At 45.7% G+C, this 57,671-nt stretch carries 51 protein-coding genes and 1 rRNA gene (1 of these 52 running past the window's edge); 30 read left to right on the plus strand and 22 right to left on the minus strand.

Going from position 1 to position 57,671, the window contains the following annotated elements; all coding sequences use genetic code 11:
* Positions 1–116 precede the first annotated feature (116 nt).
* Positions 117–232: ribosomal RNA gene (gene rrf, locus ACFI6L_RS12725) — 5S ribosomal RNA — on the plus strand.
* Positions 233–933: 701 nt separating this feature from the next.
* Positions 934–1,935 carry a branched-chain amino acid aminotransferase gene (locus ACFI6L_RS12730; RefSeq protein WP_462574141.1) on the plus strand — a complete coding sequence of 334 codons (1,002 nt, stop codon included), beginning with the start codon at positions 934–936 and terminating at the stop codon, positions 1,933–1,935.
* Between the two features lie 66 nt (positions 1,936–2,001).
* Here the strand turns inward: ACFI6L_RS12730 and gpmA are convergent, their stop codons facing one another.
* Together gpmA and ACFI6L_RS12740 are read right to left on the minus strand one after the other, a co-directional pair.
* Positions 2,002–2,748 carry a 2,3-diphosphoglycerate-dependent phosphoglycerate mutase gene (gpmA, locus tag ACFI6L_RS12735; protein WP_014947970.1) on the minus strand — a complete coding sequence of 249 codons (747 nt, stop codon included), beginning with the start codon at positions 2,746–2,748 and terminating at the stop codon, positions 2,002–2,004.
* A 177-nt stretch (positions 2,749–2,925) separates the two neighbouring features.
* On the minus strand, positions 2,926–3,387 hold the full coding sequence (locus tag ACFI6L_RS12740) for a cupin domain-containing protein (RefSeq protein ID WP_014947971.1): 462 nt from the start codon (positions 3,385–3,387) through the stop codon (positions 2,926–2,928).
* A gap of 451 nt (positions 3,388–3,838) precedes the next feature.
* Between ACFI6L_RS12740 and acnA the strand changes: the two genes are divergently transcribed.
* The gene (acnA, locus tag ACFI6L_RS12745; protein WP_462574142.1) at positions 3,839–6,556 is read left to right on the plus strand and encodes an aconitate hydratase AcnA; all 2,718 of its coding nucleotides are present in this window, start codon (positions 3,839–3,841) and stop codon (positions 6,554–6,556) included.
* Positions 6,557–6,617: 61 nt separating this feature from the next.
* Here acnA and ACFI6L_RS12750 read toward each other — a convergent pair whose 3' ends face one another.
* A complete protein-coding gene (locus ACFI6L_RS12750; RefSeq protein WP_014947973.1) occupies positions 6,618–7,112 on the minus strand; it encodes an SEL1-like repeat protein in 495 nt (164 codons plus the stop codon).
* Between the two features lie 109 nt (positions 7,113–7,221).
* Positions 7,222–9,480, minus strand: a complete 2,259-nt coding sequence (locus ACFI6L_RS12755; protein ID WP_375342102.1) for a GspE/PulE family protein — start codon at positions 9,478–9,480, stop codon at positions 7,222–7,224.
* A gap of 388 nt (positions 9,481–9,868) precedes the next feature.
* Here ACFI6L_RS12755 and rpsJ point away from each other — a divergent pair, with 388 nt between their 5' ends.
* Genes rpsJ through rpsQ form a run of 11 tightly spaced genes read left to right on the plus strand, consistent with a single transcriptional unit; the run spans position 9,869 to position 14,806 of the window.
* Positions 9,869–10,180: a 30S ribosomal protein S10 gene (gene rpsJ, locus ACFI6L_RS12760; protein WP_010179497.1), complete on the plus strand. Its 312-nt coding sequence runs from the start codon at positions 9,869–9,871 to the stop codon at positions 10,178–10,180.
* Between the two features lie 18 nt (positions 10,181–10,198).
* Positions 10,199–10,837, plus strand: a complete 639-nt coding sequence (gene rplC, locus ACFI6L_RS12765; protein ID WP_014947975.1) for a 50S ribosomal protein L3 — start codon at positions 10,199–10,201, stop codon at positions 10,835–10,837.
* A gap of 18 nt (positions 10,838–10,855) precedes the next feature.
* The gene (gene rplD, locus ACFI6L_RS12770) at positions 10,856–11,461 is read left to right on the plus strand and encodes a 50S ribosomal protein L4 (protein ID WP_012516958.1); all 606 of its coding nucleotides are present in this window, start codon (positions 10,856–10,858) and stop codon (positions 11,459–11,461) included.
* A complete protein-coding gene (gene rplW / locus ACFI6L_RS12775; RefSeq protein ID WP_012516959.1) occupies positions 11,458–11,757 on the plus strand; it encodes a 50S ribosomal protein L23 in 300 nt (99 codons plus the stop codon). Before rplD ends, rplW begins: the two co-directional genes overlap by 4 nt.
* A gap of 14 nt (positions 11,758–11,771) precedes the next feature.
* Positions 11,772–12,596, plus strand: a complete 825-nt coding sequence (gene rplB / locus ACFI6L_RS12780) for a 50S ribosomal protein L2 (RefSeq protein ID WP_462574143.1) — start codon at positions 11,772–11,774, stop codon at positions 12,594–12,596.
* A gap of 15 nt (positions 12,597–12,611) precedes the next feature.
* Positions 12,612–12,887 carry a 30S ribosomal protein S19 gene (rpsS, locus tag ACFI6L_RS12785; protein ID WP_012516961.1) on the plus strand — a complete coding sequence of 92 codons (276 nt, stop codon included), beginning with the start codon at positions 12,612–12,614 and terminating at the stop codon, positions 12,885–12,887.
* Positions 12,888–12,898: 11 nt separating this feature from the next.
* Positions 12,899–13,231: a 50S ribosomal protein L22 gene (rplV, locus tag ACFI6L_RS12790; RefSeq protein WP_014947977.1), complete on the plus strand. Its 333-nt coding sequence runs from the start codon at positions 12,899–12,901 to the stop codon at positions 13,229–13,231.
* Between the two features lie 9 nt (positions 13,232–13,240).
* Complete coding sequence (gene rpsC / locus ACFI6L_RS12795) at positions 13,241–13,945, plus strand: 30S ribosomal protein S3 (RefSeq protein WP_014947978.1); 705 nt, start codon at positions 13,241–13,243, stop codon at positions 13,943–13,945.
* Positions 13,946–13,947: 2 nt separating this feature from the next.
* Positions 13,948–14,358 (plus strand): 50S ribosomal protein L16, encoded by a 411-nt coding sequence (rplP, locus tag ACFI6L_RS12800; protein ID WP_014947979.1) that lies wholly within the window; start codon positions 13,948–13,950, stop codon positions 14,356–14,358.
* Positions 14,358–14,549 carry a 50S ribosomal protein L29 gene (gene rpmC / locus ACFI6L_RS12805; protein ID WP_014947980.1) on the plus strand — a complete coding sequence of 64 codons (192 nt, stop codon included), beginning with the start codon at positions 14,358–14,360 and terminating at the stop codon, positions 14,547–14,549. The genes rplP and rpmC overlap by 1 nt, the downstream gene beginning before the upstream one ends.
* The gene (gene rpsQ / locus ACFI6L_RS12810; RefSeq protein WP_014975444.1) at positions 14,549–14,806 is read left to right on the plus strand and encodes a 30S ribosomal protein S17; all 258 of its coding nucleotides are present in this window, start codon (positions 14,549–14,551) and stop codon (positions 14,804–14,806) included. The genes rpmC and rpsQ overlap by 1 nt, the downstream gene beginning before the upstream one ends.
* 86 nt (positions 14,807–14,892) lie before the next feature.
* Here rpsQ and ACFI6L_RS12815 read toward each other — a convergent pair whose 3' ends face one another.
* On the minus strand, positions 14,893–16,002 hold the full coding sequence (locus ACFI6L_RS12815) for a glycosyltransferase family 4 protein (RefSeq protein WP_338852870.1): 1,110 nt from the start codon (positions 16,000–16,002) through the stop codon (positions 14,893–14,895).
* 397 nt (positions 16,003–16,399) lie between these two features.
* Here ACFI6L_RS12815 and ACFI6L_RS12820 point away from each other — a divergent pair, with 397 nt between their 5' ends.
* On the plus strand, positions 16,400–17,710 hold the full coding sequence (locus ACFI6L_RS12820; protein ID WP_252119626.1) for a 3-deoxy-D-manno-octulosonic acid transferase: 1,311 nt from the start codon (positions 16,400–16,402) through the stop codon (positions 17,708–17,710).
* A 294-nt stretch (positions 17,711–18,004) separates the two neighbouring features.
* Here ACFI6L_RS12820 and ACFI6L_RS12825 read toward each other — a convergent pair whose 3' ends face one another.
* Positions 18,005–19,822 (minus strand): cation:proton antiporter, encoded by a 1,818-nt coding sequence (locus ACFI6L_RS12825; protein ID WP_014947984.1) that lies wholly within the window; start codon positions 19,820–19,822, stop codon positions 18,005–18,007.
* Between the two features lie 210 nt (positions 19,823–20,032).
* On the opposite strand from ACFI6L_RS12825, the gene ACFI6L_RS12830 reads away from it, so the two are divergent.
* Positions 20,033–20,884 carry a hypothetical protein gene (locus ACFI6L_RS12830; protein ID WP_075177786.1) on the plus strand — a complete coding sequence of 284 codons (852 nt, stop codon included), beginning with the start codon at positions 20,033–20,035 and terminating at the stop codon, positions 20,882–20,884.
* Here ACFI6L_RS12830 and ACFI6L_RS12835 read toward each other — a convergent pair.
* Positions 20,862–21,017, minus strand: coding sequence for a hypothetical protein (locus ACFI6L_RS12835; protein ID WP_462574145.1), 156 nt, complete (start codon positions 21,015–21,017; stop codon positions 20,862–20,864). The two genes, ACFI6L_RS12830 and ACFI6L_RS12835, sit on opposite strands and share 23 nt — an antisense overlap.
* 139 nt (positions 21,018–21,156) lie before the next feature.
* Here ACFI6L_RS12835 and ACFI6L_RS12840 point away from each other — a divergent pair, with 139 nt between their 5' ends.
* Positions 21,157–21,744 (plus strand): hypothetical protein, encoded by a 588-nt coding sequence (locus ACFI6L_RS12840; protein ID WP_014947986.1) that lies wholly within the window; start codon positions 21,157–21,159, stop codon positions 21,742–21,744.
* Between the two features lie 60 nt (positions 21,745–21,804).
* Here ACFI6L_RS12840 and ACFI6L_RS12845 read toward each other — a convergent pair whose 3' ends face one another.
* The 3 genes from ACFI6L_RS12845 to ACFI6L_RS12855 all read right to left on the minus strand — a co-directional run bounded on the left by ACFI6L_RS12845 (position 21,805) and on the right by ACFI6L_RS12855 (position 26,568).
* Positions 21,805–23,715 carry a methyl-accepting chemotaxis protein gene (locus tag ACFI6L_RS12845; RefSeq protein WP_462574146.1) on the minus strand — a complete coding sequence of 637 codons (1,911 nt, stop codon included), beginning with the start codon at positions 23,713–23,715 and terminating at the stop codon, positions 21,805–21,807.
* A gap of 408 nt (positions 23,716–24,123) precedes the next feature.
* Positions 24,124–26,313: a M3 family metallopeptidase gene (locus tag ACFI6L_RS12850; RefSeq protein ID WP_462574147.1), complete on the minus strand. Its 2,190-nt coding sequence runs from the start codon at positions 26,311–26,313 to the stop codon at positions 24,124–24,126.
* A 69-nt stretch (positions 26,314–26,382) separates the two neighbouring features.
* Positions 26,383–26,568 (minus strand): hypothetical protein, encoded by a 186-nt coding sequence (locus ACFI6L_RS12855; RefSeq protein ID WP_462574148.1) that lies wholly within the window; start codon positions 26,566–26,568, stop codon positions 26,383–26,385.
* Between ACFI6L_RS12855 and ACFI6L_RS12860 the strand changes: the two genes are divergently transcribed.
* Positions 26,567–27,085 (plus strand): YgjV family protein, encoded by a 519-nt coding sequence (locus ACFI6L_RS12860; RefSeq protein ID WP_014947990.1) that lies wholly within the window; start codon positions 26,567–26,569, stop codon positions 27,083–27,085. The genes ACFI6L_RS12855 and ACFI6L_RS12860 overlap by 2 nt on opposite strands.
* 130 nt (positions 27,086–27,215) lie before the next feature.
* The gene (locus ACFI6L_RS12865; RefSeq protein WP_039231117.1) at positions 27,216–27,656 is read left to right on the plus strand and encodes a hypothetical protein; all 441 of its coding nucleotides are present in this window, start codon (positions 27,216–27,218) and stop codon (positions 27,654–27,656) included.
* Between the two features lie 111 nt (positions 27,657–27,767).
* Here ACFI6L_RS12865 and purU read toward each other — a convergent pair whose 3' ends face one another.
* Together purU and thpR are read right to left on the minus strand one after the other, a co-directional pair.
* Positions 27,768–28,622: a formyltetrahydrofolate deformylase gene (gene purU, locus ACFI6L_RS12870; RefSeq protein ID WP_014947992.1), complete on the minus strand. Its 855-nt coding sequence runs from the start codon at positions 28,620–28,622 to the stop codon at positions 27,768–27,770.
* 185 nt (positions 28,623–28,807) lie between these two features.
* Complete coding sequence (gene thpR, locus ACFI6L_RS12875; RefSeq protein WP_039225120.1) at positions 28,808–29,461, minus strand: RNA 2',3'-cyclic phosphodiesterase; 654 nt, start codon at positions 29,459–29,461, stop codon at positions 28,808–28,810.
* A 156-nt stretch (positions 29,462–29,617) separates the two neighbouring features.
* On the opposite strand from thpR, the gene hrpB reads away from it, so the two are divergent.
* Complete coding sequence (gene hrpB / locus ACFI6L_RS12880) at positions 29,618–32,314, plus strand: ATP-dependent helicase HrpB (RefSeq protein ID WP_462574149.1); 2,697 nt, start codon at positions 29,618–29,620, stop codon at positions 32,312–32,314.
* Positions 32,315–32,508: 194 nt separating this feature from the next.
* Positions 32,509–33,333, plus strand: a complete 825-nt coding sequence (locus tag ACFI6L_RS12885) for a DUF4198 domain-containing protein (protein ID WP_462574150.1) — start codon at positions 32,509–32,511, stop codon at positions 33,331–33,333.
* A 76-nt stretch (positions 33,334–33,409) separates the two neighbouring features.
* Here the strand turns inward: ACFI6L_RS12885 and ACFI6L_RS12890 are convergent, their stop codons facing one another.
* Positions 33,410–34,693, minus strand: a complete 1,284-nt coding sequence (locus ACFI6L_RS12890) for a lytic murein transglycosylase (RefSeq protein WP_462574152.1) — start codon at positions 34,691–34,693, stop codon at positions 33,410–33,412.
* Between the two features lie 267 nt (positions 34,694–34,960).
* On the opposite strand from ACFI6L_RS12890, the gene mrcB reads away from it, so the two are divergent.
* Positions 34,961–37,312: a penicillin-binding protein 1B gene (gene mrcB, locus ACFI6L_RS12895; RefSeq protein ID WP_278346952.1), complete on the plus strand. Its 2,352-nt coding sequence runs from the start codon at positions 34,961–34,963 to the stop codon at positions 37,310–37,312.
* A 267-nt stretch (positions 37,313–37,579) separates the two neighbouring features.
* Here mrcB and ACFI6L_RS12900 read toward each other — a convergent pair whose 3' ends face one another.
* The 3 genes from ACFI6L_RS12900 to ACFI6L_RS12910 all read right to left on the minus strand — a co-directional run bounded on the left by ACFI6L_RS12900 (position 37,580) and on the right by ACFI6L_RS12910 (position 41,013).
* Positions 37,580–37,864, minus strand: a complete 285-nt coding sequence (locus ACFI6L_RS12900; RefSeq protein WP_462574153.1) for a hypothetical protein — start codon at positions 37,862–37,864, stop codon at positions 37,580–37,582.
* Positions 37,865–38,236: 372 nt separating this feature from the next.
* Positions 38,237–39,160 carry a DUF808 domain-containing protein gene (locus ACFI6L_RS12905; protein ID WP_278346951.1) on the minus strand — a complete coding sequence of 308 codons (924 nt, stop codon included), beginning with the start codon at positions 39,158–39,160 and terminating at the stop codon, positions 38,237–38,239.
* A 212-nt stretch (positions 39,161–39,372) separates the two neighbouring features.
* Entirely contained in the window at positions 39,373–41,013 is a 1,641-nt protein-coding gene (locus tag ACFI6L_RS12910; RefSeq protein WP_278346950.1) for an endonuclease, read from the minus strand.
* Positions 41,014–41,241: 228 nt separating this feature from the next.
* Here ACFI6L_RS12910 and ACFI6L_RS12915 point away from each other — a divergent pair, with 228 nt between their 5' ends.
* A complete protein-coding gene (locus tag ACFI6L_RS12915; RefSeq protein ID WP_278346949.1) occupies positions 41,242–41,961 on the plus strand; it encodes an AraC family transcriptional regulator in 720 nt (239 codons plus the stop codon).
* Positions 41,962–42,010: 49 nt separating this feature from the next.
* Here ACFI6L_RS12915 and ACFI6L_RS12920 read toward each other — a convergent pair whose 3' ends face one another.
* Positions 42,011–42,865, minus strand: a complete 855-nt coding sequence (locus ACFI6L_RS12920; RefSeq protein WP_278346948.1) for a hypothetical protein — start codon at positions 42,863–42,865, stop codon at positions 42,011–42,013.
* A gap of 242 nt (positions 42,866–43,107) precedes the next feature.
* Between ACFI6L_RS12920 and glnK the strand changes: the two genes are divergently transcribed.
* From glnK to ACFI6L_RS12940, 4 genes are all read left to right on the plus strand, one after another.
* Positions 43,108–43,446, plus strand: coding sequence for a P-II family nitrogen regulator (glnK, locus tag ACFI6L_RS12925; RefSeq protein ID WP_012516988.1), 339 nt, complete (start codon positions 43,108–43,110; stop codon positions 43,444–43,446).
* Positions 43,447–43,478: 32 nt separating this feature from the next.
* Entirely contained in the window at positions 43,479–44,726 is a 1,248-nt protein-coding gene (locus ACFI6L_RS12930) for an ammonium transporter (protein WP_014948004.1), read from the plus strand.
* Positions 44,727–44,947: 221 nt separating this feature from the next.
* On the plus strand, positions 44,948–46,639 hold the full coding sequence (gene ggt, locus ACFI6L_RS12935; protein WP_168532937.1) for a gamma-glutamyltransferase: 1,692 nt from the start codon (positions 44,948–44,950) through the stop codon (positions 46,637–46,639).
* A gap of 183 nt (positions 46,640–46,822) precedes the next feature.
* The gene (locus tag ACFI6L_RS12940) at positions 46,823–47,749 is read left to right on the plus strand and encodes a Dyp-type peroxidase (protein WP_014948006.1); all 927 of its coding nucleotides are present in this window, start codon (positions 46,823–46,825) and stop codon (positions 47,747–47,749) included.
* Positions 47,750–47,777: 28 nt separating this feature from the next.
* Here the strand turns inward: ACFI6L_RS12940 and ACFI6L_RS12945 are convergent, their stop codons facing one another.
* The 4 genes from ACFI6L_RS12945 to ACFI6L_RS12960 form a co-directional block, all read right to left on the minus strand.
* Positions 47,778–48,851, minus strand: coding sequence for an adenylate/guanylate cyclase domain-containing protein (locus ACFI6L_RS12945; RefSeq protein ID WP_282765860.1), 1,074 nt, complete (start codon positions 48,849–48,851; stop codon positions 47,778–47,780).
* 154 nt (positions 48,852–49,005) lie between these two features.
* On the minus strand, positions 49,006–50,286 hold the full coding sequence (gene hemL / locus ACFI6L_RS12950) for a glutamate-1-semialdehyde 2,1-aminomutase (protein ID WP_014948008.1): 1,281 nt from the start codon (positions 50,284–50,286) through the stop codon (positions 49,006–49,008).
* A gap of 4 nt (positions 50,287–50,290) precedes the next feature.
* Entirely contained in the window at positions 50,291–51,304 is a 1,014-nt protein-coding gene (locus ACFI6L_RS12955; protein WP_014948009.1) for an aspartate carbamoyltransferase, read from the minus strand.
* 163 nt (positions 51,305–51,467) lie between these two features.
* The gene (locus ACFI6L_RS12960; protein WP_014975467.1) at positions 51,468–52,115 is read right to left on the minus strand and encodes a TetR/AcrR family transcriptional regulator; all 648 of its coding nucleotides are present in this window, start codon (positions 52,113–52,115) and stop codon (positions 51,468–51,470) included.
* A 129-nt stretch (positions 52,116–52,244) separates the two neighbouring features.
* Here ACFI6L_RS12960 and ACFI6L_RS12965 point away from each other — a divergent pair, with 129 nt between their 5' ends.
* The 3 genes from ACFI6L_RS12965 to ACFI6L_RS12975 all read left to right on the plus strand — a co-directional run bounded on the left by ACFI6L_RS12965 (position 52,245) and on the right by ACFI6L_RS12975 (position 57,391).
* Positions 52,245–53,384, plus strand: coding sequence for an efflux RND transporter periplasmic adaptor subunit (locus ACFI6L_RS12965; RefSeq protein ID WP_014975468.1), 1,140 nt, complete (start codon positions 52,245–52,247; stop codon positions 53,382–53,384).
* Positions 53,384–56,530, plus strand: a complete 3,147-nt coding sequence (locus tag ACFI6L_RS12970; protein WP_427270467.1) for an efflux RND transporter permease subunit — start codon at positions 53,384–53,386, stop codon at positions 56,528–56,530. Before ACFI6L_RS12965 ends, ACFI6L_RS12970 begins: the two co-directional genes overlap by 1 nt.
* 165 nt (positions 56,531–56,695) lie before the next feature.
* Complete coding sequence (locus tag ACFI6L_RS12975) at positions 56,696–57,391, plus strand: DUF2982 domain-containing protein (protein ID WP_462574155.1); 696 nt, start codon at positions 56,696–56,698, stop codon at positions 57,389–57,391.
* Positions 57,392–57,420: 29 nt separating this feature from the next.
* On the opposite strand, the gene ACFI6L_RS12980 is transcribed toward ACFI6L_RS12975, so the two are convergent.
* Positions 57,421–57,671: the 3' portion of a hybrid sensor histidine kinase/response regulator gene (locus ACFI6L_RS12980; RefSeq protein ID WP_462574156.1), read on the minus strand. It continues 2,878 nt past the right edge of the window; 251 of the gene's 3,129 nt are visible here — the last part of the coding sequence; the start codon falls outside the window, past its right edge — the gene reads right to left on this strand; its stop codon occupies positions 57,421–57,423.

The raw sequence follows: 57,671 nt of genomic DNA on the forward strand, positions 1-57,671 counted from the left end.
AGACTTCTGAGTGTTGTAGACAAGCTAAGCTCTGAAAAATGAGCCGCAAGTAGAGTGAAAAGTAGTTACTCACTGATTGAATTGATATCCAGTTTTCTAGATTGTTACCCGTTTTTCCTGGCAGCCATAGCGATACGGTACCACCTGACTCCATTCCGAACTCAGAAGTGAAACGTATTAGCGCCGATGGTAGTGTGGGGTTTCCCCATGTGAGAGTAGGACACTGCCAGGTCCTATTAAAAGAAACCCGCCTAACGGCGGGTTTTTTGCGTTTGGAAGAAAGAAAAAATGGGGTCAGAGTACATTAATCCCCACTTCCCCCAGCAAAACCTCAAATTGGGGTCAGAGTACTTTATTACTTTAAACATCAGAACATAGTCATTCCCTTACCCCCCCAGTGCCGCTAAATCAGTGAAATGTACTCTGACCCCATTATTAAAGTGTGTTTCTCTGCGACTGCTCTTTTTACCTACTTCTAGTTACTGTGAAAGTTTCATTTATCGAATAGTTTATGGCGCACAAACTCCGATACAGACCTTCAGTCTTTTCACTCAGGAGTAAAGGGGTCAGAGTACTTTTTGGCTCTCACTCTCGTTAAAAAAGAAATGTACTCTGACCCCATTATTGTGGGCTAACTAAATAATCCGAGCTCTTTAACTCTCTAGGGCATGTATCAGGCAGTTTGAAAATACGATAGATAGGTAAAGACTGTAGCTTAGGTGCAAGCGTTAGAAATACGAATGTAGGGTCAGTGTACTTTAAAGCGTTATCTTTTAAAAAGTACTCTGACCCCATTATTTTTGTGTTGTCAGTATTTGTAGACATTCTTATTCGATAAAAGCCTTAATAGATCTGACTTACTTTTAGCAAAGTGAGCGTTTTTTGGTAAACTCTGTCGAGTATTTTTCTAGTCGAAGTAAATAGGACGAACTAATGGCCGTATTCGGTACAGTATTCATGCCACAAATGGCACTTGCTACCTTTGTCAACGATAAGTGGACTGACACCGAATTTGTCAGTGCAGATAGTATTCAGCTGCACCCTGGTGCACACGTGCTTCATTACTCAAGTACATGCTTTGAAGGATTGAAAGCATTTAAGCACGAAGATGGCAGTATCAACATTTTCAGAATGGATAAGAATATTGAGCGCTTTGCTCAAAGTAGCCGTCTACTTAACTTGCCTGAAATAGACAAAGCGCAAGTCGAAAAGATGATCATCGATATTGTTGCAAAATACGCCTCCGAGGTTCCAGAGCCTCCAGGTTCTATGTATATCCGCCCTACGCATATCGGCACAGAAGCGTCTATCGGTAAAGCGGCAGCACCATCAGCAAGTTCAATGCTATACGTTCTATTATCGCCGGTTGGCGATTACTTTGCCGGCGGTTTGAAGCCACTTCGCTTGTTGCTTGACGAAACAGGCATGCGCTGTGCACCGCACATGGGAATGGTAAAAAGCGGTGGTAACTACGCCAGTGCGTTGCCTCCTATTCTTAAAGCGCGTGCAGAAGTTCATGCTGATCAAATTCTGTTTTGCCCTAATGGCGATGTACAAGAAACCGGAGCTGCTAACTTCCTGCTTATCGATGGTGATGAAATCATTACTAAAGGGTTAGATTCTAGCTTCCTACACGGTGTGACCCGAGCAACGATTCTCCAAATTGCCAAAGACCACGGCATGAAAGTGAGCGAGCGTGATATTACTGTAGACGAACTACTAGAGCGTTCAGCTAAACCGAACACTGAAGCAGCACTGTCTGGTACAGCGGCTGTACTTACGCCGGTAGGTACTTTTATTCACAATGATAAAGAGTATCAGGTGGGTAACGGTGAAGCTGGCCCTGTAACGATGAAGCTAAGACAAGCGTTAAATGATATCCAATGGGGTAAGGCCGAAGACACTCACAATTGGTTGGTGAAAGTGCCGAACTAGTCTAATCAGACACCCATTAAAAAAGCCTGCGAACGCAGGCTTTTTCGTTTCTAAAAAGGCACTCGATTACTTCGCTTTGCCTTGCTTAGCGACTGCATCCATCATTGCTTTGATAGCGTCAGCATCGCCAAGATATTCTTTAGAGATTGGCTTAAGGTTTTCATCTAGTTCGTATACTAGCGGCACACCTGTAGGAATGTTTAGACCCAACACTTCTTCGTCTGACATACCATCAAGGTACTTAACAAGAGCACGAAGACTGTTGCCGTGCGCAGCAATAATTACGCGTTTGCCTGCTTGGATGTCTGGACGAATAACGTCGTGCCAGTATGGTAGTACACGTTCGATAGTTAGTTTTAGACTTTCACCACGTGGCAAGATATCAGCATCTACATTGTTGTAACGCGGATCGTGACCTGGGAAGTGCTCGCTATCATCTTCAACGGCCGGAGGTGGGATGTCGAAGCTACGACGCCAGATTTTAACCTGTTCTTCACCATGCTTAGCGGCAGTCTCTGCTTTGTCTAGACCTGTTAACGCACCGTAGTGACGCTCGTTCAGACGCCAGTGACGCTCAACTGGAAGGTAGTGCTGACCCATCTCTTCAAGTGCAATATTAAGTGTTTTAATTGCGCGAAGAAGTACAGACGTATAAGCCTGATCAAATGTAAATCCAGCATCTTTAAGAAGCTGACCTGCGGTCTTTGCTTGTGCTACACCAGTGTCGGTCAAGTCAACGTCGTGCCAGCCTGTGAAACGGTTTTCCAAGTTCCACTGACTTTCTCCATGACGAATAAGTACCAATTTATACATAGTTGGGTTACCTGCGGCGTTAGAGTGAAATAGTCTGAGATAATTCCAGAAATTGGACGTTCAGACGTATATTTAAAAATCTGCTGTTATCATCCTTGATTGGCGCTTAAAAATCCAGTTTATGCTGGTACAAAATCGCAGGTAAGACGTGTGTTTATCACTATAACTTGGGAATAATTATATAAAACGGGTAAGGTCTGGATGAGCGACTTTTATCCACTCTTGCATTGATGGCTCTTCAATAAAGCTAAAGTCTTCGAAGTCGAAGCCAGGTGCTACTGTACAACCAACAAGTGAGTAATCACCCATAGTTGCGGCTGCCTGAAAATTCCCTGCTTTAACAACTTCAACATAGTCCGTGCTTTGCCCACCAATGCGACGTTCCCACAACTGTTGTTTTTCAAGTTGAAACAGTTGTAGTGGAGCCCCTTCGTAGTGATTCCACACTTCATCATGTAACACGCGATGAAAACGACTAACTTGTCCCTTTAATAGAAGAAAATAAATATGAGTAAGCGCGGGACGACTAGCATTGTGCACAAACGATTTAGTTTCGTTTTCAGAACGGAAAACTTGACGATAGAAACCTCCCTCGGGGTGAGGTGCAAGGTTGTACTTCTTAACTAGCGGGTGTGTCATGATAACTTCGTTATTATTTTTATTGCTTACTACTAATGCTTGTATATCTCAAAGCTTTCCTAAGCATGTATTAAGACATTTAATGTTTAACCTTCTTTTAAGCATACCGTTTGGTGCGTTATAAGAAAACAGAAATGTTGCATATTTGTAAACCATCTTAATCAGCAAGTACACTGTGCATATGCGAAGTTTTCTTACCAATAAGCGCTATCTGCCCTAGTCAGCTTTTTTCCAGCTGTTATAGCGCTTCTTCATAATCCATCTGTTTAAACCAATAATGAGAAATAGCTAAAAAAGCGATGCCATTACTAATAGTAGGTGAACTTTTTTTCATGTTTAGGCCGTACAAATTGGAAAATAAGGCGACGAAAAACACGTTGCTCGTTTCTAGCGTTGGCAAAATTGAAACGTACACAATATTCACGAACAGGCAAAGAAGGATGGTGAGCGTATGACATATAAGTCTTTTTCGCAGCTTGAAGTTAACGGCAAAAACTTCAAGGCGGTTAATTTTGACGGTATAGGCAGTAAACATGCGCTCGACAGGCTTCCGTTTTGTATCAAAATTCTTTTGGAAAACCTGATTCGTCATGAAGACCAAGAGTTTGTTAACAGCAACGATATTGAGCAAGTAGCAAAGTGGGACACAGATAATCACGTTGATCACGAAGTGTCTTTTGTTCCCGCACGCGTCATCCTCCAAGATTTTACGGGTGTGCCTGCTATTGTTGATTTAGCAGCCATGCGCGATGCGGTTAATCGTTTAGGTGGCGACGCTCAGGCGATTAATCCCCTCAATCCAGTAGAGCTGGTTATTGACCACTCAGTAATGGTAGATCATTTTGCTGAAGACGATGCGCTTGAAAAGAATACCGACATTGAAATTCAGCGAAATAGAGAGCGTTATCAATTTCTAAAATGGGGTCAGTCTAGCTTTGACAATTTCAAAGTGGTTCCCCCTGGTCGCGGTATCGTGCATCAGGTTAACCTAGAGTATCTTGCTCGTTGCGCGTTTACTAAGGAACAGGATGGGGAAACGTTGGTTTACCCAGATACCCTAGTAGGAACAGATTCGCATACCACTATGATTAATGGCCTTGGCGTACTAGGCTGGGGTGTGGGAGGCATTGAAGCAGAAGCGGCGATGCTGGGTCAACCAGTAACAATGTTATTACCAAAAGTGGTTGGCTTCAGGCTTTCAGGTAAGTTGCCTGCTGGCGTAACTGCCACCGACATGGTGCTAACTATCACACAACAACTACGTGAACATGGCGTTGTTGGAAAGTTTGTAGAATTCTATGGACCGGGTCTTAAGCATCTTACTACGGCAGACCGTGCCACCATCGCAAACATGGCGCCTGAATATGGTGCTACTTGCGGTATTTTCCCTATTGATGATGTTGCGCTAGATTACCTGCGACTCACCGGCCGAGACGAAGATCAAATTGCCCTTGTAGAGGAATATGCGAAATTCAGCCACCTATGGCACGACGACCACTCAAAAGATGCCCAGTATCATGAGACCCTGGAACTTAACTTAGATGAAGTGGTTCCTTCACTTGCTGGACCTAAGCGTCCTCAAGATAGAATTGCCCTCGATAATGCAGCAGAGGCATTTAGAGAGTGGCATCGTTCGCAAATTGACGTGAAAGTACTTGATGAAGAAACCGATCTCATCGCAGAAGCGGGGTTAGGTACAACAGACGAGGTGGACGAAGAACACGACTCGTTCGTGGAGTTCAGAGGAAGCAAGTTCAACCTTGAAGATGGCGCTATTGTAATAGCTGCTATCACCAGCTGTACTAATACGTCAAATCCATCAGTACTTGTTGGCGCAGGCTTACTTGCGAAGAAAGCAGCAGAAAAAGGGCTAACTCGTAAGTCGTGGGTTAAGACTTCATTAGCACCTGGTTCTCAGGTTGTTACTCAGTATCTAGAAGATGCAGGTCTTATGGACCCACTTGAAGCACTAGGCTTTAACTTGGTTGGCTACGGCTGTACAACCTGTATTGGTAACTCTGGACCGCTACCTGATGCCATTACCGACGCCATTAGAAAAGCGAAACTTACGGTTACCTCAGTTTTATCTGGTAACCGCAACTTTGAAGGGCGTATCCACCCTGATGTGGCTGCAAACTACCTTGCATCACCACCACTGGTTGTTGCATACGCGTTGGCTGGAAACATGAATGTAGATATCACTAAAGAGCCGTTAGGTAAGGCGAGTGATGGTTCTCCGGTATATTTAAAAGACATCTGGCCTACCGAAGACGAAATTCAGCAATACATAGCGGAAAACGTCACCGGTGATTTGTTTAAAGAAAAGTATGCAGATGTATTTAAAGGAAGCGGTGAATGGAATGAACTGCAGGTAAGTAAAACATCGGTCTACGACTGGCCAGAATCAACCTACATTAAGCATCCGCCTTTCTTTGAAGTAATGGGTAAGGAGCCAGAGGCTCTAACTGCAATTGAAAATGCACGATGTTTGGTTAAGGTGGGCGATTCGATTACTACCGACCATATTTCTCCAGCCGGCGCCATCGCAGAAGACAGCCCAGCCGGAGAGTACCTGCAGGCTCAAGGGGTTGAGCCTAAAGACTTTAACTCTTATGGATCGCGTCGTGGTAACCACGAGGTTATGATGAGAGGTACGTTTGCTAACGTGCGTCTTCAAAACCAATTAGCACCCGGCACAAGAGGCAGTGCTACCACACACTTCCCAAGTGGCGATGGTATGTCTATTTTCCATGCTGCTATGCGTTACAAAGATGACGGCGTACCAGCCATTGTTATTGGTGGAAAAGAGTACGGTACTGGCTCGAGTCGAGATTGGGCTGCTAAAGGCCCTTCTTTGATGGGGGTGAAAGCAGTATTAGCCGAGAGCTACGAGAGAATTCACCGCTCTAACCTGATTGGAATGGGGATTTTGCCACTTCAATTTAAGTCAGGTGATAGCGCGAGTTCTTTGGAGCTTAAAGGCAATGAGTCTTTTTCTATTAACGCTGTTGAACGTGGGCAGACTGAGGTTGAAGTTAAAGCCGTGTCGGATGAAGGAAAAACAACAACGTTTACGATGGATATCAGAATTGATACATCAAACGAGTTCACTTACTTTGAAAACGGCGGCATTCTGCATTACGTGATAAGAGAATACTTGAAGAAATAGCACGTATAAGGGTAATGGTTAGCGACTTCTCTGTAGTGAGAAGTCGCTATGCCATGTGATGTCAGTAATAGCGTTTTTCGCAGATTACTTCTTTAATATTCGAGCCGATGGCAGCGCGTGTCTCACATCTCAAATCTTGGGCTTGTGCACCGTAAAGAGAGATATATTCTTCTACATAAGGCTCTAAAGCATTGATGTAGTCTTCAGGTAAAGCATTCTTTATCTGTCGGTAAGAACGGTTCCATTCAGCGGTTTTTTGTTCCATAGCAACATTCAACCAGAGCCAGCCTTCTTCATAATTAACGGGCGTCCCCCATCCTTGGAAATACATTTGCGCGAGGTAATATTGGCCTTCTTTATTTCCCATTTTTGCAGAAGCAGTCAGCTTCTCCAGTGCTTTTTCATACTTCTCTGCCTTCAGGGCGTGCAAGCCCAATTCTAAAGTAGATAAATATTCGGATTTCCAAATATGATTCTTAGTATGCGACTGAGCCAACGTAGGGGCTGAAAGTACAACTGAAGATAAAACGGCAGCTATTGCTAATAGATTTTTCATGTAGTATCCCTTCTTTTTGATAAATTTATAACGCAATTCACACTCATAGTGAACCGTCTTAAAGTACAGTATTTGTTTTACGTTACTAAAAATTTTAAGAGTTGAGTGATTAATCTCCACCAATAATTTGGACTTGTGCAAGGTCGGTGTCGCCTTTAAGCACTTTGAAAATTGCGTCTTGAACGAGGGTGCGCATGCCATCAGCAGCAGCCTGAGACTTCATATCGGCGACGCTGGCTTCTTTGTACACCATTGACCGAAGCTCTGGCGTCATACCTAGTAGTTCATGTACCCCTGTTCTACCTTTGTAACCCGTGTTTCCACATTCTTCGCAGCCTTTAGCGCGGTAAAGCTCTAGTGGCGTCTGAATATTCAGCTCCGCCATGTGCGCATGACCATACTGGCGCTCAATAAAGGCCATATCGGTTTCAGTGGCGATGTACTTTTCTTTACAGCTACTACATAGCGTTCGAATAAGACGTTGAGCCAGTATACCCACGCAGGCATCTGAGAAGTTCACAGGGTCGAGACCCAAATCAAGTAAACGGGTAATCGTTTCAGGGGCTGAGTTGGTATGCAGTGTAGACAGTACTAAGTGACCGGTTAACGAGGCTTCAATCCCCGCATGTGCGGTTTCTTTATCACGCATCTCACCAATAAGAATAATGTCAGGGTCAGCACGTAAGAATGCGCGCAGGGCCGCAGCAAAGTTGAAGCCAATCTTAGGGCTTACTTGAACCTGTTGTAGGCCGGGTTGCGTGATTTCCACCGGGTCCTCAGCGGTCCAAATCTTCTTTTCAGGCGTGTTTAAATATCCCAATATAGCGTGAAGCGTGGTGGTTTTACCTGAACCCGTTGGCCCAACAACGAGAAGAATGCCGTGAGGCTTCTTAATCATTTCTTCTAAACGTGCACGGTTGTTCGGTGCCAAGTTCATCTTATCAATAGGCATCGCACCGCCAGATGCCAGAATACGCATAACTACACCTTCACCGGCAACCGTAGGAATGGTGGCAACACGAACTTCAACAAGTTGACCATTCATTCTAAACGCGAGTTTGCCATCCTGAGGTACGCGTTTTTCGGCAATGTTCAAATTCGACATTATCTTTATGCGTGCAATAACCGCACTGTGGTGCGAATTAGGCACTTGGTTCATGTCGCGGCACACACCGTCCACGCGCATACGTACACGAGTGGGCGCATTTTTCTCTGGGTCTATATGAATATCTGACGCGTTGAGTCTTTTTGCATCGTGCAGAATACGGCTTACTAAGCGCACCACAGCAGGGGCGTCGTCCGACAGCTCATCGACTTGGTCGTCGTTATCTTCAGTTGATGTACCAATCTCGTCGAGAATATCACTCATCTCGCCGGGGCCACCGCCACCGCTGTTTTCCCCCAAATATTGAAGAATTAAGCTTGGTAGGCTGACAGCTATCTCGTAGCTATCAATACCCATGGCGCTCTCTATTTCCATAAGTAGCGCCGCATTATTAGGTTCAGCCATCAACACGATAGGCTTGTCATGGGCATCGGCAATGACAGCCACATAGTTTCTTTTTAAATAAGAAACATTCAGACGGCTTTCATTTTCGAACCTGTGATACTTATCAGGTAAATAAGGAATAAAAGGCACCTGATAGTGAATAGAAAGCGAGTTGCCAATTTCTTCTTCAGAGATGCGGTGTTCCGATACAAGACGCTGTATAAGAGCGCGAATGTCTGGAGTAGAACTTTGAATATCGTTTAATGTAGCTTCGTCTAATAAGCTTTTGTGAACTAGTAGATCGAAAGGGTTGTTTGTGCCGCCCAGTTCAAATCTGAACTTGTCGCCAAGAATAAGTGCAAGGGCATTGCCTAGCTTTAAATCTTCTTCAGTAAAACCACCACTGACTTTGTTGATGATTTGGATAACACCCATCAACACGCCCGCATTCATTATAGGTACGCATAAAATGTTCTGGGTTTTAAAGTCATTGTCTTTGTCGAACTTATCAGCGAAGCGCAGGCGAGGGTGAATGCTTTGAAGTAGTGCAGGATTATACGGGTCGTCAATAACCACAGCCTTTTGTGATAGGGCAACATAACCAGCAATCGACATTGGGCTAATTGGCACTTTTATTTCCAGCGTCTCTTTACCCGTTTTAAATCTCGCGACCAAATCTTGATGCTGACGTCGACGTTGAAAAATACTCATACGTTGGGCATCAAACAAACCGAGGATAATTGGCTCTAATAAACCATATGCATCCAGTAACGTGGAGTGGTTATTTAGAATGCGTTTTATTTGTGCAAAAGTTTGCTGGTTATTCACTACTTCCATATTCTCACTACTAATAATGTTGGCGCCTAGTCCTTTATGCATTTGGCGTTACAAGTGCCTGTTAAGCTAGGGTAACAAGATATACCTATACCACGAAAGCAACAATACTACTTATAGACAGTTACATACACTGGTATAGCGTAAAAATATGTGTATAAAAAGCAAACTGCCTCTTGCATTGCTTCTGCCTTTCTGTATAATTCGCGCCCACTGTCCAATTAGGGCACGTAATTTTTAGCCGCGACCTCACTGCTTTTAGGGTGGTTGCCGAAGTAACGGATTCATCATCACTGATTAGCCTGTTGCTGGCGTGCTAGAAAAAAGAACAGGGTTCCGATTGGGAACCATCGGTTTACGCACATCCTTTCTTTCCGGAATAAATGGAAGAGAAAGGGTGAATTTTTTTGTTCTTTCGATTGGAGCTTAATCGATGCCAAATCAAAGAATTCGCATTCGTTTGAAAGCGTTTGATCACAAGTTGATCGATCAGTCTACGGCTGAAATCGTTGAAACTGCGAAACGCACTGGTGCTCAGGTAAGTGGTCCTATTCCTCTACCTACTCGCAAAGAACGCTATACAGTTCTGATTTCTCCGCACGTTAACAAAGACGCGCGTGATCAATATGAAATCCGTACTCACAAGCGTTTGGTAGACATCATCGAGCCAACTGATAAAACAGTTGACGCGTTGATGCGTTTGGACTTGGCTGCTGGCGTTGATGTTCAAATCAGCCTGGGCTAATAAGAGAGGGTTATAACAATGGCGATTGGTCTAGTCGGTCGTAAAGTGGGTATGACTCGCATCTTCACTGAAGATGGTACGTCTATCCCTGTGACTGTTATTGAAGCGACCCCAAACCGCGTTACTCAGCTTCGTACTGAGGAAACTGACGGTTATCGCGCTCTTCAGGTTACTGCTGGAACTAAGAAAGCTAACCGCATCAACAAAGCTGAAGCAGGTCACTTTGCTAAAGCTGGTGTTGAAGCTGGACGCACTCTAGTAGAATTCCGCCTAGAAGAAAACGAAGGTGCCGATATTGAAGTAGGCAGTGAAATCACTGTTGAAATCTTTAACGACACTAAGAAAATTGATGTAACTGGTACATCAAAAGGTAAAGGTTTCCAAGGTGCTATCAAGCGCTGGAACTTCAGTTCTCAGCGTATGACACACGGTAACTCTTTGTCACACCGTGCTCCTGGTTCAATTGGTCAAAACCAATCACCAGGTAAAGTATTCAAAGGCAAGAAAATGGCTGGTCAGCTTGGTAACAAGCAAGTGACTACTCAGTCTTTGGAAGTTGTACGTGTTGACGTAGAGAACGGCCTTATCCTAGTTAAAGGTGCCGTACCTGGCGCAACTGGCAACGATGTAATCGTAAAGCCAGCTGTTAAAGCGTAACGTCTGGGGAGTGAACTGATGGAATTAACATTGAAAGACGCGCAAAGCGCTCTTGAAGTATCCGAAGCGACCTTTGGACGTGAATTCAACGAAGCCCTGGTACACCAGGTAGTTGTAGCTTACGGTGCAGGTGCTCGTCAGGGTACAAAAGCGCAGAAAACTCGCGCTGAAGTTCGTGGTGGCGGTAAGAAGCCATGGCGTCAAAAAGGTACTGGCCGTGCTCGTGCTGGTACAATCCGTAGCCCAATTTGGGTTGGCGGTGGCCGTGCTTTCGCAGCAAAGCCTCGTGACTTTGACCAAAAAGTTAACAAGAAAATGTATCGCGGTGCGATCAAGAGCATCCTGTCTGAACTAATCCGTCAAGACCGTTTGGTTGTTGTAGAGAAGTTCGGTGTTGACGCACCTAAGACTAAAGCTCTTATTTCTGCACTTAACGAATATGAACTAAATGACGTTCTAATCGTTACTCCTGAAGTTGATGAGAACTTGTTCCTAGCGGCGCGCAACTTGTACAAAGTTGACGTACGTGACGTAGCAGGCATCGACCCAGTGAGCTTGATTGCATTTGAAAAAGTGCTAATGACTGCTGATGCGGTTAAACAACTTGAGGAGGCGTTAGCATGAAAGAAGAACGTCTACTGAAGGTGCTAGTAGCACCTCACGTTTCAGAAAAGTCTACAATGGCTGCTGAAGCGAACAACACAGTTGTATTTAAAGTAGCTAAAGACGCGAACAAAGCCGAAATCAAAGCTGCAGTTGAAAAACTGTTTGAAGTTGAAGTTGAAGGTGTTCGTACTGTGAACGTTAAGGGTAAAACCAAGCGTCACGGCATGTCTTTCGGTAAGCGCAGCGACTGGAAAAAGGCCTACGTGGTTCTTAAAGAAGGTCAGGACATCGACTTTGTCGGTGGTGCTGAGTAAGAAGGGGATTAGAAATGCCATTATTGAAAGCTAAGCCAACTTCTGCCGGTCGTCGTCACGTTGTTCAGGTCGTAAATCCTGACCTGCACAAAGGTGCACCGTACGCACCTTTGCTTGAAAAGAACAGCAAATCTGGCGGTCGTAACAACAATGGTCGTATTACCACTCGTCACATTGGTGGTGGTCATAAGCAACACTACCGTGTAATCGACTTTAAACGCAACAAAGACGGCATTCCAGCTAAAGTTGAGCGTTTAGAATACGATCCAAACCGTTCTGCAAACATTGCACTAGTATTGTACGCAGACGGTGAACGTCGTTACATTCTGGCTCCTAAGGGTATACAAGCAGGTGATGCAATCCAGTCTGGTTCGGACGCTCCGATCAAGTCTGGTAACACTCTACCTATGCGTAACATCCCTGTAGGTACTGTTGTACACGCAATTGAAATGAAGCCTGGCAAAGGTGCGCAAATCGCACGTTCTGCTGGTGCTTATGCTCAGATCCTAGCACGTGACGGAAACTACGTTACCCTACGTCTACGCTCTGGCGAAATGCGTAAAGTTCTATCTGATTGCCGCGCCACTATCGGTGAAGTTGGCAATGCAGAGCACATGCTTCGTTCACTAGGTAAAGCTGGTGCTACACGCTGGCGTGGTGTTCGTCCTACCGTTCGTGGTGTTGCCATGAACCCGGTTGATCACCCACACGGTGGTGGTGAAGGTCGTACATCAGGCGGTCGTCACCCAGTAACTCCTTGGGGTGTTCCTACCAAAGGTAAGAAAACCCGAAGCAACAAGCGTACTGATAAGCTTATCGTACGTCGTCGAAACAAGTAATAGCGAGGATTCACCATGCCACGTTCTCTCAAGAAAGGTCCTTTTATTGACCTTCACTTGCTGAAGAAGGTAGAGGCTGCAGTGGAAAAGAACGAACGTAAACCAATCAAAACTTGGTCTCGTCGTTCTATGATCATCCCAGATATGATTGGGTTGACCATTGCGGTCCATAACGGTCGCCAACATGTACCTGTCATTATTAGTGACGAAATGGTCGGCCACAAGTTGGGCGAATTTGCGCCAACGCGTACTTACCGCGGCCATGTCGCGGATAAGAAAGCTAAACGTTAAGGGGTAGGAAGATGGAAGCATTAGCTAAACACCGTTTTGCCCGCACGTCGGCTCAAAAGGCACGCTTGGTTGCGGATCAAATTCGCGGAATGCACGTTGAGAAAGCTCTAGAGCTTCTTGCGTACAGCCCGAAGAAAAGCGCAGCGCTAGTAAAGAAAGTATTGGAATCTGCGATTGCTAACGCAGAGCACAACGAAGGCGCAGACATCGACGAGTTACGCGTGTCTAAAGTTTTCGTTGACGAAGGTCCAACTATGAAACGTATCAAGCCACGTGCTAAAGGCCGTGCTGATCGTATCTTCAAGCGCAGCAGTCACATCACTGTGGTTGTAGCGGATAACTAGGAGTAGATAATGGGACAGAAGGTACATCCTACAGGTATACGCCTGGGTATCAGCAAACCATGGACTTCTACCTGGTACGCTAATACTGCAGACTATGCAGACAACCTGTATAACGATCATCAGGTACGTCAGTATCTGACTAAGCAACTAAAGAACGCTTCACTTTCTAAAATCGTGATCGAGCGTCCTGCTAAGAGCATCCGTGTGACTATTCACACTGCTCGTCCAGGCGTTGTAATCGGTAAGAAAGGTGAAGACGTAGAGAAGTTGCGTAACTACGTATCTAAGCTAGCCGGCGTGCCAGCTCAGATCAACATCGCTGAAGTACGTAAGCCAGAGCTAGATGGCCAGCTAGTAGCTGACAGCATCTCTAGCCAGCTAGAGCGTCGTGTTATGTTCCGTCGTGCTATGAAGCGCGCAGTACAAAACGCAATGCGTCTAGGCGCGAAAGGTATCAAAGTTGAAGTTAGCGGCCGTTTGGGCGGAGCAGAGATTGCACGTTCTGAATGGTACCGTGAAGGTCGCGTTCCTCTGCACACTTTCCGTGCGGATATCGATTACGCAACCTCTGAAGCGTCAACTACTTACGGTATCATCGGCGTTAAAGTATGGATCTTCAAAGGTGAAGTTCTAGGTGGTCTACCTACAACTCAAGAGCAAGCACCAGCTGCTCAACCTAAGAAGAAAGGCCGCAACGCTAAGCGAGAGGGCTAATCATGTTACAACCAAAACGCATGAAGTTCCGTAAGATGCACAAAGGTCGCAACCGCGGCTTAGCAGCGGGTAATACTGTTGCCTTTGGTACTTACGGCCTTAAAGCAGTTGGTCGTGGTCGAATGACTGCGCGCCAAATCGAAGCAGCGCGTCGTGCTATGACTCGTCACGTTAAGCGTCAAGGTAAAATTTGGATTCGAGTTTTCCCTGACAAGCCAATTACTGAGAAGCCTCTAGAAGTGCGTCAAGGTAAAGGTAAAGGTAACGTTGAGTACTGGGTATGCCAAATTCAGCCTGGTCGTGTGCTATACGAGATGGAAGGTGTTCCTGAAAATCTTGCACGCGAAGCGTTTGAATTGGCAGCGGCTAAACTGCCATTTAAAACAACCTTTGTAACTCGGACGGTGATGTAATGAAAGCGACTGAACTGAAAGAAAAGAGCGTAGAAGAGCTGAACGCAGAGTTGATTAACCTGCTACGCGAACAGTTCAACCTACGCATGCAGCACACAACAGGTCAGCTTGAAAAAACTGATCAGTTGAGAAAAGTACGTCGTAACATCGCGCGTGTTAAAACCATTCTGACTCAAAAGGCTGATGCGTAATGACTGAGCAAAAAATTCGTACAGTACAAGGTCGTGTGGTTAGCAACAAGATGGATAAGTCTATCACTGTTGTAGTTGAACGTTTTGTTAAGCACCCAATCTACGGGAAGTTCATCAAGCGCTCTACTAAGCTTCACGCCCACGACGAAAACAACGTATGCAATAAAGGTGACGTAGTAACAGTACGTGAATGTCGCCCACTATCTAAGAGCAAATCTTGGATGCTAGTTGACGTTGTTGAGAAAGCTGGCGTTTAATCGCTAACTTTTTTCAAAGTCTTAAAAAAGCCGCTTTCGAGCGGCTTTTTTTGTGTCTGCAGTTTTTTACATATACTTTCATAGGCTCAAGCGTGTTCCTTATCAGCGCCGTTGAAGACTAGCGTCTTGTATAAATTTGCGTAGGCACTGGACATCCTTTCTATACCAAATTTACTTGTGACAAGCTTATACAAAGCCTCTCCATATTGTGCTCTTTCATCAGGGGCTTCAATTAGACTAATTAAGCTCTCCCCAATTCCGTCAATATCTCCCGGCGCTACCATTACACCTGTTTCCTTATGCTTGATAACTTCGGGTATTCCCCCTACAGGACTAGATAACACTGCACATTTATTAGCACCTGCCTGAAGTAAAATATCGCCTAAACCCTCTGAATAGGAAGGATGAACCAGAATATCTACATTAGGGAGTATTTTGGCTACCTCTTTAGTAAAACCGCAAAGCTTCACATGCTCGTCTAGCTTATGGCGTTCTATAAGTGATTGATAGCTCTCTTTTAGATTTCCCTCGCCAAACAATAAACAGGTTACATTTTCATGCTTGTTCAATACATCGTGCATAGCCAAAATGATATCCGCTTGCCCTTTTTGAGATATGTACTGAGCGAAATTTGCAATGACGATATGGTCTTCAGGAATAGAGAATGTACGTCGCAGCCAACCGCTATCTTTGGGTTGGGAATACTCTGTTAAGTCTACTGCTGGATATATAACGCGCTGATGCTCTACGCCTTCACAATGTAGTGAAACCACTTTCCTCACACCTTCAGATACGCTGATAACTGCATCGAATTGTTTGTACTTATAAAATGAAAAGTGAGTTTCGGGGTTATCTATTCGCCTTGTGCAAACCGTAGGCACACCTGAAATTTTGGCGAGCATGGCACCCCATACATCCGAACCCCGTTCGCTGTGTACATGAATAATATCTGGGTTAACCCCATTTACGACTTCCAGTAAACGCTTTACACATAGGAAGTCTGACTCACCGGCATACTTAATGGTATGCGTTTCACAATGCCCAAAAGCCGTACGACGAATCTCACTGTCTTCAGCGCAAACCAAGTGAAGTGATATATCATCATGGTGCTCTAACGCATTGATGAGGTATGCAACTTGTTCTGCGCCACGGTGAAGATGTATGCCAAGTTCAATGTGAAGAACGCGTATACTCAAATGCCTTCCTTAAAATTTATTTAATATTCTGTATACGCTGCTTTTTTATTTAAGACCGTTTTTTTGCGGCTTTTCTTATATGGTTGTGGTTACATCTTGCTGTTTAAACATCGCTATACGCATAAAGCGAGTGATCAATATATTATTGCCTTTCTCATATACACTATTTACTTACGTATAGGGTCGCTTTGCCCTAGACGCGGGCTATTTAGCCACTACAATGTCGAAAGAATCTATCGGGAACTGCGGCACTAGATAGCTAGAATTACCTGCTTACCGCTGGGAGTGGGTGTTTCGCAGTGCCCAGCACACCGTATTTGAAAAGCATAATTCAACATCGATAGTCGATCAATTGTAGTCGTGCCGTCGAAGTATCTGTATCAAAAAGGATGTATTTATGGTTGTTGCCAATACACGTGGCTATAAACCTACTCTACTTGAAACGCTCTGCCGGTGGGGATATTCGCTTGTATTGGCGATTGCGATTCCCTTCGCATTTATTCATTTATTGATAAAAGCCACGAAAGCAAGCGATGACTCGCATCGAGGGAGATTTGAGCGTTTTGGTATAGTCCCAAAGCCGCTCAAGCAGAATGGCTATTTGTTTCACTGTGTTTCAGTGGGGGAAGTCGTGGCTGCTTCATGCGTAATAAAGCGAATAATGCAACACGAGCCAGACGCGCAAATAACCGTTACTACAACCACGTCTACAGGCTCTGCTCGCGTTCGAGATATATTCAAAGACACCGTTCACCATTTCTATCTGCCTTATGATTTGTCGCTGACTATGTCTTCAATGCTGAAACGCATTAAGCCCAAAGCAGTATTGATTACAGAAGTTGAACTATGGCCAAACCTAATTCACGTGTGCTGGAAGCGCAATATTCCCGTTATGGTAATAAATGCTCGCATGACTGAGCGCTCGGCTAAACGTTATAAAAAAATCGGACAGCTATTTAACCCTATGTTGGCTAAGCTATCTCACGTATGTGCTCAAGGGCAGAGAGACTATGATAATTATGCATGGCTTGGTGTTGCGCAAGATAAGCTAACCCTCACGAATAATATTAAGTTTGATCAAGCCGCAAATACAGCGAGCTCTTCTGCACATTTTCTTGGGTTAGCTAAGGGTGCAAGGCCAATACTAGTTGCAGGCAGCACGCACGAACCTGAAGAGAGCGTTATCGTTGAATCTGCAAAGGTTTTATGGGACGAGAACCCTCAACTACGGGTGATTATTGTCCCTCGCCATCCAGAGCGTTTTGAAGCCGTAGCAAAATTACTTGAAAGGCATAATCTGAACTTCGTCAAAAGTTCAGAGGTGGATAACGTTCCAGATGATGCGAACGTTATCCTGTTGGATGAAATGGGTAAGTTAAATCATGCTTATGCGGTAGCAACATTTGCCTTTGTTGGCGGCTCTATTGCCGATAGAGGCGGCCATAATGCCCTTGAGCCGGCAGCATTCTCGTTGCCAATAATGATGGGGCCACACACCTATAATAACCCTGTTATCTGCGACTATTTAAAAGAATGTGGCGCATTAAGCATTGTAGAAGATGCTTCTCGCGTTTCTTCAACGGTGCAAGAATGGCTTGAATCACCCAGTAAAGCTGAAAAAGCGGGAATGGCCGGTAAAAAGGTACTACAGGATAACAGCGGCGCGTTAGATTCTACTTTAGCGTGTATACATCGCAGTATTCGTTAAATGCCGTCAGTCAAAAACAGCAACTCGTTGTTATTGAACAAAAAAGGAACCCCGCATTTGTGCGTCTGATGCACCAAATTAGGCGCTGTGACAGCTAAAAGATAATGAATAGGGACTTGGTTTTTAGCTATCTATTTGATTATACAAGGATTGTCAAAGTTGGTTCGCTGCTTGCTATAAAGTGTGCGACAGCGTAACAACAGTAAAATCCAAATAAATATGCACCTTTTAAAAAGGGCACTGCGTTGCGCGTTTTCCAGGGAGAGACCTCCTGCCGGTGGGCAGGAGGTTTTCTTACTTTTGCACTTCTACTTTTTCTTCTTTTCGTTCTGGTTCAATCAAGCTAATCACACGCCATCCTGCTTTAGGCTGAATACTGTTACCGTTGATAAAAGTATAGCTCTTACCTTCAGCGTTGATCGCAATGAGAGGTGTAGCGCGCTCACCATACTGTTTTATGTACTGCTCGTAAGTAAACTCTTCAGATAAACGGGTGGTTTTCACCATTGAGTCACGGGCAATGGCCGACGCTAAATACCCATAAGTAACGCCTTCATCGAACAGAGTAAGTTTTTTCGCGTATTGTTCGCTAACTTGGTGACTTGGTCGCGTAGATTGTTCGTTATTTGTCAGCGCCCATACTTTGTCTTTGCCCATCGTGTATTCAAAGTGATAAGCAATAAGTGGGTTAAGCTGTTTATAAGGCGACATAATCAGCACGGTACCGAATGTATTCAGATCAAGATGTCGCGCTGCATGGTCAGACATTGGGTTGCCAAAATATACTGGGATATCCTTCATACGCGCTTCTCTTATTGCGTCCCAGTTAGTATCTGCAATGGTAACGTCTAGCTTTTGATTTATCATTTCCGTCGCTAAGGCGCGGTTGAATTTACTGCCACCGAAAATCAGATAGCCAGTTGGCGCAGGCGCTCTCACCTTAAGTAGCGACGCAACAGTGCGTGAAGTAAGGCTCTGTACTACCACTGTTGCAATAATCACCATAAAGACAATAGGAACGATAATACCCGCGCCTTCATAGCCAATTTCTTCAAGCTTTAAAGAGAAAAGGGCTGATACCGCCGCTGCAACAATACCGCGAGGTGCAATCCAGCTTAGCAAGGCTAATTCGTTTAACTTGAGTCCGGTACCGACGGAGGACGCCAATACGGACAAAGGCCGAGCCACAAACATAATGGCGGCAAGCACTACAATGGAGCCCCAACCTACATCCACTACCGATTGTAAGTTCAAACGCGTGGCAAGCAGAATAAATAAGCCTGAAATAAGTAAAACACTCAGGGTTTCCTTAAACTCAAGAATGTCTTCTACGTCTACGTCCTTCATATTGGCCAGTACCATACCAGATATGGTAACCGCCAAAAGGCCAGACTCGTGCGCAACATAATTAGACGCTGCAAACACACCCAGAATAACGGTTAACACTGCGGTGTTAAGCAAATAGTGCGGTATCCAGTCTTTGCGAATAGACAGACCAAGCAGATAGCCAGAAGCGAGACCAAGTACGGAGCCAATTCCAATGGTTTTGCCAAACGCTATTAGCGTATGGGTAATGGCGGTTTCTTGCGATGCAACGATAAACTCGAAAACCAGTACGGCGAGCAGAGCGCCGATAGGGTCTATGACAATCCCTTCCCAGCGTAAGATATTGGCCAAATTCGTTTTCGGTCGCACGGTTCTGAGCATGGGCACTATAACCGTTGGGCCTGTTACGGTAACAATGGCTCCGAATAGGAAGGATAGCTGCCAAGTAAGATCAAGACTGTAGTGCGCTGCAGTGGCTGCGACAAGCCAGGTTACAACCACGCCCACAGAGCAAAGGTTTCGAACCATGTTACCGTGACCCGCGATGTCGCTGAACTTCAGCGTCAGTGACCCTTCAAAAAGAATAATGGCAACAGAGAGAGAAACGACAGGAAACAGCAAATCACCGAATAAGTCGTCCGCGTTGAGCACGCCAAAAACAGGGCCAACCACAATACCGACAATTAACAACGGTAAAATAGCAGGGAGCCTAACCTTATAGGCTAAGTATTGGCAGGTAATTGACAGCAATCCAACTGCAACGAGTGAAAGAAGCGGGTCTGACAAAGTGAGTCCTTAACGTGTTGATATTATTCCATGGTATATCAGCCTAAACATTTGTCATACAGAGACTTTAGGCCAACCTATGTTTATAGCGATATACGCTTGGGCTAAAAGTTTAGACCAATAGACCTTATTTAGCGCACTAAAATGCATGTTAGAGAGTGGGTAGGTTTGATATTATTCGTCACTTATCGTTCTTTTCGGAGCCTTTCATTGAACACTCACTTTAAATTCGCGGCTTTATCAGCATCGCTTGTACTAGCATCGGCATGCGCAGTTCAATATCCCATCCCTTCTGCACAGTTACAAATAGAAAATATCGTTGAGTTGCCGGAAGAACTTTCAGAAACATCGGGTCTATTTTGCGAAACGGACGGCATGTATTCATTAAATGACTCAGGTAATGCTCCCGTCATTTATCGTATAAATTACCAGGGTGAAATTATTGAACGAACGCGCTTACCGCTCACCAATAAAGACTGGGAAGCAATAACCGCTGACGCTTCATCGTTTTACATTGCGGATGTGGGAAACAATAAAGGCAAAAGAGAGCAGGTCGAAATACATAAAGTAAACCGCTCAAATGTGAATGACATCACCTCTATTACGTTGAAATACGAGGGTAACGACGCTTCGAATAACATTCCTTATGCACATGATTTCGACTCAGAGGCGATGGTTAAGCATGGCGATGACCTGCTTCTTTTTTCTAAAAGTTGGAAAACTGGTATAACTCATATCTATAAAGTGAACGAAGACGAAGCTGAGCAAACCATTAGTACGTTTGCGTCCATTGATGGACTGCCGGGCGTGGTAACTGGGGTAGACTTCGATCAGCACCAAAATAGGTTTGTTATCACCGGCTACAAATCAGATCCTTTTGGAAACTTTGCCACTTTCATGGCTCAAGTATCGAGCGACTTTGCCCTTCTTGATGTATGGCCGCTTGAGCAATATAAACAAGTTGAAGGCATATGCGTGGATAATAGCGGCACATATTGGTTCAGCGAAGAAGCTACTGAAGGGCGCAAAGCATCGTTGTCTAGCGCCAGAGTAATGCCATAACAAATAGCGCCATAACAAGTAGCGCCAAAACAGGTAACGCCGTAACGAGCAACGCCATAATAAGGCGAGCTGATTGAAGTCCGGTAGCCAATCCCCCAAGCTTATTCACGGTTGAGAATAAGCGCTCTTTCATTGTCAGCCGCTGTTCTTTTAAAGTTATCTTTTAGTCGATGTTAGTAAAATGGCTAATACCCAACTGCCTACATTCCTGTCTATACTGAAATTGTGATCGAATAAGTTGTAGCCAACCACAATTTGAGAGGCAGCGAAAAATGAGACGTTTAAACCAGTCCTTTTTAGCAATGTGCTTTTGTCCATGTTTTTTATTGGCGGGTGCAGCTAATGCCTCTGTGGTCGAAAAGGCACAAGAATGGCTCAACAAATATTCAGACAGTGACGATACGTTTTCCCTAACTCTCACTAAGAATAAAATTAAGTTCAAAGGCTGCAAACAAAAGCAGTATCAACTTGCATTTAGCCAAAAACTGGCGCCAATGTTTAACGTTGAAGCCATTGTCCATTACAACAAAGGGTTGCTTGACTACGGTGTTATGTCTCAGCGTGTCAGAAGCCACGAATTTGAAGTGGTTAGCTGGTGGGATAGAGGTGATTATAGGTTGGGGTTAAGCCATAAAGTACGCCCCCGTCATGAGATGAGCATTCCGGTTGCCGATACAATTCGTCTGCCTACCAGTACATCAGCAGGCCTTTATGTAGAAATCCCATTCAAGGAAGACAAGCACCTTCTTACTGTTGGAGCTATGAGAGAGTCGTGGGAAAGTGAAGGAGCATCAATGCAATTGCCATGGCGCTCCAGCCGTGACAATCAAGTAAAAGTAGAATACGCCATCACTTTCTAAATGGTGGCGCATAAGGTTGTGTTATCTCACCGCTTTGCCATTCATAAGGCATAAGTAAACTTAAAGCTTAAATCTGCTCACTTCAGACGAGAGTTCTTGCGCCAGTTCATCGAGCTTGTCACTCACGCTAACCAATATCTTAGTCGCATTCAGGGTTTCTTCACTTGATGCACTAATGTCATTAATGTTTCGACTGATATCTTCAACCACCGTGGCTTGCTCTTCCGTAGCCGTCGCCACTTGCGTGTTCACATCATTAATGTGAGCAATCTCTTCGGCGATATCTTGAAGCAATTTGTCTATTTCATTGGTTGCGGTTACCACATCGGTTGTGCGTGCTCGACTTGATTCCATTTGCGAAACGGCAGATTTAGAGTCTTGCTGGAACTTATCGATCTTCACCTGTATTTCATCAGTCGCTTGAGCGGCACGTTGTGCAAGTGTTCGCACCTCATCAGCAACGACTGAGAAGCCTCGGCCGTGATCGCCAGCCCGAGCTGCTTCTATAGCAGCATTTAGCGCAAGTAAATTGGTTTGCTCTGAAATACCTCGAATTGTATCGAGGATACCGCCAATGGCTGCGGTGTGTTCATCTAGCGATTGAATAACCCGAGACACATCTTGAATTTGACCCGAAAGACCGTTTATCGCGTGTACTGCACGTTGGGTAATTTCTCGACCGTGAGCGGAATTAGTTGTAGCCATATTCGCATTTTGCGCAGCATGGGTAGCTGACTGGGCTACTTCATTTACCGTACTGCCCATTTCTGTTAGCGCGGCTGCCGCCTGTAAGGTTTGATCGCGCTGGCTCTTGGTTGAGTTTTCTGTTTGATGAGACTGCTTCGCAACATCTTGTGCTGACGCCTTTAGTGCGTGACTTGTTTTCGCCACTTGCGAAATGGTGCCGTGAAGGTGATCAATAAAGTTATTGAACCCTTCCACTAATCGGGCAATTTCCTTTTGTTCTGGCATAGTAATACGAGAGCGTAAGTCGCCTTGTCCTCTGCCAAGCTGCTGGAAAACATCGGCCAGTGATTCAAGTGGCTTGGTAAGCGTGCCTGCTAGCCAAATACCAATAAGTGCGAAAGCGCCTGCTATCACCAAAGCCCAAATAATAATCTGGCGGCTGCCTGCATTTAGCGATGCGTAGAGCTCATGCTCAGGTACTTGTGCAACCACATACCAACCGGCTTTTTCCACATAGGTACTGGCAAACAGTTGCGTGTCACCTGCCGCGTTGCTGGTGGCCATAGCAAAGCTCTGACGATTGAGTAGTTGCCCTGATGTGCTTGAATCGCTTATGGACGCTAACTTAGCCTTTCCTAATAACTCGGTATTGGGATGCGCGATAATGGTGCCGTTTCCGTCAACAAGAAAGACAAAGCCGGTTTGCGCAATTTTCACCGCATTGATGATATCTAGCAGCTCATCGACCGATTTAGCGACACCCGACATACCTCTGCCGTTTACTTGCTGGTAATTCGCAAAAAGTCGGTAACCTTGACCCGGTTCGTTGTATAGGCTTAGTGAAATTGGTTCGCCGCTATTTTTGTAAGCGAAAAACCACCCATCAAATTCATCGTTTTGTAGCACCCGCAAGAAACCATCTTGGTTCCAATATTTGTAGGTGGTTCTGTCTACAAATGAGGCTACCGTTAAATCGTTAAATTCAACGATATTACTTAAATAGCTAAGGAGACGGCGTTCGCCAGCGCTATCTGCGCCTGCCGAAGACCAGGCAAGAATGTCGGGGTTAGAAGCAATGCCGTGAGCAACGGTAAGCATTACACTTGCTTCCCTGTCCACTCGGTTACCAACCTGTTTAAGTAATGAAGGAAGCTGAAGTTCTTCCATGTTCTCTTTAACGAGATCACGGGCAATCCATTGGCTAATAGAACCTACAAGAATAGCAGCAGCGAGCACCGCCACAATAAGAGAAATAATGAGTTTTTGTTTTATACTGAAAGTCATGACTTTCGACCACGTAAGTTAATGCTGAAATTTATGATCAAGGGTGACGTGGCATTGCAGGCACAGCAACGTCTGATACTGAGTCCTAGGCGGGTCAGTACTACTCTCTGATTCTTACGCTAGTGCTATTTTTATTTTTTAAGCGCAGACAAGTTATCGACCTTTTCCCTGCAAAGTTTATACTTTTTGCTGGGGCAAAGAGATTGTGAAGCATAATTGACCAATAGGTCAATAGAAAGATGAGGCTTTACAAAAACGTCAGTTGTAAAAAAGCCCTCTGCTTTACGAAGAAAACAAGAGGGCCAATGGCGTACTGAAGCTAAATATTTAATTAGCCACAGCTAGGGCCTGTTGCTCTTTGATGTAGAGCGAATAACAACAGGACCTAGGAAGGGTAAGTGCGTTAACTTACTCTTTGCTTTCCTTAGGAATAGGGAAACCACGGTCACGCATCAATGCGTCTACCTTGGCGTCACGACCACGGAACTTGCGATATGCTTCAGCTGGATCCATTGCGTTACGTACGGCGAATAGATATTTCACTAAGCGATCGCCTACTTCTTTATCGTAGAAACCACCCGGTGCTTCCATAAAGGCTTCTGCTGCGTCAGCAGTAAGAACCTCTGCCCACATGTAGCCGTAATAGGCCGCAGCATAACCTTCACCCGAGAACACGTGACCGAAGTGAGGTGAACGGTGACGCATAACGATTTCTTCTGGCATACCAAGCTTCTTAAGCTCTTCGCGCTCAAAAGTATCAGGGTCAATCTTGCTAGGATCGGTAGTATGATACTTCAGGTCCATAATGGCAGAAGCCATGTACTCAGTGGTTTTGAAGCCTTCATTGAAGGTTGAGGCCTTCTTAATCTTCTCAACTAGTTCTGCTGGAATTGGCTCGCCTGTTTCATGGTGAACCAGATAGTTGTTGATTACCTCATCGGTGGTCAACCAGCGCTCTAATAACTGAGACTGGAACTCAGTGTAATCGCGTACGCCAGAATGCGAAGACGGGTATTCTACGTCAGACGCTAAGAAGTGAAGAGCATGACCAAATTCATGGAAGTAGGTTTCAGCATCATCCCACGAAATAAGTGTAGCTTCGCCATCAGCACCTTTCACGAAGTTCGAATTGTTTGAAGACAATACGGTCTTCTTGCCATCGAACGTGGTGTAAGAGCGATACGTCGTTGCCCAAGCACCAGAGCGTTTACCTTGGCGTGAGAATGGGTCAAGGTACCAAAGACCGATATGCTCACCGCTGTCTTTGTCAGTTACTTCCCATACTTTCACGTCTTCGTGGAAAACGGGTACTTTGCCTTCTTCAACAGGTGTGAAGTTGAAGTTGAACAAGCGACCTGCAACGTAAAACATCGCTTCGCGCAGCTTATCAAGCTGTAAGTACTGCTTTACTTCGTTTGAATCTAGGTCGTACTTCGCTTGGCGCACTTTTTCTGCATAGAAGCGGTAGTCCCATGGCGCAATAGTGATGTCTGCACCTTCTTCATTGGCAATGGCCTGCATGTCGGCCACTTCTTCTTCAACGCGAGCAATAGCGGCAGGCCATACTTTCATCATCAGATCCATGGCGTTTTCTGGGTTCTTCGCCATACGATCTTCTAAACGCCACTGTGCGTAATTTTCGTAACCTAACAGCTCAACGCGCTCATCTCGAAGGGTTAGGATGCGCTTGATAATGTCATTGTTATCAAACTCGTCGGCATTGTCACCGCGGTTGTAGTAAGTACGCCATACTTTTTCGCGAAGCTCACGATTGGTTGAGTAGGTCAAGAACGGGTCCATAGACGAACGCGTATTGGTAATCGCATACTTACCTTCTTCGCCGCGAGACTCTGCTGCCGCTTTAGCTGCCTTTACAAACGAAGCGGGTAGGCCGTCAAGCTGGTCTTCAGTAATATAAGTAACGTAGTTTTCTTCGTCTGCTAGCACGTTGTTAGAAAACTTGGTGTGCAGCGTAGCAAGTTCTTGGTTAATTTCAGCATAGCGCTTTTTCGCTTCGCCATCTAACGTTGCACCGTTGCGCGCGAAGCTGTTGTAAGTCATCCACGTAATACGCTGTTCTTCTGGCGTGAGCGATTTCAGTTCATCAGACTCGTACACCGTTTTCACTCTTTCAAAGAGTTTTTCATTTTGCGTAATTTGAGTGAAGAAAGCTGACAGTTTTGGTGACATCTCGGCCTGAATTTCGCGGAATTCAGGGCTAGACTTGTTTGAGCTCCAAATGCCGTAATACGTGAATACGCGTCCAAGCTCTGCACCTGCGCGCTCCATTTCAACAATGACGTTTTCAAACGTTGGTGGCGCTTCGTTATTTGCGATGGCTTCGATCTCTTTAAGATTCAGTTCCATGGCTTTTTCTAGCGCAGGCTTCAAATCTTCCAAATTCATTTTATCGAAAGCAGGCACGCCACCGTACGGGCCTTTAAACTCTTGAAGCAGCACGTTATCAAACTGTGCTTGTTGAGATGTCGCTGTATTTTGTACATCTGTGCTGGTGGTCTCAGGTGCTTTTTGTTCTGAACATGCACCGAGTGCAACCACAACCGCCATAGCGGTGAGTGATGATTTAAATTTACCCATGAGTTTTCCTGTCTGTTTTTATCTATACGTTTTATGACAAAAACCATCTTAAGATAATGTAAAAATAAGTTAAATGCTCTTTAACGTAATTCCTTGCAGCACAGCGGTTTGAAGAGAAATCGCGCTGATATGCAATTCGTCGAAATTGGTCAAATTTTGATTGGCTTTACGCTGGTTGGAAATTACACTGCGCGCGTTCTGAATAGCTGTCTTCCACAGCTCGTAAACCACTGACTTTTTTACTGTGATCATCATGTTTGAATTACTTCTTCACGCGTTTCCCGTTGCATTCGCTTTGGCCTCCTTTTGGTCGAACACTGAACGTAAATTACTGCTACTGAATTTAGGGTTATGTATTGCTATTGGCTCACTTTTGGTTTTCGAGCAAGCGTGGGGAGGAGCCGTAGTAATTACGGTGGCAGGGCTGAGTACCAGTTATCGTTTAATAAAACAAAAACTACTGTCTCCTGTGGCAACCTACATTACATTAATCTCTATGATGGTTATTGTGCTGACGGTGAATAACCTAACCGGTAAAACATCGTTAGTTGAAGCTATGCCGGTGTTAACTTTTATGGCATACCGGTTTGGTGAACTTCACTGTAAGGAAGCGGGTTTAAGGGTATGCATGATCATTGGCTCCATCAACTTCACTGCGTACGGAATAATTACGCAAACGTGGGGATTAGCCATTACTGAAGCCCTGTTTGCAGCCTCGAACCTGTGGTATTACATGAAGCTAAGACGTGCCATGCGCACCAGCCCTGTTTGAAGCGTAAAGTAGTTCATGTCAGACCGATAACTGCACTAACCTAATGACAAGAAAGTGGACGTATTGAAACGATAGCCGCTTTGTGATTTATTGCGTCTTTAAAGGGAATCAAAATTTCACAGGGAAGACGATGCAACGCAAACCCATCGACAAGGCACTATTTCTTGGTGTTCCAGTGTTTCTACTGGCTCTTTTTATTTTAAATATCACTGCAGAAGGTGAAGTTAAACTAGCGGCTACCCTAGGTAGTGTTGGGCTATGTATAGGCTTTTTCTCTTATTTAAGAAGCAGGCGCTTCGGTAATAGATATCCCATTGAAAAATTGATAGAAAAAGATGGTGATTTTGTGGTGTTTCATTTTTTACAGGGACTTGATCGCCAGCCCCTCAGGGTGAACGCCAATACTATCTATGCGCTTAATTTTTCTCACCATTACCTTGGAGTCATTTTGGAAAGCGGCAACGGTAAAGGGTTTGACTTTCACTATCCTCATAAGGAAGCCGTAATAAAAGCGAGACTTCAAGTGGTGCTAGGTGATGATGGATTTAACAACGTAAAAAAGAATGTCTAAATAAAGCGAAAAAAGTGTAAAGCAAAAAAAGTGTAGAGCGAAAAACAGTGTAAAGAGAAGCCCGAAAGTAATGTTTACTCGCGGGCTTTTTTAATTTATCACTGTAAAGACTTACGCAAACACCACGGTCTTATTTCTATGAATAATCACGCGGTCTTCTAAGTGGTAGCGCACGCCATGAGCTAATGCCGTTACTTCACAATCTTTACCCTTACGCACCATATCAGCTGCACTGTCGCTGTGACTAATACGCTTAACGCTTTGCTCAATAATAGGGCCTTCATCTAAATCTTTAGTTACGTAGTGACAGGTTGCGCCGATTAGCTTTACGCCGCGATCATAGGCTTGCTGGTAAGGCTTAGCACCTGCAAAGCTCGGCAAGAAGCTGTGGTGAATGTTAATGGCTTTACCTTGCAATTCTTGGCAAAGCGTATCAGGTAAAATCTGCATAAAGCGGGCAAGCACGGTCAAATCAATTTTGTATTCTTGAAGTAAAGTCGTGATTTGCGCAAAAGCGGCTTCTTTCCCTAACGCTTTAAAGTCTACCCAATGGAAAGGGACTTTGTACCAGTCTGCAAATTGTTTCATTTGTGGGTGGTTGCCAATAATAACCGGAATATCACAGTGTAGTTCGCCTGTGTGCCAGCGGTGAAGCAGGTCAACTAAACAGTGAGACTCAAGGCTGGCAAGCAGAGCGACGCGCTGTTTTTTGCTGGAGTCGCTCAGCTTCCAGTTCATCTGATATTCGTTAGCAAGCGGGGTGAATTCTTTAACAAAGCTTTGATGATCTAACTTTAGCGAGTCGGTGCTAATTTCATGGCGCATGAAAAAGCGGCCGGTTTGTAAGTCAGTGTGATGGCTTGCTTCAACGATGGTAGCGTTATGGTCGGCCAAAAATTGCGACACGCTGGCAACGAGCCCAATTTGGTCTGGGCAGTCTATTACTAATCTAAATGTTTGTTGCATTTGGGCAGTTTGAATAAAAAAACAGGCTTTCTTTTTACCTGTGCCGCCATGCGTTGTAAAGGCGGCGCGCTACTTTAAACCAGCTTAAATTGCTATAACTCATAATCACACGAGGTCTTAAGCTCAAAAGGTGCGAGTCAAATGGACATCAGTTTACCCAAGTCAGCACGGTATTGCGTTTGCCTTTACTCGTCGGTTATCCCTCGGCGCAGCTTTTCTCTTACCGACATATTGTGTTTCAACGGCCAAGACTGGCGGATAGGGTAGACTACCCCTTGCGGTGTAGAGACAGACTCAAAAAGGTGAAATGCCGAAACGTGAACGTCTACATTGGGGCTGTAAAGTGGAAGAGGCAAGCTCGACGTAGCCTTTCTAACAAGCGTAACGTGAGGCTTATATTCTCTGCTTTCTACCTCTATTGCCGCCTTGCGGGCTGCTTTTCGCGACAATTTGGCGAGTTCACCTAGCGCCTTTGGCGCATCTGTCGGCGAAGCGAAGAGTATCTTAGGACCGTTCCATAATCCCGTCGCATCGAGGGTTAGAGAAAAGGGTTCGCTCACAAGCTGATCGAGTTCATACACCAACGCTTCGTGCTGCCGATGATTTATCTCACCTAAAAAGCTAAGCGTTATGTGGAAGTTCGCCGCCGGCACTGCGTACGGTTGCGCGGGCCCTTGGCTATTGGTGTTGTCGTAGCGCGCTTTGGTAGACTTGCGAGAACGGGTAGACTCGCTTTTTACCCATTGCCGGGGCATAACTTCAGGCAATGCCTGTTGGCGCCAGCTATCTAGAGCAAGTTTTTCTGTGGCGCTAAGATCTAAACCAATAAAGCTTCGCATAGCTTTCCTCCTTCTAATTTGCCCTTTAGCTTGTACATCACGTTAATGTCCATACAAACCTAAGTTTATCATGGCGCTACCTGCGATTTCCAAAACAAGACGCAAGTATTGAGCTATTTGCCAAATTTAAAAAAATAGCAGTGATGTTCGGGTGCATTGCTCAAATCAGGTACACTATACCCATCAACTTATAACACCTTTATGCCCTTTATGTTACAGCCGTTTTCTCACTTACCCGCTTATGAACTCGTTACGCAGCTTGAAGAAGCTGTAGCCGCTAGCAACGTCATCATAGGGGCTCCTCCGGGCGCGGGAAAGTCCACCGTACTTCCTTTGTCACTGCTGAAATCATCGCTTAAAGGAAAAATATTACTTATGCAGCCACGGCGCGTGGTGGTGAGAAACCTTGCGGACTATTTAGCTAGGCAATTAAATGAAAATGTGGGCGAAACGGTTGGCTATCGCATTAAGGGGGAGTCGAAAACATCGTCTGCCACTCGGCTTGAGATTATAACTGAAGGGGTCCTGACTCGCATGATTCAGCAAGACCCTGAGCTTGCTGGGGTAGCTGCTATTGTCTTCGATGAATTTCATGAACGCAGTATTCACAGTGACTTCGGTTTGGCACTAGCGCTTGAGGTACAGTCGGGGCTTCGCGATGACTTACGATTAGTTGTAATGTCGGCTACCTTGGATGTAGCACCCCTTCAAATGTTGCTCAATGCGCATAGCGTGCCGCCAGTGGTAAACTTGAATACGCAAGGGCGCATGTTTCCCGTTGACATCCGCTACACACAAGATGTACAGGCGCATGAGTTAGTACCCAAAACCTGCAATATCATAAAGCAGGTCGTAGGCGAACACGACGGTGATATTTTGGTTTTCCTTCCTGGGCGAGGAAGCATCAATGCTGTTGCCAAAGAAATAAAAGGGTTAGCTGAGAGTGCGGACATGGCCGTTCACATGCTCTATGGAGCGTTAAGTAAATCTGTGCAACAAGCCGCTATTACGCCAGACCCGCAAGGCAGACGAAAAATCATATTATCTACCAATATTGCTGAAACGAGTCTTACCATTGAAGGCGTGACGGTGGTTATTGATAGCCTATGGGAAAACAGTGCTCAGTATCATCCGTCCAGTGACATAACTGCGCTTACCCAGCAGCGCATTTCGCAAGCATCCGCCGTTCAAAGAGCGGGGCGCGCGGGGCGTGTAATGGCCGGAACCTGCTATCGTTTGTGTAGCAAAAGCAGCTTCGAGCGTTTGGCCAAACACAATGCGGCGCAAATTGAAAAGGAAGACTTAAGTAGCTTTTTGCTTGATACCTTGGCCTGGGGCAGTAGCCCAGATACCTTGGCATTGTTGACGAAGCCTACACAAGCGCAGCAGCAGGTTGCACAACAAAAGCTTCAGCGAGTTAATGCTATCTCACAATCCAGCATTACTCCCTATGGAAGAGCGTTGGCCCAGTTACCTTGTCAACCTCACTTATCCCATTTATTACTCACCGTTAAACAAGGGATTGATGGGCTTTGTGCTGATGACAACGACGCGCTTCGCCACGCTGCTCCCTTTGTTGTGGCTCTTAGCGAGAGTAATATCAGTGTAGGTGGCGCAACAAATGTCATGGATGCGCTGCTCCACGCCAATAGCAACACGCGCAGTCAGCTTACACAGCAAGCTACCCGTTATGCGCGCTACGTGCAAAATAATGATGGAAAAGCACAACGCTTTAAGCCTGATATTAACGAACTAGACGAGCAAGCCCTTGGGCTTTGTATCGCTATCGCATTTCCTTTGCAGGTGGGCTATAGGCGCAGTGCGTCAGATAAATCGGCAGAGAGCTCGAATACAACAAATGGTAAGCCTAAGACCGGTATAGTCGAATACAAACTGGCAAGTGGCAAAGGTGCAGAGCTCACTGCTGCTGGTAGTGCGTCCATTTTTAATGAGAGCGAAAATGGCGATGGACCATGGCTGGCAGTGCTCGACGGGCAGCTGATAAAAAGCACGGTGGCAATACGCTTGGCACAGTCAGTGCCTGAAAGCTGGTTGCGTTTAGCCTTTCCTGACGCGTTCAAAGAAAAGCGCAGCGTTATTCTTAACAGCGATACTGGGGTAATGGAAGCCAGAGTAAGTACGGGCTTTTATGAGATAACGTTAAATAGCACACCGGTTTCTGGACAGGAAAAAAGTCGTGAACAAGCATTCTGGGATGATGCGTTATGCAACGCATGGTTCGCCTATCTTGATGCACTTCCTCTATCAAGCTGGCCGCTTTCTGACGCAGACTGGCAATGGTGGCGAAGAGTGGCAATGGCTGGGAAGCTCAATTTGCCACAAGACAAAGCCTTCGATGAACCCGATCCGTGGCCGTTGTCATTGAACGCTCTCGTGCACCAGGCCAAAGACAGTTTAGCGCCCGTCTTAAAAAACTGTAAAAACATCAAAAACCTTAAGCAGTTACCGTGGAAAACAGCCTTGAATAATGGTCTTTCTTGGCCTCAGCAAGATGCCTTAGCCACACTCTTGCCAATTCACGTGACTATTCCAACGGGCAGAGAGGCTAGCCTGGATTATCGCGATAATGGAGATGTGGTGCTGTCGGTCAAAATGCCAGAGTTATATTCTCAAGGCACGCCATTAACGATAGCGGGTGGGCGAATTACCGTTGTATGTGAGCTGCTGTCGCCAGCAGGTAGGCCATTACAAACCACCAGTGATTTAGCCGCCTTTTGGCATGGCAGTTATAAGGAAATACAAAAAGAAATGAAGGGGCGCTATCCAAAGCACTTTTGGCCAGATGACCCCGCAAATGCATCGCCGACCAGCAAAACAAAAAAGCATATGTAGCGCGCTGATACGGCTACACAAACCATCGTTTTCAGGTGATTTTTATTTATTTTAAACAAGAGAAGTATCTATACGCCATTTTCCTTTATGCCAGTTTCGTACACAGTATGTTTTTTACGACAGTGGTCGTGCGCTGAAACTTGCGCTAAGTTGGAGTATGAAACCTCACTCTTATTTACAGGTTAAACTACGCAATGAAACTATCTTGTATTGCCACTGCTGCTTTTTTATTTGCTACTTCAATTAACGTTCAAGCTCACGATTTTTGGCTAGAACCCACAGCATATCGTTCTCAAGAACCGAATTCGCTGGCATTGCAGTTTAAAGTGGCTCATAAGGAAGATACCTCTCATTGGAACCTTGCATGGGATAGAATAGTCGCGTTGCGCACCTACTCTTTTGACGGTGTAACTGATATGGCTGCTAGTGTTGTACCTAAAACCTCAATGCTGCCGGGCATGGCAAAAACAACCAAGCTCCCATCCGGTACTCACGTCATAGGGTTTGAAAGCTATCACGCCACAAGCACATTAAAAGCGAAGAAGTTTAATCAGTATGCAAAAGAAGAAGGCTTAACTGAGGTGTTGGCGCACCGCGAGGCGAGGGGACAAAACGACATCGCCGGCAAAGAGCTGTACTCTAGAAAGGCGAAAACCATTGTGCAAGTTGGTGACGCGGTAACGAACAACGTATTAAAACCCATTGGCCACACATTGGAAATAGTGCCTCTTGAACATCCTTACAAGCTTGCAGGAAACACGCTATCTGTTCAGGTATTATTTAAAGGTAAGCCTTTGAGTAACGCGCTTATTGATGCGTATTCCTTGGTTGATCACAGCGCTAAAGAGCAAGCGGTTAAAACTGATAGTGAGGGCAAGGCGACATTTAAATTTGACGTCGAAGGACCTGTAATTCTGAATACAGTTTGGGGAGTCCCACTTACAAATAGCGCGGCAGCAGATTTCGAAACCTATTTTTCAAGCCTAACGTTTGAGTACTTTCAGTCACCAACAAAGTGAGTGGTATACACCTTGTAGGCCACTGAAAATACCAAACAGTGAATGCGCGCCAGAAATGGCGCAGCATATATGAAATTTAAGAAGTCGTCGTTTCAAGGTCGATATTAAGTGCAGCCATCACTTCAAGTCCTGGGAAACCATCTGCAATCATGTTGTTACTAATTTGGTAATTGCGAATGCCTTCGCGGGTGGCGGGGCCAATAATGCCGTCAGGCTTACCCACATCAAAGCCCAAATCATTCAGCTTGCTTTGAAGGGCAATAATATCTTTGCGATTGTACGCAGGTAGATCAGGTAACGTGGCTTTAATGCCAGACGCGCCAGCGATGCGGTCGGCCAATACACCCACGGCAATGGCATAAAACTCTGAGTTGTTCCAGCGCATAATAACGCGGAAGTTTTTGTAGGCGATAAAGGCGGGGCCGTTATGACCAGCAGGCACAATAACATAGGCGGTAGTGTCGCCTTCGCCCAGCTCAGAACCATCAGCTTTTTTCACGCCTTGGGCGTGCCATTCACTGAGAGATTTTCTATTTTTATAGCCTGACTCTTGATAGTCAAAGTTCTCAGGCAGTTGCACTTCACGACCCCAGCGGAAGCTGCGCTCCCAACCCAAGTTGGCAAGAAAGTTTGCCGCAGAAGACAACGCATCTTCTTCACTTGCCCACAAGTTTACTTGTCCGTCGCCATCGCCATCAATAGCATAGTGGGTATAGGCCGAAGGCATAAATTGGGTGTGCCCCATTGCACCGGCCCACGAGCCAATCATGTCTTCTTTTTGCAGCTTCTCTCGCTCCATCAATTTCACAGCAACAAGAAACTCTTGGGTGAAGTAGGTGCTTCGTCGCTTATCACACGCTAAAGTGGCAAGCGAATCGAGTACCGGCATTTTGCCTTTGTAAGAGCCAAAGTTTGTTTCTAGCCCCCAAAAAGCGAGCAGATAATGAGGAGGCACGCCGTATTTTTCACTTAGCTTATGCAAAAGCTTGTCGTGCTTTGCATACATCTCTTTACCTTTTTCCGTACGCCAGTCGGTAACGCGCTTGCTGAAGTACCCTGGAAAGGTTTGTACAAATTCTGGTTGGCTTCGGTCTAGCTCAATCACACGTTCTTGGTGAACAAGACGAGGAAACACATCATCGATAGTCTGCTGGCTAACCCCTTCCTGCTTGGCTTTATCAGCAAGCGCTGCGGTGCAGCTAGCGAATTGTTCATTGGCTAGCGCTGAATTCATTGTCGCACCCGCGAGAAGCAGCGCCATAGACGTGCGAAGTGACGGTCGAAGAAATGAGGCGTAAGACTTGGCCCCTTTAGGCGAACGAGTAGAGAAAAAAGAAGACTTAAATGAAGCTAAGCGCATAGTACGGTTCCTGTGTTACTTGCCAGCATGCTATCGCATTGTGACCGTGAAACGCGAGTAAAATTCATTTTAGTCCTTCAACATATTAGCGCCATGGGACGTTTCCGAGGTATACAAATTCGTAGTGTGCATATTTGGAAACAGTTGTTGAGAGGCGGCCCGAATGGTAATGTTGATACTATTAAAACTAACGTTTTAAAGGCGTTCGTTAAATCCATATCGCAATATGTGCGATGTCATCCTCAATGATCTTCATGGCGTTTTCACGTGGCAAAAAGACAGACAAAAGACAATCCATCTTCAAAAAGTAAAGCATCAAGCAATGGCAAAGGCTCGGCCAATCGCTCGTGGTTTTTCAAACTGTTTTGGCGAGTCACTCTTATTGGTTTGGTTGTGCTAGGGGCTTATGCCTTCTACCTTGACGCCCAAATTAAGCATGCGTTCTCTGGAAATAAATGGGAAGTTCCCGCGCAGATCTTTGCCCGTCCGTTGGAAATCAGCAAAGGTGAAGAGATAACGCCCCAAGAAGTCATTGATGAGCTCAATTTGCTGGGCTACCGCAAGGTAACCTTTGCCGACAGCAGCGGTGAATATAGCTATCAAAATAAGGTGCTGACTGTGCAGCGCCGTGCGTTTCAGTTTCCAGAAGGCGCAGAGCCTCTGCGTCATTTAGTGATAACGTGGGAAGGTGCACGTATTGGGGAAATTTATGACAAGTCGCAAGGCCGCCCGTATGGTTCTGCAAAGCTAGAACCCTGGTTAGTGACGCGCATGACAAGCGGGTCTCAAGAAGACCGTATGCTGGTAACGTTAGACACCATTCCTGACATGCTGCCAAAAGCGCTAACCTTGGTGGAAGACCGCAATTTTTATAATCACCATGGCGTTGCGCCGCTTTCAATATTGCGGGCTCTAATGGCTAACATTGCAGCCGGACGAACGGTTCAAGGCGGCAGTACGCTAACGCAGCAGCTGGTTAAAAACATGTTTTTAACCCGTGAGCGTTCCATTGTGCGTAAGGCAAAAGAAGCCATTATGGCGGTGATCATTGATGCCCGTTACAGCAAATCCGAAATTATTGAAGCGTACTTAAACGAAGTGTTTTTGGGGCAAAATGGCGATATGGCCGTACATGGTTTTGGACTTGCCAGCTATTTCTATTTTGACCGACCAGCTAACGAGCTAAGTACGCCCGAAATAGCCACGTTGGTTGCTATTATTAAAGGCCCATCTTATTACAACCCACGCAAATATGCTGAGCGCACTAAAGAGCGTCGTGATTTAGTGTTGCGCATGCTGTTTGATGAAAATGAAATTAGTCGTCAAGACTACGAACGTTTTGTGAATATGCCGTTAGGGCTCGCCAGTGGGGCTAGCTTGGCAAGCGGTAAACACCCAGCTTTCATGGAGCAGGTTCGTCGGGAACTCAATGAAATTCTGGCTGAGCCTAGCTTAAGAGATTCGGGCGTAAAAGTGTTTACAACACTTGATATCGTAGCCCAGCGCCGCGCTGAAAGTGCATTGTCGGGTACGCTAGACGGTTTGCAAAAAGACAGGAAAGTGCCATTACAGGGCGCAATGGTAGTCACAGATAGTGCAAGTGGTGAAGTACGCGCTATCGTTGGCGGAAAAGACTTTGCGTTCAAAGGCTTTAACCGAGCACTAGACGCAAAACGCCCAATAGGCTCGTTGATTAAACCTGCGGTTTACTTAACCGCACTAGAAGATCCTACACAATTTAACCTGGCAACGCCGCTTAAAGACGAGCCCATTATCCTTGAAAGTCGAAATGGAAAAACGTGGTCGCCGCAAAACTACGATAAAGAGTTCAGAGGCCAGGTGCCTTTACTTCAAGGGCTAGTCGAGTCTTTAAATATACCTACGGTTAATTTAGGCATGCAGATAGGGCTTGATGCGCTAGCCGATACGATAGAGCGATTAGGGGTAACCACCCCCGTAGATAAAGTACCGTCGTTGACCCTTGGTGCTTTTGAATTGACACCATTTAGTACAAACCAAATGTACCAGACCTTATCAAATGATGGGCGTTACATACCTCTTCATACGGTAACTTCTGTAGTAACAGCAGATAACGCGTTGCTTTGGAAAAAGGCGGAGTTTTTTGCTCAGCGCACCGATGAAGCGGCAACCTATTTGCTCAACTATGCCTTGTATAAAGTAACCACCGAAGGTACTGCGAAGCGCATCGGTTGGAATTTTGGTAATGTAAATATGGCTGGCAAAACGGGCACCACAGACGATTACCGCGATAGCTGGTTTAGTGGCTTCGATAGAAACAATGTGGTTACGGTTTGGGTAGGCAATGATGACAACCAACCGGTTAATTTGACCGGTGCAGGTGGGGCCTTGCCCGTCTTTATAAACTACATGAAATCTCAGTCACCCAAGTCATTATCAAGGCGTTTCCCAAAAGGCTTAGGCATTGCACATTTTGACGCCAAGACCGGCGCGGTTGTGGTTGCAGGATGTGCTGGGAGTTTAAGCGTACCGGCTATTTTGGATGTGCTTCCTCCACCTCAACAAGATTGTTCAGGCCGTCCCGTAGACAAAGACAGCGACAAGGATGATAAAAGCTGGTGGGAACGGATATTCGGATAAAAAAACTCCAGTAAGAAGATAGAAAACACAATCACTTGGCTGGGATACAGTCCGTGCTTTCTATCTCCCTCTGGAGTAAAAGGCCCAGGGAAGGCAAATCTTTTAGCGGTAGTCGGTTAGGTTCCTATTTGTTTTTATTGCGTTTTCAGTGACCTTTCTGAAGGAATAGGCGCGCTGTCGAAAACACCAGCGCACTGACTACAAACGCAATAACCGGTCCGAGTACCACCATAAATAGGGTTGCGGCGGTTAACATGTGCATTCTCCTTATGCGTCGTTATCGTCTGAGTTGATAGGCTCAATCGGCGTAATAGTGATGTCAGCAACCAATGCATTTGCTTCTTCTACTTCTGGCTCAAACGTATGGCTTGCAGTTAACACGTCATAAGTCACGTCTAGGTCCAAGTTCTGCTTTACGTCATGCATGGCGCTTTCAACGATAAAATCTGTATGCGAAACAATGTTGTTCTGAGTGTCGTCAGCGAACGCTGATGCGCCCAATACGCTAGTTGCTAAAGTTAGTGCAGTGAAAGTTTTGCGACCGATAAACATAGTAATCTCCAAAAATTAAGTTAGACACTGCACTTGAACATACTGCGTGGCAGCTATCATGTTGCTAAAGGTTTCGATAATAAGTCGTTATCAATTAACAATTAGTTTATAGCGAGGGATGTGCCAACTCGTAAAAATAAGGTAAGTATATGAATTTAATGAATTTTAACTTTTATTGAAAAATAAAGGTGGAATTGAGGAATTAAAGAAATACTAAAATTTAGCGAATTTAATGTAGAGGTGGTCAAAATGACTAACGCAAAATTTTTAACACTTGCGCAGCGACACTGGTGACCATGAGAAAGGTCAGAAATAGGGGCGCAGGTCTATAAAGAAGAGCGGCGCCGCCAATGTATAAAAGAGTGAATAGGTCTAGGACGCTTTACTTCTAAATTGTGAAAGCATTGTCACTACTAGCGCAATGATTACACCAGCAGCAATACCAACAACACCATCAGCAAGTATAGACATAACCAGCGATGCGTCTGGGATAAGTGCGGTAAACCAGTCGGTAATAACGTGCAAAAAGCCAATGCTGTGTGTGAGGATGCCACCACCGACTAAAAACATAGCAACAGTGCCTACAACCGCAAGGGTTTTCATTAATGCGGGGGCGGCAACTAATAACGCTCTGCCAATAAATCGTTGAAGGGTGTTCATTGAACCTGTTAACGACTTGCGAAGCATGTAAAGCCCAACATCGTCCATTTTAACTAGTGCCGCTACCAGCCCATAAACGCCAAGGGTAATCGCTAAGCTTAGTGCTACTAGTACACCAATTTGCGTAGTAAGTGTTGCATCGGTCACTGTGCCTAATGCAATTACAATAATTTCAGCAGACAGTATAAAGTCGGTGCGTATAGCGCCTTTAATTTTATCTTTCTCAAACGCTACCATATCCACATCTTCGTGGGTAAGCGCTTCTATTCTGGCTTCTCGTGTTTTTTCTTCATCTTCGTGGGGAAGATATTTGTGCAGCAGTTTTTCTGCACCTTCAAAACATAAATATAACCCGCCCAGTACCAAAAGGACGGTTATAAGTGAGGGCACAAAAGCACTGATGGCTAATGCCGCAGGAACCAATATTGCTTTATTAAAAAGTGAGCCTTTTGCTACTGCCCATACAACAGGTAGCTCTCGGTCTGCTTTAACGCCTTGGACCTGGTCGGCGTTTACCGCTAAATCGTCGCCCAAGACGCCCGCTGTTTTTTGCGCCGCGACTTTCGACATGGTTGCGATGTCGTCCATTAACGTTGCTATATCATCAAGTAGGGCAAGTAAGTTAGCTGCGGCCACGTCGAATATCCTTTGTTATGTATTACAGTTAGAGTAATCCCCAGTAAATAGCAGCTTAGCGTACTTAAAACATGGGTGATATACAATCAGGAATAATGCCGATAAATCACAGTTCTTTTTAGACAGTTTTCAGGGCTATCACCAACAGAAAATGCGAAATCAGAGGAAGTGTGAGTTGAGAAGAACACGCTCGTGCTCTTCTCATGTTGAAGTTAATTACCCCAAATGCTGTTCACCAGTTCTGGATGATCAACGAAAGGGTTTCTATTGTTCTGGAAATTGAAGGCAGCGTCATTCCTATCGATTTCCTTTTGGCTTACAGGATCTTGAGAATGCCAGCTTAACAGCAGAGTTAAGAACCAGCTTTCAAATACTTGATCACTCGTACCATTCAACACTGCGTCGCCATAGGTGCTATTCGTTTCCCAATTTGCAATGACGTTTTCATAACGTGTCGCCATGTAGAAATACGCTCTAGCGAAGTCACCTTTGAACTCGTCGATGGGCTCAAAAACGGTGCCTGTATAACCAGAAGCAGAAGAGCCCGCGCCCAGTTTGGAACCATTCGATGACGTATAAGTAGCACTTGCGACATCACCGTACGGATAGCTACTTCGGCGACCGTTAACGTAGCCGTCGGTTGCAAAAACGTGATGAACATCAGTATTCATTGGCGAGACTGCACCGCCAAACCAGCTGCGCGGGAAGGCGTGTTCGCGGTTATAGCAACTGCCTTCTCCACTATAGCTGCCACACTGGTCAGAACCAGCCGTGTAGCTGTAAGCGTCACTACCATTTGGTTTTTCTGAATACATGTCCAAAATGGAGCCGTCATTTTCATAGTAGCTGTCGCTTGTGTATGAAATATAGAATGTCCAAAGGTCGCCATAGCTTTGTGTATTATGATTTTTGATAATGTTGTAAAGCTCGGTTTTTAACGTATAGCCTGACAGACCGTTGGCACTTGCATAGTAACCAGTGAGTTCTGATGAACCACCACTGCCACCACCACTCGTTGTGCCAACGCTAAAGTTGGTGCTTTCACTCGCGCCGAAAGAACCGCCATTAGCAACAGACACGCCCTCTATTAGCAAGTTATAGCTGCCAGAGCCATAGGAGCAGCAGATTCCATCGCCATAGGCATCACTAATGGTAAAGGTATATTCTCCATCAGTAAGGCAAACCGCTTCAGTATAACTTTGGTTGCTAGCGTAGCTGCTGCCAGAGGCTTCAACTTGGTTGTTTGCGTTAGTTATTTGCCAACTGGTTTCACTGCCGTAATTGTCGGTAGTTAAGTTCAATACGCCTGAATGGCTAGCACACGTGCTCCCACCGCCGTTATTGCCACCTGACCCAAGCGTAGTCGGCTCGAATGCGTCTACATAGACGGTTTCTGACCCATCAAAGCCAGTCTGATCATAAAAGCGTAACCCCACCTCAATCTCTTTTGACGCTGTAGCGGAATAAGAGAAAGTAAGCTGTTGCCAGTTTCCAGTTAATGAGTTGTCAGAATAACCTTGATAACCGTCTACATATAGGCGTGCTTTTACAGCACCTTCAGTGTGATATAGCCTCACTGAAAATTCATAATTTTGACCGGCGGTTACATTGATTGTCTGACGGAAGTCAGTTGAACCTTGCGTTGTCGTATTGACGGTAACTGCAGCAGACTTGCTTCCCGAGAATGAGTAGACCGAGTTTTCAGCTACACTAATGCCGGAGTCGATAGTTGACCATGAATTAGGTGCGCCAGACGTCCATGTTTCAAAGTCTCCATTGGAGACCTGACCCATGGCGATAGCGGGTAACAACGCACCTGCCAAGCCGACTATTTGACGTAAGTTTATATTCATTTATTTTCCGTTATTGTCTTTATTTTAAATGTATATTTGTTCCTTAAATGTAGTGTTCGACGCCTTCCTAGGCGTATCAAATATTGCACGTATTTGTGACAAAATGAATAAAAGTGCTTAATCTAACGGCAGAGAGTACTGAGTTCACGGCAAGGAAATAGATGCAAATAAACGGTGAGTTAAGCGAGAGATCAGTACTATTTTATATGGACTGTTGGGAGTAATAAAATGACTGACAGCCCAATTCCATCGCTATCCGTACGCTCATATACGAAGCAAACGTGCCGCCATAAACACAACTACTTTCAGTTAGTGCTGCCCATCAACGGACATATCTTGATAGAAATCGATAATTTTAGCGGGCGAGTAGGCGTAGGCGAAGGCGTATGCATAGCGCCGAATGAGGTCCATTATTTTAGCGCTAACGAACTGTCAAAATTTATTGTGGCGGACTTGGAGCATGTGCCAGTTAATTTAAATGACAGGTTGCACCCGATATTTCAGGTAACGTCAGCATTACAGGCGTTTTTATCGTTTGTAGAGATTCAAATTAGCCAGTTTGCTGACCAAGGCCATGAAGAAATACTGGCGCTATTTTTAACCTTGCTAGAAACATCCTTGAAAGGATGCAGCATGGATAAGCGAATGACTCCTGTATTAAGCCATATTCATCGCGACCTTGCCCGAGGCTTTACACAGGTGGAGTTAGCACGGATAGCCTGCATGGGAACAACGCAATTCAAAACACGCTTTAAAGAAGCCACCGGGCATAGTTTACGAGATTACCTTGTAAAAGTGAGGATGGAAAAGGCCAAAGCACTACTTAGAAATACCGATACACCAATGTTGGGTATAGCTCAGCTAACAGGGTATGAAGATGTTGCAGCATTCAGTCGCCGGTTCAAAGCGTATTTCGGGCGACCCCCTAAGTTTTTCAAAAGAAAGTGACTGTGATAAGGGCTTACCTCACATGACGGTAAATCGTTGATAGAGACAACTAGTTAATCTCTTCGTCTTTAGGAAGTTTATTGACTCTGGCTTCTATAAAACGTTTGTGGTCGTCCATTTTGGTGCATTCTAAGGTTCCACCAGCAATTCCACTCAATATCGCCAAAGTTTTATTGGTCGTACTGCTACAGTTTACGCGTTTTGAAGGGCGTCGATTTTCATTAGCTTGTATTTGCTGTGTGCTTGGCCCGCTAAGCACAGGACTATTTTTACGCTCTTGAAATGCTTTTGCTGCCTGTTCTGCGTCTTCAGCGACTTTGTCACTGTGATACTTTTCAAAGTAGAGGGCTGCGCCATCTTTTACCGATAGATTCAACGAGCCTGCGCGCCGATTTGCGTCTTTTGATAAAGTGGGCGACGGCAGTGTATTAGTCGGCTTACTTTCAATGGGTACCTGCTGTGTATCGGGCTCAGCATTTTTCTGCTGCTTGGGCGTAGGGCTTTCTACAATTTCATTCTTACTATCAAGTGCTTCAGTCGCTTTGGTTGCGTCAGGCTTCAACTCAATTTCTTGCCTTTTAGGGGAAACATCGATTGGTTTAGTTTCTTGTGGTTTAGCTTGGGCAGAAGGGCGTGGAACGGGGGGATAGTACAGTCTGGCGCTTATCTCCGGCGTTCGCTCCAAAACATTTACTCGTGCTTTTTGGTTGTTGATGCCCATTTGAGAAAGTATGACCACTACGATGACCCCAAACACATGTGCACAGCCCGAAATTAATAGTGGGCGCCACGCCGTTTTCTTTGCAACGGAATGGTGTTCAATGCTGCGCTCAGGCGCAAAGAAAGATGGGGTGATAGTCGTCATAGTAAACAACAGACCATGGGCCCTATCGAATAGTTCCATCCTAATTTCATCGCACTTTTTAGCCCTCTCACCTTACCGCAACCTCATGCCGCTTCAAAATTGGGCAAATTTTTAACAGTGCACCATTAGTGTGCATTATTTTTGTGCGTTCATGAAGCGTTTGCTTGTATGTATTTGATTTATTTGGCTAATCATTTGTGGCATGGCTCTTGGTTTATCTTCCCATAGTTGGAAACACGACCATAAATCACAGAATAACCAAAACAAACTGGGAGCAACTCATGAAACTAGTCACAGCGATCATCAAGCCGTTCAAGCTAGATGATGTTCGTGAAGCCATTTCAGAAATCGGTATCGACGGTTTGACCGTGACCGAAGTGAAGGGCTTTGGACGTCAAAAAGGACACACTGAACTTTACCGCGGAGCGGAATATCAGGTGGATTTTCTACCTAAAGTCAAACTGGAAATTGCTGTTCAGGATGATCAAGTAGAGCGCCTGGTAGAAGCCATCGTTGGCGCTGCCAAAACAGGCAAAATTGGAGACGGCAAGGTGTTTGTTTACGACCTTGAACACGCCGTTCGTATTCGAACTGGTGAGTCGGATAGCGACGCGCTGTAAGCCACAACGATATATTTGCGGAGAAAACCATAATGGAAATCACTTTTGAACTTGGGTATGCGCTAGATACCTTTTATTTTCTAATCTGCGGTGCACTGGTTATGTGGATGGCTGCAGGTTTTGCGATGCTTGAAGCAGGTCTTGTTCGAGCGAAAAACACCACAGAAATTCTAACTAAAAACGTGGCGCTATTCGCTATCGCTTGCACTATGTACATGATTTGCGGTTACGGCATTATGTACGGTGGCGGCGACTGGGGTCCATTCCTAAGCGGTATCATGGCTGATGGCGCAACAGGTGTCGCTGAAGAGCCAGCAACATATGCACCTTCTGCTGACTTCTTCTTCCAAGTAGTATTTGTTGCAACAGCAATGTCTATCGTATCTGGTGCGGTAGCTGAGCGTATGAAGCTTTGGGCATTCCTAGCGTTCGCAGTTGTTATGACGGGCTTCATCTATCCAATGGAAGGTGCTTGGACATGGGGCGGCGAAGCAGTATTCGGTATGTATACGCTTGGCGACCTTGGTTTCTCTGACTTTGCAGGTTCAGGTATTGTTCACATGGCTGGTGCAGCTGCTGCTCTTGCTGGTGTTCTTGTGCTTGGTGCTCGTAAGGGTAAATACACCGCTGACGGTAAAGTAAACGCGATTCCAGGTGCAAACTTACCGCTTGCAACTTTAGGTACATTTATCCTGTGGATGGGTTGGTTTGGCTTCAACGGCGGTTCAGTATTGGCTACTGCAACTGTTGAAAGTGCAAACTCAGTAGCGATTGTATTTATGAACACAAATGCTGCAGCTGCTGGTGGTGCAATTGCTGCACTTATCGTAGCACGCATTCTATTCGGTAAAGCTGACCTAACTATGGTACTTAACGGTGCACTAGCCGGTCTTGTGGCTATTACAGCAGAGCCTTCAACACCTACACCATTACAAGCTACTTTGTTCGGCGGCCTTGGTGGTATTTTAGTAGTGCTTAGCATTGTTGCACTAGACAAGCTTAAGATTGACGATCCAGTGGGCGCAATTTCAGTTCACGGCGTGGTAGGTCTTCTAGGTCTTATCCTTGTACCTTTCACTAACGATGGTTCAAGCATCTCTGGTCAGCTAATTGGTGCAGCGACTATCTTTGTATGGGTATTCGTAGTGAGCCTAGTGGTATGGCTAGTGATTAAAGCGGTTATGGGTGTACGTGTGAGCGAAGAAGAAGAATTCGACGGCGTAGACATGAGCGAATGTGGTCTGGAAGCATACCCAGACTTCACAAGCAGCCGTTCGTAAGAGAGTCTCGATTAGGCAACGAAACAACAATAACAATAATGCCTTATTACTTCGTTTAAGCCCCGCTAATGCGGGGCTTTTTTCGTTTCATGCAATGTGTTTTAAGACCATTATTGAGCTTAGGAAAAGAGCCTAGGCGTAATGTGACAATAACGCTACACTATGAATCGATAAACTAACGCTAGATTTATTATCGGCAACGTTTTAGTAAAAGGACGGTTATGACTGCAAGTGTGCGACTTCTACCTTTGATACTGGCTTTCTTTAGTATCAGCTGTTTGGGCTATGACAGAATAACGGGGCAACCCTTTGCAAGTCGCTCAGAAGTTATTGCAAAGAACGGCATGGCAGCAACAAGCCAACCATTAGCTACGCAAGTGGCATTGGATATTTTAAAACAAGGCGGCAGTGCAGTTGATGCAGCTATTGCAGCCAATGCCATGTTAGGTTTAGTTGAGCCTACAGGCAGCGGTATTGGCGGCGACCTATTTGCCATTGTGTGGGATGCAAAAAAAGAGAAGCTAGTCGGCTTAAACGCTTCTGGCCGTTCACCCAGACAGTTAACCAAAGCGGTGTTTGCCGAGCGTGGTTTGCATCAAATTCCAAAATTTGGTCCGCTACCCGTTTCTGTCCCTGGCGCTGTAGATGGCTGGTTTGCACTACACGAAAAATTTGGCAAGCTGCCCATGTCTGCGCTGCTTACGCCATCTATCAAATATGCCCGTGAGGGGTTTCCTGTTTCAGAAGTCATTGCCTATTACTGGCAGATGAATCAAGAGCGAATTGGTCATTATGACGGCTTCGCAGAGACTTTTCTTATCGACGGGAAAGTACCGCAAAAAGGCGATGTTTTTAAAAACCCTGGCTTAGCCGTGACCTATGAAAAGATTGCAACAGGCGGGCGAGACGCTTTTTATAAGGGCGATATCGCACGCACTATCGATGCTTACATGAAGTCCCAAGGCGGCTTTTTGTCATACCAGGATTTGTCATCGCATACCTCGGAGTGGGTAGAGCCCGTTTCTGCTAATTATCGCGGTTATGATGTGTGGGAACTTCCGCCCAATGGACAAGGCATAGCGGCCCTACAGATCCTTAATGTGCTTGAGCACTATGATATCGAAGGAATGGGGTTTAACTCAGCAGACTACATCCATACCTTTGTTGAAGCCAAGAAGCTCGCCTTTGAAGATCGCGCTAAGTTCTATGCAGATCCAGACTTCAATGATATTCCTGTCGACTGGTTAATTTCGAAAGAGTATGCCGCTAAGCGCCAGAAGCTCATAGATAATGAACGCGCAGCGAATCGCGTTGATGCGGGTATTTATGAAGGGGATACCATTTATCTGACCGTTGCTGATAAAGAGGGCAATATGGTGTCCTTAATTCAAAGTAATTACCGCGGAATGGGCTCAGGCATGACACCTCCAGGGCTAGGTTTTATTCTTCAAAATAGAGGTGAGATGTTTACCCTTGAAGAAGGGCACTTTAATGAATATCGCCCGGGAAAGCGTCCATTTCACACCATTATCCCGGCTTTTGTAACAAGAAACGGTAAGCCAGTGATGAGCTTTGGCGTGATGGGCGGTGGAACTCAGCCTCAAATGCATGCGCAAATTATTGTAAACATTCTCGACTTCGGAATGAATTTGCAGGAAGCGGGGGATGCTCCACGCATACTGCACAGTGGGTCGAGTAGCCCAACGGGCGCGTTGATGACTGATGGTGGCTATGTGAGCTTAGAATCGGGGTTCAGTGAAACCGTTCAGCGAGAACTCATGGAGCGGGGGCATAAGCTTCAACGCGTGGTAGGCGCGTTCGGTGGCTATCAGGCCATCGCTTGGGACGAGCAGAAAGGTGTCTATTTTGGCGCTTCAGAAACGCGAAAAGATGGACAAGCCGCGGGCTATTAAGCACACTAGTGTAAATAATAGGCGGCGGAGTTAATTTGTTCCCCGTTTGCTGCTTCGCTTTAAAGGGTTTCAAAGTTTGAAGCAGCCGCTACACTTTACGATAAGGTTCGCACAACAAAGCGCGGCGAATGATCGCCAGCAGCGAAACGTCAGAACAAGGCGTTAATAACAACAAGAGCGGCAATGACACAACCACAAAAAGGCCTCTGCGCTGAGCCAAATTTACATGCACAGTATTTACTACTGAACGTCATTGATGACGATAGCCAAGCCGTACGCGCCAAACTATCTCGCGTGCTGGATATATTCGAGCATTTTGAGAATGAGCACTACGAAGCCATGGTAACCGGGGTTGTCGCTATTGGCACCGGTTACTGGGCTGAGGTATACCCCGGTTTGATACCTGTTGAGCTTGCCCCTTTTCCTGATATGCAGTGTGACGATAGAAGTGCCCCCACCATGCCTTGCGATCTCTTCATTCAAATTCGCGCTGATAGGCTGGATATTTGCCATGCGGTTGGCATTGAAGTGATGGATTTGTTGCGTATTCATGTAGAACTGGTGGAGCAGATAAGAGGGTTTAGGTACTTAGATGGCCGTGACCTCAATGGTTTTCTTTATGGCGCAGATAATCCACGTGGAATGAAGCGCAGACAAGTCGGGATTATTGGCGAAGATGACCCTGACTTTAGCGGTGGCAGCTATGTTCACATACAACGCTATCGCCATGATTTAAGGCGTTGGAATAGTCTTTCAAGCCGTCAGCAAGAACAAGTGATGGGCACCACGCAAGAGCACAATTTGGTAAGTAGCGAACAGTCTGAATCTTCGCACTGTGTTAGGGCAAGCACTGTTGCGCCCGATGGCGACGAACCAAGGCTAATTAAGCAAGGCATGCCATACGGTGATATGGCCTCTCAAGGCTTATTCTTTGTAAGCTGTAGTGCCAGTGCGCGGCCATTTAAACAGATGCTCCACAGCCAAATATACGGCAACGGTGAAGGCGATTATGACAGATGGCTGGACTTTACCAGTGCTGAAACAGGTGCTGCGTTTTTCGCGCCATCCATTAATTTTATTCGCCAGCAGGCTAAGTTATCTGAGTCCTAAATTTAACCGTCGCTTATGGCCATTGGGATTAGTAGACTAGCGCACCATCCCAATCCTCCTTAAAATCGACGCTTTTGTAAATTCGACAAACATCTATGTGATGATGCGCTAGCGAATCGTTTGGGCTCATAGCGACAGCGTTCTCAAAAAAAGAAATGGCCTCGTCCCATTGCTGATTTATACGGCAGGCGATACCTGCGGCAATCTTGGTCTGAACCGCTAACTTCTTTTCCTGCTCACTCTCTGAAAGGTGGCTTAACACCTCGTATATTTCAATTGGCGCTTTTCGTCCTTTCACTCTTACCCAGTCAAGCAAGCGGGTTTTAATTGGGAAGCCAGACCCTATGGTCTGAAGAACTTGGGCACTGACGATAATATCCGCCTCGTATTTGGGGGTTAAAGCTTCTAAGCGAGAAGCAATGTTTACGCTATCGCCAATGACGGTGGTATCCATTCTATCTTCTGAACCCACCGTACCCATAATAACAGGGCCAAAGTGAATACCTATTCCCATATTAATTGGTTCGTAGTTACTGTTCTTTCTATGGCCGTTATATATTGTCAGGGCTTTGCGTAAGTCGAGCGCAGCATTAACCGCATCCATAGCTTTTTGTTGTGAAGAGCCTTCGCGATGATCGAACAGCGCCATAATGGCGTCGCCCATGAACTTATCAATAAAACCGTGGTTTTGATGAATAGGATCGTTCATTCTGGTGAAATAAGAATTAAGAAAGTTCATCAACTCTTGTGGCGTAATACGTTCAGAAAAACCAGTAAAGCCTCTGATATCGCAAAACATAATCGCAACGTCGTTTTCTGCCGCATAGCCAAGACCCAGCGCGTCTACGTCAGAATTCGACATGTGCTCCACAAACTGCTTTGGAATGAATTTTTGAAAGGTTTGTGTAAGCCTTTGGGCCTCATCGGCAGCTGTGTGAAAGTGCGTTTCGTCGTCGTTTTTTGCGACAGTGGTGGAGACATGACGCCCACGTTTAAATTGGCTAGCTCTGTATGAAAACCGACGGCTGCGCCTTACGTGCAAAATTGTGATAGCGACACTGTAGAGAAAAAGCGCGCAAATAGCGCCAAACTGCCAATCCATTGATAACACCACACCTATAAACTGCTTTTAAATGAAGGCTAATAATCTAGCCCGCGAGGAATTCAAGCGTTACGTATGAGAGAAGCAATGAAGAAGAGGCACTAACACGCCACGGTGGGCGTATTAGTGCAAAAATTACCAGAAAGGAATTAACTTAAAGCGTTGAGAACACTTTATCTGCTGCAGCAAGGGTTTGCTCAATGACTGCAGCGTCATGCGCTTTAGAAACAAAGCCCGCTTCATAAGATGCAGGTGCTAAGTAAACGCCTTGCTCTAGCATACCGTGGTAGAACTTGTTGAATTGCTCGGTATTACAGTTAATTGCTTGCTTGTAGTTCGTGACTTTCTCTACGTCAGTAAAGAATATCCCAAACATACTGCCGGCAATATTAGTAGTTAGACTAATATTGTGTTTGTCAGCAAGGGCTTGGAAACCATCCACTAGCGTTTGCGTATTTTCGAAAATTGAATCGTAAAGTCCAGGCTGCTTTATTTGCGTTAAAGCAGCAAGACCTGCAGCCATTGCTACCGGGTTACCAGAAAGCGTACCCGCTTGGTAAATTGGCCCTGTCGGTGCTATGTGAGTAATAATGTCACGACGGCCACCAAAACAGCCCACTGGCATGCCGCCGCCAATGACTTTACCCAAGCAAGTCAGGTCTGGTTTGATGTTGTAACGCTCTTGCGCCCCGCCGCGAGATACGCGGAAGCCTGTCATTACTTCATCAAAAATCAATACGCTGCCATATTGGTCACAAATAGCGCGAAGTCCTTCAAGGAAGCCTTCCACAGGAGGGATACAGTTCATGTTACCTGCGACAGGTTCAACGATAATGCACGCAATATCATCGCCATGGGCTTCGAAGATTTCTTTTACGCTGTCTAGGTTGTTGTATTCAACGGTAAGCGTATGCTCAGCAACATTTGCTGGAACACCTGGTGAACTTGGTACACCAAGGGTTAGCGCCCCTGAGCCCGCTTTCACTAGCAGTGAGTCGGCGTGCCCGTGATAGCAGCCTTCAAACTTAACAATTTTGTTTCTGCTCGTGTAGCCGCGAGCCAGGCGAATAGCTGACATAGTGGCCTCTGTACCCGAGTTCACCATGCGTACCATTTCCATAGATGGAACCAGTTCGCTAACCAACTCAGCCATGATCACTTCAGCTTCGGTAGGTGCACCGAAAGATAGGCCGTTATACGACGCTTCAATAACCGCTTCGCGAATTTGGGCGTTATTGTGACCTAGAACCATAGGGCCCCAAGACTGAATATAGTCAATATATTGCTTACCATCCGCATCCCACATGTAAGCGCCATCAGCTTTCGTGATGAAGCGAGGTGTACCGCCTACCGCTTTAAAAGCGCGAACGGGTGAATTTACGCCACCAGGAATGGTTTTTTGGGCGCGGGTAAATAGGGCTTCAGATTTTTGCATGTAATTACTTACTCTTATTGCTGTACCAAACAACGTCACGCTCGTACTTAGTGAGAAGGTTTTCTACACCCAGAGTAAGCGCAAACAATGCCATTCTTACAAGTACACCATTGTCGGTTTGTCTAAAAATGGCGAGGTTTGGATTAAGGTTTAGATCGTTATCTAATTCGTTGGCTTCCATACGTGAATCTCGTGGAAGTGGATGCATGATAACGGTCTTCGACTGAAAGTGTTTCGTGTAAATCGACTGATTAAGGCGGAACTTACCTCGGTATTTGTTGGCTTCTTCTTGAGAAGGAAAGCGCTCTTCCTGAATGCGTGTTTGATAGCATATGTCCGCATCCATATTCCCTTCAAGGGTATCGGTAATCGTAAGCTGGTGCCCCGCATTTTCGATGGCGTCTATGATGGGCTGAGGCATGGCCAGCTCTTTTGGCGAAATGAGCGTAAAGCGAATGTTTTTAAACAAACATAACAAGCGAGATAAAGAGTGTACTGTTCGGCCGTAACGCAAATCACCAATCATGGCGATGTGTAAGCCGTCAATGCCGTGACCATTGTATTCCAGTTCACGTTTAATCGTGAACAAGTCCAACAGTGCTTGGGTTGGGTGTTCGTTTGCACCATCACCACCGTTAATAACAGGTACACGACTACCTTCGGCAAATTCTGCCACTGAACCCGCCGCAGGATGTCGCATTGCAATAATGTCGGAATAGCCGCTCAGCACACGGGCTGTGTCGTACAATGACTCACCTTTAGCCAGCGCAGAGCTCGACATGCCGGTGGTTTCTCTAACTTCACCACCTAAAAGGTTGAATGCGGTACCAAAGCTAACTCGCGTACGGGTACTTGGCTCAAAGAAAAGATTACCGAGAATGGCGCCATCTAGCACGGTTGTGCGCTTTTGTCGTTTGGCATAGGGTTGCATGGAATTGGCAACTGAGAACACTTTCTCAATGGCCTCGCGATCGAATTGATTAACCGAAAGAATGTGGTTACCGGTAAAGTCAGACATGCGCTTCTCAATCATCAACGAAAACGGCGCTAGTTTATAATACCGCTGGGGCTAAGTCATTAGCGCAACGTTAATCTTGCCTTACGTTTTTCTCAGTTTGGCGTTTTATTGAAAAGGGCTTTCCACAAATCAAAACACAAGTGTGCATGTGCGCATATGTCGACTAATTGTGTTGCTGAGTATAGTGGGTAAAGAGTAAAAGGATTTTTTCAGCTGCGCTATTTACGTGGGCTGTAATCGCTTCGTCTTGAAGCGGAGACTGTATGCCGCACAGCATCATGGTGTGATATTCCCCCTTAAGCAGGGCGCAATAATCTACTGCCAGCTGTTGGGCGATATCACGGCTTAAGCTACCTTCTCCGAACTTCTCTATGACATCACTCAATGTAGATAGGGAAGCTTCTGGGCCAGCCTGATAAAAAAGTGTTGCCACATGAGGGCTATTTACCGCTTCAGCTATAATTACTCGAAAGATAGCAATGGCTTCAGGATCTTGTAAAAGTCGCACAAACTGACAGCCAACTTTTCGTAAACATTCTAATAGTGAGAGTGAACCTGAAGTGGCGTCGATAAGTTGCTGGGTGTCGAGTTGGTATGATCTGCATTTCGATGAGATTGCCGCTTTAAAGAGAGCATCTTTTCCTTCGAAATGAGAATAGACCGTTTGTTTAGACACACCAGAGGCTTTAGCCACAGTGTCCATAGATGTGTTGGCAAAGCCCTCTTTTAAGAACAGGCAAGACGCTGCATGCAATATAAGATGGTATTTCTCTTCGCTTTTAGGTCGGCCTTGCTTTCGAGTGGTAGCCACGTTCGTTCTCACTTTATTGACGAATATTTAAATATCAAACTGGACGGTCTAGTATTTATATACTAGCATAGCACAATAAGTATGCAAATATAGCCCAGAGCAAACGCTAAACTGGTTAAAGGAAATGTTATGACTGCTGCAACGACGCCTTCTAAAAGTGGCAAACTCTCACTTATTATCGCTATTGCCGTTTTTACTGCAGCGTTGGTCATTCTTTTGATGACAGCAGGTCTTGGCAATGCGACACAAACGCCAGAGGCAAGAGTTCCCGTTGCAGTGTCCACTGGAACAGTCAAAATTCAATCGGGCTTTGAAACTCCAATCAATGTTTTTGGGCTTATCGAATCCCCACGGGCCACTTCGCTTTCATTCGATATGGCAGGGCAAGTCAATACATTACTTGTTGAAGAGGGCGATGTAGTAAGCAAGGGAGATGTTCTAGCCCGTCAAGATATTCAGCGTCTCAATGCCAGAAAACGTGAGCTTCAAGCCTCACTTGAGCGTGCAAACGCCGATCTTGAACTTGCTAGAGTAAACAGCGAAAGAACCACGTCGTTGGTTGAGAAAAAGCTAGAATCAGCACAGCGACTAGACGAAACTAAGGCAAGTCTCAATGTCGCTAAGGCCCAAGTTAGTGAAATGCAGGCCGCCCTTGAATCACTGAATGTAGAAATAGAAAAAACGACCCTTATTTCTCCCTTCGATGGCGTAGTCAATCGACGCTTTTTTGATGAAGGCAGTGTAGTTAGCGCTGGAACTCCCGTGTTTGGAATTACGGGCATAGAAAATTATCAGGCTCGTTTCGCGGTACCTGCCGATGTTGTGGATCAGTTTGACCTTAATGAGCCGGTGCTGGTTAGCGTCGGGGACATTGATGTGGCGGGAACTGTTACGCAACGCTTACCTGTTCGCAACGTGCAAACGCGAACCATTGATATTTTAGTGACATTAAATAGTAATGAGCGGGTACGCCCCGGTGACATGGCCATTTTGTCTGGATTTCGTTCTCACTCTGAGACAGGAAGTTGGCTGCCGGTTAACGCGCTAAGCAATGGCTTGCGTGGTTTGTGGCGCGTATTTGTTTTATCAAACGAGCAAAACGCCACTCTTGAAGCCCGCGTAGTGGAAGTTGTATACACCGACGGAAACAACGCGTTTGTGCGCGGAGCGCTAAAAGATGGAGAGGTTTATGTAAGCGAAGGTACACACAAACTCGCACCTGGCCAAATGGTATCCATCCCAAGTCAACACCAAGCTGGGGCACGCTAATGAAGTCATTTAACTTCGGCTCAGATAAATCTTATCCGTGGTATACCTTATTTTACCGACGAGGGCACTTACTTATACTGAGCCTACTGGTGCTGATAACCGCTGGTTTATCAGCGTTAGGTTCTCTGCCGCGTATTGAGGACCCGCGAATAGATACGCGAAACGCACTCGTCATCACTCAGTACCCAGGCGCGTCGGCGGAACGGGTAGAGGCTTTGGTTAGTGATGTGCTTGAAGACAGGCTTAGAGAGATATTTGAAATAAAGGAAGTGAAGTCCACGTCGCGTGCTGGTATCTCCATTATCCTAATAGAAACGCAAGACTGGATAAATAATTCCACTAACGAACAGCTATTTAGCGAAATTCGCGACGCCATTGGCGCTGCCGCTGAGTTATTCCCTGAAGGTGCAATGGCACCAGTTTTCGATGAAAAGCGCGGCGCGACTGCGTTTACTTTATTGCTATCTGTGCGTGCGGACCACTTTGAAAATACCCCTATTACACTCACCGCGCGTTTGGCCCAAGAACTTACAGACAGGCTGCGAAACGTTAACGGCACTGAGCTTGTGCGTGTATACGGCGCGCCACAGGAAGAGATTAGCGTCAATATCGACCCTATTAAACTTGCCGCAACGGGTCTTACCTTACAGCAAGTAAGCAATTTAATAAGCCGCGCCGACCCCAAATTACCTGCGGGTATGCTTAACTCCCAGCAAAGTAATTTGCGCTTTACAGTGGGAGAGGGCTTAAATGGCGTGAACATGATTGCTTCAATTCCCTTAGTTAACGAGCAAGGCCGCTACTTACGGGTAGAAGACGTCGCTACAGTGGAGCGCAGTTTCACTACCCCTCGCAACGAAGTGGCATTTCTAAATGGTGAAGAGTCTATCTTTGTGGCAGCGCGTATGCAGCCCTCACTGCGTTCTGATGTATGGACAGAAAATGCATTAGCAGTAGTGGAACAGTTCAATAAAGACTTCAGCGGAACCTTAACCGCGACTGTTGCATTTGAGCAAAACGAATATACCGCTACTCGCCTTGCTGACTTATCGATGAACCTGCTTATGGGCTGCGCCGTGGTCATGATGGTTATTCTACTTTTCATGGGGTTTCGTGCTGCGTGGATTGTGGGCCTGGCACTTCCCTTATGCGCCGCTTTTGCCTTGTTCTCTTTAAGTTTTTACGACGAGCAAATTCACCAAATGTCTATCTTTGGCATGATCATCGCCATTGGTTTACTAATCGATAACGCCATTGTTATTACCGATGAAATTCGCATTAATTTACAAGATCCTAATTTAACGCGAGTAGGCGCTATGGCGAAAAGCGTCTCTCATCTATTTGTGCCGCTTTTGGCTTCAACGCTCACGACCATTTTAGGCTTTATGCCGATTTTTCTTTTAGACGGCAACATTGGTGACTTTGTTGGCCCGATTGCCATTAGCGTGGTGATGGCGCTTATTGGCTCGCTGTTTATCTCTTTAACTATCATTGCAGCCCTCGCTGCCCGATTTTTGCCAAAGCACGACAACAGTTCGCAACATGAAACAGCATCGAAGGCGTGGTGGAAAGTGGGATTACAAGCGCCAGAGCTCAGTCTGGCTTTCAAAAAACAATTGGGTAGATGGATAAAGCAGCCGATTTTGGTGTTACCGATTATTGCTTTGCTTTGTTTATCTGGCTTTGTACTGTCTAAAAGCTTAGCCAATGTGTTTTTCCCAAGTGCAGACAGAGATCAGTTCGAAGTGTACCTGTGGACCAAAGAAGGCAGTAGCATCGACAACACCACAAACTACGTTAAAAAAGTCGATAGCGCCATACGCAGCGAGCAAGGCGTGAAACAAGTAAGCTGGTTAGTCGGGGGCTCTGCCCCATCGGTGTACTATAACCAGACGATGACCCGTGACAACATGCCTTACTTTGCAAATGCTGTGGTGTCGACAGATACAGTGGATGACGCCGTTGCGCTAGTGGGCAAGCTACAACAAGAGCTTGATAGCGCGTATCCAGAAGTACAAATTGTAGTGCGAGCCTTTGGGCAGGGTCCGCCTATTGCGGCGCCTGTTGAGGTAGAGATTTTCGGCCCTGATCTGAATGTGTTGAACGACCTAGGCGACAAAGTACGCATGTTAATGTCTGAAGTCGACGGCATTTCTCAGTCAATAACCAGCGTCTCAATGGGAGAGCCCGAGCTTAAAATAAATGCAGACAGCGATAACTTGTCTTACTTGGGACTTACGCTTTCCGAGCTTGCCAATCAAATGCAGATAAACTTTTCAGGTATTACCGGTGGTTCTGTGTTGGAAAGCACAGAAGAAATTCCTGTACGCGTAAGGCTAGACGAGGCGTATAGACAAAATGTAACGGGCGTAGACGCCATGCCAATTCCGGTTGCAGGAGACAATGCTATTTCTTGGTCGCCACTTGCTGCCGTAACAAACTTAACGCTTCAGCCTGCAACCAGCAGTATTACGCGCCTTGATGGCGAAAGGCTAAATCGTATTCAGGCGTTTTTGCTTCCTGGTGTCCCGGCCATTGATGCAAGTAATCATTTGCGAGATCTTCTCGAAAGTCGATTAATTCTTCCCGAAGGATATCGTATTCATTTAGCGGGAGACGCTGATGAACAGCAGCAAGCATTAGGTAAATTAGCGACCTATGCGCCGGTGCTGTTGGTTCTTATGGTAACTACGCTCATTCTGACTTTTACCAGCTTGCGCATGGCGGGTGTAATCGGATTAGTGGCAATACTTTCTGTAGGGCTGGGTATGTTCAGTCTTTGGATATCTGGATTGCCGGTTGGGTTTAATCCGCTGCTAGGTTGTGCAGGCCTTATTGGCGTAGCAATCAACGGATCGATAGTGGTCATTGCCGCTATCAACGCGAACCCCAAAGCAAAGCAGGGAGACACGAAAGCCATTGTTGAAGAAACCATGAGCTGTAGCCGCCATATTTTATCGACTACTTTCACAACGGTAGGTGGATTGATTCCTTTGCTATTGTTCAGTGAAGGTAGCTTTTGGCCGCCGTTGGCCGTGGTGCTGGCTGGTGGAGTAGGATTCTCGGTAATCTTGTCGTTAGTCTTTACGCCAACTATAGTGGCTGCTTTTCAACGATACCGTTATAGAAATCACACATTGGCATAATTTTACGGTTAAACTATCCCTTTTTAACCCACGTATAAATTTGGCTTACTTAGCGTATGCGAAAATCAAATCCTCTTTTGCGTTGGTGGCAAACCGACTGCGTTAAGTGTAAACGCATGAGACTTTATATCGTTTGGGCCGTAATCATGTTGGTGGTGTATTTTTATGTCTGGTACTAGTGTCGAACCAATCTATATCCGAGCTGCCTCGAAAAGTAACGGTATTACTAGCCTGGTGCTGGGCTGTATCGGTTTGTGTGTTGCGGCACTGTGGTTAGCCTTTCTTCCCGATTGGCTGTTCTTGGCAGGGATTTTTCTTACCAGTGCTGCCTTGGTGTGCTTGCTGGTAGGGTACTTCAAAATTCGTGAGCCGGACTATAGTTTGGAAATAGCCAAAGACTATATTACCTATCGTCATCGCTTAGGCAGCTGGCGTATTCACTGGGACAACTTACAGCGCGCCGATTGCCCCCGGGTTAGGCATGGTCTGGACCACATTCCACTTGAAACCATTGGTTTTAAAATAAAAAGCTATACGGATTTTCTCAATACGATTTCACCAAGGCTTGCTACACACTTACTGATGGAGCAGCGACCGTTGCTAATGCAAAACACAGATGAGAGCTGCGCCACAGGAAGTTGTTACGAACAGTCGATGTTTGATGACAAACAATACGTAATGGAAGATGGCACCATTATCAAAGGCATAAAAGCTATGCTGGCACATCGTATGGTGGAGCTTCGAAAGCGCCTTGGCTTTGATATTTTCATCGCAAGTTCGGAGCTTGATAGGGATGCAAGTGAGTTCGCTGGCCTTATCGCGCAGTGCCAACAAGCGAGGCAGTCGTCCGACGCCAATTGAGCTTATCTGAGCGATTAGGCTCTAATCGCTCAACTTTGTGAGCCGTTCAATTTACTCTCGTTTAGCACCTTTCTGGCTTCAGCGATAAGTGCTGGCAAGTTTTCTTCAACAAGCTTGTGCTGTCCCAGCTTAAGAGAGATCTCTGTTTCATTGGCTAAATGCTGCATGCGAGGCAAGCCTGTATAGCAGCATGCACCGTGTAGTTTGTGAACTTCGGTCTTAAGCCCATTGTAATCTTGATCGTCCCAAAGCGCCGAAAGTGTCTCGATAGTTTCGGGCA

The sequence above is a fragment of the Alteromonas sp. G4i35 genome, assembly GCF_054960375.1.

Coding starts and splice junctions, on each gene's coding strand:
- ACFI6L_RS12730 (WP_462574141.1), top strand. CDS start 934: ATGGCCGTATTCGGTACAGTATTCATGCCACAAATGGCACTTGCTACC.
- gpmA (WP_014947970.1), bottom strand. CDS start 2,748: ATGTATAAATTGGTACTTATTCGTCATGGAGAAAGTCAGTGGAACTTG.
- ACFI6L_RS12740 (WP_014947971.1), bottom strand. CDS start 3,387: ATGACACACCCGCTAGTTAAGAAGTACAACCTTGCACCTCACCCCGAG.
- acnA (WP_462574142.1), top strand. CDS start 3,839: ATGACATATAAGTCTTTTTCGCAGCTTGAAGTTAACGGCAAAAACTTC.
- ACFI6L_RS12750 (WP_014947973.1), bottom strand. CDS start 7,112: ATGAAAAATCTATTAGCAATAGCTGCCGTTTTATCTTCAGTTGTACTT.
- ACFI6L_RS12755 (WP_375342102.1), bottom strand. CDS start 9,480: ATGCATAAAGGACTAGGCGCCAACATTATTAGTAGTGAGAATATGGAA.
- rpsJ (WP_010179497.1), top strand. CDS start 9,869: ATGCCAAATCAAAGAATTCGCATTCGTTTGAAAGCGTTTGATCACAAG.
- rplC (WP_014947975.1), top strand. CDS start 10,199: ATGGCGATTGGTCTAGTCGGTCGTAAAGTGGGTATGACTCGCATCTTC.
- rplD (WP_012516958.1), top strand. CDS start 10,856: ATGGAATTAACATTGAAAGACGCGCAAAGCGCTCTTGAAGTATCCGAA.
- rplW (WP_012516959.1), top strand. CDS start 11,458: ATGAAAGAAGAACGTCTACTGAAGGTGCTAGTAGCACCTCACGTTTCA.
- rplB (WP_462574143.1), top strand. CDS start 11,772: ATGCCATTATTGAAAGCTAAGCCAACTTCTGCCGGTCGTCGTCACGTT.
- rpsS (WP_012516961.1), top strand. CDS start 12,612: ATGCCACGTTCTCTCAAGAAAGGTCCTTTTATTGACCTTCACTTGCTG.
- rplV (WP_014947977.1), top strand. CDS start 12,899: ATGGAAGCATTAGCTAAACACCGTTTTGCCCGCACGTCGGCTCAAAAG.
- rpsC (WP_014947978.1), top strand. CDS start 13,241: ATGGGACAGAAGGTACATCCTACAGGTATACGCCTGGGTATCAGCAAA.
- rplP (WP_014947979.1), top strand. CDS start 13,948: ATGTTACAACCAAAACGCATGAAGTTCCGTAAGATGCACAAAGGTCGC.
- rpmC (WP_014947980.1), top strand. CDS start 14,358: ATGAAAGCGACTGAACTGAAAGAAAAGAGCGTAGAAGAGCTGAACGCA.
- rpsQ (WP_014975444.1), top strand. CDS start 14,549: ATGACTGAGCAAAAAATTCGTACAGTACAAGGTCGTGTGGTTAGCAAC.
- ACFI6L_RS12820 (WP_252119626.1), top strand. CDS start 16,400: ATGGTTGTTGCCAATACACGTGGCTATAAACCTACTCTACTTGAAACG.
- ACFI6L_RS12835 (WP_462574145.1), bottom strand. CDS start 21,017: ATGAAAGAGCGCTTATTCTCAACCGTGAATAAGCTTGGGGGATTGGCT.
- ACFI6L_RS12840 (WP_014947986.1), top strand. CDS start 21,157: ATGAGACGTTTAAACCAGTCCTTTTTAGCAATGTGCTTTTGTCCATGT.
- ACFI6L_RS12845 (WP_462574146.1), bottom strand. CDS start 23,715: ATGACTTTCAGTATAAAACAAAAACTCATTATTTCTCTTATTGTGGCG.
- ACFI6L_RS12850 (WP_462574147.1), bottom strand. CDS start 26,313: ATGGGTAAATTTAAATCATCACTCACCGCTATGGCGGTTGTGGTTGCA.
- ACFI6L_RS12860 (WP_014947990.1), top strand. CDS start 26,567: ATGTTTGAATTACTTCTTCACGCGTTTCCCGTTGCATTCGCTTTGGCC.
- ACFI6L_RS12855 (WP_462574148.1), bottom strand. CDS start 26,568: ATGATGATCACAGTAAAAAAGTCAGTGGTTTACGAGCTGTGGAAGACA.
- ACFI6L_RS12865 (WP_039231117.1), top strand. CDS start 27,216: ATGCAACGCAAACCCATCGACAAGGCACTATTTCTTGGTGTTCCAGTG.
- purU (WP_014947992.1), bottom strand. CDS start 28,622: ATGCAACAAACATTTAGATTAGTAATAGACTGCCCAGACCAAATTGGG.
- thpR (WP_039225120.1), bottom strand. CDS start 29,461: ATGCGAAGCTTTATTGGTTTAGATCTTAGCGCCACAGAAAAACTTGCT.
- ACFI6L_RS12885 (WP_462574150.1), top strand. CDS start 32,509: ATGAAACTATCTTGTATTGCCACTGCTGCTTTTTTATTTGCTACTTCA.
- ACFI6L_RS12890 (WP_462574152.1), bottom strand. CDS start 34,693: ATGCGCTTAGCTTCATTTAAGTCTTCTTTTTTCTCTACTCGTTCGCCT.
- ACFI6L_RS12900 (WP_462574153.1), bottom strand. CDS start 37,864: ATGTTTATCGGTCGCAAAACTTTCACTGCACTAACTTTAGCAACTAGC.
- ACFI6L_RS12910 (WP_278346950.1), bottom strand. CDS start 41,013: ATGAATATAAACTTACGTCAAATAGTCGGCTTGGCAGGTGCGTTGTTA.
- ACFI6L_RS12915 (WP_278346949.1), top strand. CDS start 41,242: ATGACTGACAGCCCAATTCCATCGCTATCCGTACGCTCATATACGAAG.
- ACFI6L_RS12920 (WP_278346948.1), bottom strand. CDS start 42,865: ATGGAACTATTCGATAGGGCCCATGGTCTGTTGTTTACTATGACGACT.
- glnK (WP_012516988.1), top strand. CDS start 43,108: ATGAAACTAGTCACAGCGATCATCAAGCCGTTCAAGCTAGATGATGTT.
- ACFI6L_RS12930 (WP_014948004.1), top strand. CDS start 43,479: ATGGAAATCACTTTTGAACTTGGGTATGCGCTAGATACCTTTTATTTT.
- ggt (WP_168532937.1), top strand. CDS start 44,948: ATGACTGCAAGTGTGCGACTTCTACCTTTGATACTGGCTTTCTTTAGT.
- ACFI6L_RS12940 (WP_014948006.1), top strand. CDS start 46,823: ATGACACAACCACAAAAAGGCCTCTGCGCTGAGCCAAATTTACATGCA.
- ACFI6L_RS12945 (WP_282765860.1), bottom strand. CDS start 48,851: ATGGATTGGCAGTTTGGCGCTATTTGCGCGCTTTTTCTCTACAGTGTC.
- hemL (WP_014948008.1), bottom strand. CDS start 50,286: ATGCAAAAATCTGAAGCCCTATTTACCCGCGCCCAAAAAACCATTCCT.
- ACFI6L_RS12955 (WP_014948009.1), bottom strand. CDS start 51,304: ATGTCTGACTTTACCGGTAACCACATTCTTTCGGTTAATCAATTCGAT.
- ACFI6L_RS12965 (WP_014975468.1), top strand. CDS start 52,245: ATGACTGCTGCAACGACGCCTTCTAAAAGTGGCAAACTCTCACTTATT.
- ACFI6L_RS12970 (WP_427270467.1), top strand. CDS start 53,384: ATGAAGTCATTTAACTTCGGCTCAGATAAATCTTATCCGTGGTATACC.
- ACFI6L_RS12975 (WP_462574155.1), top strand. CDS start 56,696: ATGTCTGGTACTAGTGTCGAACCAATCTATATCCGAGCTGCCTCGAAA.